Genomic DNA, 57,671 nt, shown 5'->3' on the forward strand with positions numbered 1-57,671 from the left:
TGGAATATGAGTTTTGAGCGTCCACGTAAAGTCTACAGTTTAACCAGTGACGGTCAAAGCATGCTAAACTTTACTGAGGAGTCGTTGAATTTGATTTGTAGAAAAATCAGCATCGCCACTCCCGAACCAGAAATCGGCATCATAACCTCTTAAACACCGATTTTTTATGCAACAAGGGTTTTTCCCTTGTTTCTCTATTATCGATAGTTTTTTACGTCCAAGTAGTGTTATTATATTGGTGTCTTTCTGAGAGCGTATATGGGTTTAACCTGCAAAGCAGGCCACTACAACGAACTTATCGAGAAACTTTTAGCCATGGACATCCCAAAAGGAAACATATCCCTACTCTATGGACCAATAGACATATTCATCAAGTTAGATAACCTAAAAAACCTAAAGGAATTCGTAAAAAAATGGTCCACGTCGATTCGCATGATTGGCGGAGACAAAAAATGCTTATCCAAATCCCAGACCTACATCGTTGCGGTTGAGGGCCCTGCCTATTCGCGGCCGCCTTCGGCGTTTATGTTTCTTAACGTTGAACCACAAGAAGCTGAGCGCGTTCAAAAAGAGTTGCTCAAGTTCCCTAACGTGATTTCTGCGGATGTAGTTTTTGGACCCTGCGACTTGATTGTGCCGCTATCAGCAAAAAATCAAGAGGAACTTACGCGGGCAGTGGAGTTGATTCACGAAAAAGTATCAGGAATCGAAGAAGCCCACACGACTGTAGTGGCTATGATGCACGTTTAACCTTGACACGGTTAGTTTTTTATTCGCCGTTGCTTGTTACCCTATAGGGTTTTAGTGTTGAGTGGCGAATTCAAACGGCGCATCGAGTTAATGGGGCTAAATGAAGATGCAAAAAAGAAAATAGCTGATTTAGTTGACGAAGCGGGCAAAGAATTCCCCTGCTTGGCTTGTCCGTCAAATGATGCGTGCGAGAATTTTAAGTGGTACCTCAAATGGTTCAACAAAGAGTAGCCACGCCCGGATTTTAGTGGTGGATTTTTGTTTTTGCTTAAATACAATTTTCCATGGCGGGTTATGGTTTTTGGTGTAAAGTCATGGAGTAGAGATGTTGCTGTTTTATAGATAAATATAAAAATGCCTCATCCAGTAGCGTTGTGGTTTAACTTATTTTTGCGAACAGTCTTTTATCACTGAACCGAAAGTTGGGTGTTGGGGAACATGTTTGGTTAGACGCTTTACAGACAGATGGAAACCTAAAGAACCAGCCGATCAGTCTTTGGTTTCAAAGATAAAGAATGTTGGTCAGCCATCAACTAACTTAAAGGAACAAATAACAATGGTTACACAGCGGCTTGATGCGCAAACTAAATCGCTTGACGCCGCGGTTGTGCGTTTCCAGAATCGGGACGCTGAGATTTTTAACCGCATCGTGAAAGCTATGGCGCAAAGAGACCAAGCGCGGGCAAACATCCTAGCGACTGAGCTTTCTGAGATACGTAAAGTTGAAAAGATGCTCTCTCATGCTTCGCTTGCTCTCCAAAGTGTTTCGATGCGCCTAAGCACCGTTTCCGAGTTAGGTGATGTTGTTGCTGTGTTGAGTCCTGCAAAAAGTTTGCTTAACAATGTCCGCTCGGAAATGTGTAGCATAATGCCTGAAGCAAGCCAAGAACTCGGCAACATCGGCAACTTGCTATCTGATATCGTTGGTTCAACCAATCAGAGCCAGGATTTGCAGGTGAACACCGTTATGGCGAGTGCTGATGCGTTGCAGATTCTTGAGGAGGCAGAAATCGCTGCCGAAAGCCGCCTAAAGGATAGGTTGCCCGAAGTAGAAGCTGAACCCTATATGCCTAAAAAGGCCAGCATCCAAGCCTAACCTTCGGATACCCCCTCCACTTTTAAAGAACCAAGTGGTGGTCTTCTTCTTTTCTTTGAGTTGATTTTTCGATTATTTGGAGGATAAACTCGTCTGTGCAATCATCCATTTTTGGGCATCGACTGCATGAGCGTGGGATAACCAGAAGGGTTGTGAAGTCGTTTAGGTAATACTCGATTAGTAGTTTCCGTATGTGGCAGTTTTTTGTTGCGCGGTTAGGGTGAACTACTGTTATACCGAATCTTAAGTCCTTACAAATTATGTCTCTTATTGATTCTGCCATTTTAGACATTACCTGCAGTGGAAGTAGTATGATATCTCATAGCGGGAAAACCGTATTTAAGCCTCTGTGGGTACAGACTGATGGAACAAGCATCGTCTCTGGAAGTTGGTTGCGTTTTTCGTTTTATGGAGGCTATATATTAATAGTCAAAACTATGAATGAAGACGCCCTTTCTATGTAACAACTAATATAGTGGAACCCCCAATTAAGAGTCTTTTTAAGAGCAAAACAGTGCGTAAACGAAAGGAGCGGCACCTTGCTTAGCAAAGCCTCAAACACACTTAATCGGTTATCCTCCAAAAAGCCCCTAAAGTACACGCTCTACCTCTCCGCGGTCATAATCTTTTTTGCCTTAATCTTAATCCCCCCAATTATTGGCATATTAACCAAAGTGGGCTCCCTAGAAAGAATCGCCGACAACCCTGAGTTGATGAACACCGCTTTAGGCGCCATCGGAGCTTCATTTATCATCGGTTTGGTTGTTGCAGCTCTTGACCTGTTGGCTGGGGTTCCGCTAGCGTGGCTTATCACACGCGGAAAATCAAGATGGTTAACTGTTCTGGATACTTTGGCTGATTTGCCTTTTGTTGTGCCTACTGCTGCTTTGGGTTATTCGCTTCTTTTGTTCTGGAGTTCAAGCGGCGGAATATCTGACTTGTTTGGACAACCGTTTATTTCCCCCGGTTGGCTCCTTGTTATGGTTCTGCATTTCACGTTTTCTTTTCCCGTAGTAGTTCGCGTCGTTGTCGGTGCAATGCTTGATTACAAGATGGAGTATGAACGTGCATCCAGAACCCTTGGCGCGCCCCCTCTAACAGCTTCTCGGACCGTAACGTTCCCCATTATTAAGCCTTCACTGATCGCAGCTTACACTTTAGCATTTGCAAGGTCGCTTTCGGAAACTGGTGCCACTTTCATAGTTGCAGCAGGCGTTTTTCTCAATGGACCAGTTTTTATGCAAACAGTAAGTAATCAATTCAAAAGCGGTGCTATTACTCAAGGAACCTATGAAGGCGCCACCGTTTTTGCAAGCCTCATACTGATCGTCGCATCCTTAATCATCTTTGTACTAATCCGTGTAGTTGGGCAAAGACTAAAGCTTCCCTTCGGTCACGGATTGCCTACGTTTGAGAAGAAAATCAGCTACAAGACTGGCGCATGGACCCGAAACAGTATCGCTTTAGCGGTTTTTCTATTTATCGTGTTGATTCCTTCGATGTTTGTGGCTTTGCCTGCTTTTCAAGCAATCGCAACGGGGAACACTTTGGTTGAAGCGTTTACGGGTGCAGGTATCTGGGCTAGTTTCTGGCAAAGTCTCACGTTGTCTTACGGTTTAGCTGCTGTAGTAACTGTATTGGGTATCGCTTTAGGTTTGCCCATGGCTATCTTAATTTCACGTAAAACATTCGGCAAATGGTTATCCACTATCCTTGACACCCTAATTAACATCCCAATCATAGTACCCTCAATCGCATTGGGCGTTTCACTAAAGTTTTTCTGGTCAAATTTATCGGGGGTTCCAGAGTTTTTACTGCTGGTTTTTGCTCATTTAGCGATAACTTATCCCTATTTCGTCCGTTCAATGTCGGCTGCTATGGAACGAATTAACGTGGACATGGAAGAAGCCGCTAAAACGTTGGGTGCAAAGCCCCTAACGGTTTTCCGTACCATTGTTTGGCCCATAACTAAGTATTCAATTCTGTCAGGCGCAATCATAGTTTTAACTCGAAGCGTAAGTGAAACAGGTGCTACCTTAGCTGTAGCTACAAAGTTGCAAACTGCGCCTGTTTTGATAGTTAACTGGGTAAATTCAGTAAGAGGAACAATTGCGCCGATTGAAGGCGTCACACCATTAACTGTGGGATTAGCTTGTGGACTGCTGATTCTGTTTAGCTTCCTAGTTCTGCTCGTCTTGAGACTTTTAACCAGAAAGGAAAAGCTTTAGCATGCTTACAAACAAAAACATACCGAACTCAACAGGAGAACAAAAAGTACTATGCCAGAAGTAAAAGTAGTTAACGTCGTTAAAAAATATGGAAAAATCTACGCTTTAGACCACGTCAGCTTAACCATCCATGACCAAGAATACTTCTCGCTATTAGGCCCCAGTGGGTGCGGCAAGACTACTCTTCTTCGACTTATAGCTGGACTGATTGACCCTGACGGTGGCGAAATCTATATCGGCAACCGAAGAGTCGACAAAGACCCTCCAGAAGACCGCGATATCGGATTTGTTTTTCAAACTTTTGCCCTTTTTCCTCACATGACTGCTTGGAGCAATGTTCTCTACGGTCCAAAAGTTAAGAACTATGATGCAAAGCAGGCAGAAACAATAGGGCATGAAGTGCTTGAACTTGTCAAGCTTAACGAGAGGTTGAATGCTTACCCAAGTGAACTCAGCGGCGGCATGATGCAACGCATAGCCGTAGCACGTGCATTGGCTGCAGGTGCAAAAACTCTGCTGTTGGATGAACCTCTGGGGCAACTCGATGCCAAAGTCCGCAACGACATCCGGTACGAAATTCGCCGAATGGCAAAAGACCTAAAATTAACCGCCATTCACGTAACTCATGACCAAGCGGAAGCCATGTCAATTTCCGACCGAATCGCGGTTATGAAGAAAGGAAAAATCATTCAGATTGGGACTCCAAAAGAACTCTATATGCATCCCAACAGTTTGTTTGTGGCTTTCTTCATCGGTGAATCTAACCTTGTTGAGGGTTACATAACAGCTTTAGAAGGAAAAACAGCCTCCATCGAATTGAGGCAGGGTTTAAAGATAAACGCGATTAACGAACGAGATATAAAACTAAATGAGCGCGTTGTTTTAGCTATCAGACCTGAAACTTGCGAAATGAAGAGCGGACACATAAAAGTAGAGAACGGGTTGCAGGGTAAAATCGAGAAAACCACCTTTGAGGGAACAGTGGTCCGATATGAGGTCAGGCTGATAAACGGTGATAGGTTTGTAATTAGTCGTCCTTCTTTAGCTGAAGAATGGGTTAGCATTGGTCAAGATGTAACAATCACTTACCCAATAGAAAAGGCACATCTCTTTCCTTATCCTGAGAATGGGTTAAGCGATGAAATCTCGGTGTAGACCGCTGCACATTTTGCTGTATGATTTAATTTAGACGTTGAATCTTTGAAGAAAACATGAAATTTTAACTGTTTGTTTTCTCAAAATTTAAATGCAAGTGTAGTGCTTTTAGTGAACAATCTCGGGGCAGTATAGGAGAGCAATTAGCAGATGCGGATGGGAGAGAGTATGCTAGGAACCATGTGGAAACATGGCGATTCTTCGTCAATTCACCCATTAGCAATGTCCGACGCTGCTGTTCATTTGTCTAGTTGTTTTTCAGAAACCCTTAATAACATTAGTTTAAACGCTTTCGGGTATAACAAGTGCCAAATTGGCTCTTCCCTTGAGGCAGACTTGATGAGTAAGACCTTTAACGGAGAGAAAACAGCATGATTGTTGAAGCGCTCGTCGCATTTGTTTTAATTTTTATCGCAACTTTCGCAATCTATATCATAGGAAAAAAGTCCGCGCCTAAAACCAACATAAGTGAAAACGAACAAGCTGCCTATGCCTGTGGTGAAAAAGTTTGCTTTCAGGGTTTGAAAATTAACGTCTCACTCTATAAGTACCTGATTTACTTCGTGATTTTCGACGCCTCAGTTCTGGTGTTAGCATATGCGGCTTTTGCCCTCTCAGCAGCAAATCCTTTGCTGTTAATTCTCTATTTAAGCATACTTCTGACTGCTGGCGTAGTCCTAGTAGAGGGAGGTAAAGACCAGTGACTGACACAAAAACATGGGCCCGTGTAAAGTCGCCTTGGGTTCTTCACTTTAACTCTGGCGCCTGCAACGGCTGCGATATAGAAATTGTTGCTCTGCTTACACCGAAATACGACGTGGAACGTTTCGGAATAAAACTTGAACCCTCCCCACGTCACGCTGATGTGTTACTCGTTACAGGTGCTGTCACACAGCAATGTGCAGAACGGCTTAAACGCGTTTATGATCAAATGCCGCAACCTAAATTCGTCGTCGCAATCGGCGCATGTGCCTGCAGCGGTGGAGTTTTTGAAGGAAATTACAGTGTCGTAGGCGGCGTCGACAAAGTCATTCCAGTTACCGCTTACATACCGGGTTGTCCCCCGCGTCCAGAGGCAATCATCGACGGAGTTGTAAAGTTGCTCAACGCCATCAACCCGCCTAAGCAGAAAAAACAAAAGCAGGCTGAAGCCCCAAAAGCCGAGTCTGCTCCAGTAGTTGAGGAGGTAAAACAAGTTGTCCAGTAGCAATGTAGATTTTATCAGTTTAGTTGAATCCAAATTCGGAGATAAGGTCCAAATCCAAAAAGGAGTAAATGGCGAAGCCTCTTTTGTTGCAAACAACGGCTTACATTATGATGTCTTAAAAGCCATGATTGATGTCGACGAAAAGACGGGTATAACATCCATTACTGGATTGGATTTTGGTGAAAACTTGGGTGTTTACTACCATGTTCACACCGCAAAATCATTCTTCACAATCAAAGCAGAAGTGCCAAGGGCGAACCCAAAAATCAAAAGTGTAGTCGACATCCACCCTGGCGCCACCTTCCACGAACTCGAAGTAACCGACCTCATGGGGGTAGTTTTCGTAGGAAACGAATTCAACGGGCACTTCGTACTCCCAGAAAACTGGCCAGACGGCGTTTACCCCCTACGAAAAGACACAAAACTTTCAGATGTTAAGATGGTTCCCACTCCAGAACGTGAAGCTAACAAACCCGCTGAAGGCAGACAAGTCAAAATAATCATAGGTCCCCAGCACCCAGCGCTTTTGGAACCCGAAAAATTCTCAGTTACCGTCGACGGAGAAACCGTTACTAGGGTTGAACCCCGCATCGGCTACGTTCACCGCGGCATCGAAAAAACAACCGAATCAAGAACCTACCTGCAAGACATATATCTAGTTGAACGGGTTTGCGGAATCTGTAACCCCGCTCACGCATACGGATTCGTTGGCGCGGTAGAAAAAATCTTAAAACCCTCTGTACCAGAACGTGCAAAATATCTAAGAATCATCGCCATGGAACTCAACCGTCTTCACAGTCACCTCTTAACTTTAGGTCACGCAGGTTTAGAAATCGGCTACGAAACCGTGTTCCAGTATTTCTGGCGAGACCGAGAACCAATCATGGACCTCATCGAATTAACCAGCGGCAACCGCGTGTACGGCTCGCTCATAACCATTGGCGGCGTCCGAAGAGACATAACAAGTGAGCAAATCCCAAAAATCAAATCCGTACTCGCAGACCTGCGTGGAAAGCTACCTTTCTACCGAAAAATCTACCTCGAAGAACCCACATTGCGGCTTCGCATGAAAGACGTCGGCACATTAAGCAGAGAAGACGCGCTAAAGCTCTCTGTTGTGGGTCCAGTTGCAAGAGGCTCAGGCGTGGACATGGATGTCCGCAAAGACCAGCCATACGAAGCCTACAAAGATATACCCTTCAAGGAAATCGTTTACACTGACGGCGATGTTTGGGCAAGAATGAACGTGCGTATGGATGAAGTTGAAGAAAGCATAAACATCATTGAATACGCAGTTGACCACTTACCTGCGGGTCCAATCAAAGTTGACGTAGCCCGTTCAATACCTGCTGGCGAAGCAGTTTGCAGTTTAGAAGCCCCAAGAGGGGAACTCTTCTATTATGTAAGGAGCAACGGTACCGACATGCCTGAGCGCGTAAAAATCCGTACACCAACATTTGCGAACATTCCGTCATTCCTAAAAACCGCTATAGGCGAGAGCATAGCTGATGTTCCGAGCAACTTTGTGAGCTTGGATCCTTGCTTCTCATGTACTGACAGGTGATACCCATGGATTTCGTCCTTGACCCAATGCTTATCTTCCGAATTCTGGTTTTTCCAGGCTTCACCTTCATCCTGTTCTTGACGTTGTTCTGCGATTGGGTGGAACGCAAACTTGAAGCACGCATACAAAACCGCGTTGGTCCAATGGTAGCTGGCCCTGGCGGTATACTTCAACCTCTCGCAGACTTCATCAAACTACTCACAAAGGAAGACATTGAGCCAAGAGACACCAAAAAAATTGTGTTCCGTTATTCTCCCCTTTTAGCTTTTGCCATCATGGTTTTTGCCATGTGCTTTTTACCAATCGACGGTGCAAGTGTCCTCTCAACAGGCGGCTTCGACGGCGACCTCATTATCATTCTAACCTTCGCAACAATCGCGAACTTTCTTTTGTTCATGGCTGGCTGGGCTTCAGCTAACCCCTATGGCACCATCGGGTCAGCCAGAGTCTTAACCCAGTTTTTGGGTTACGACATTCCGCTTTACATACTTGCATTGGCACCCGCGTTTATTGCTGGTAGCTTAAACGTTGCCACGATAGCTGGGAGCCAAGTTATCCCATTTGTTTTGTTGGCTCCGTGGGCGTTTGTGTTGTTTATAATCACAATTCAGGCTGAGTTGGAGCGTGACCCCTTCGACGTACCCCACTCAGAATCCGAGCTCGTCGGAGGCTTAGAAACCGAATATACAGGTGCTAAACTGGCGTTCCTTCACTTAACACGCGACGTTCAAGTTGTGTTCGGCTCAGCCTTAGTCGTCATATTGTTCTTAGGCGGATCCAATGGACCAGTGTTCTTTGGGTTAGACTGGTTCTTCTACACGCTGTGGTTCGTACTAAAACTTCTACTCGTAGTCATCATCAGCGAATACATCACCACTGTAGTTGCCCGCTTACGCATCGACCAAGTCTTAACTGGCAACTGGAAAATCCTCCTACCTGCTGCACTGCTTTCGCTGATGTTAACTGTAGCTTTGGTAACTTGGGTGTATCATCCATTAGGAATTGGAGTGTAAACAGATGGCAGAAAAGAAGAAGTCAAAATCGCGGATATCTCCAATATTCAAGCGAGCGGTATCTCACTTATTCACCAAACCCGCAACAACAAAGTACCCGTTTGTGAGACCAACGTTGCCTGCGGAAAGCAGAGGTAAACTGGTCTATGAAATCAAAGCCTGCAACGCTATCGACTTCGGATGCGGTGAAGACTTCAGAGTGGACATCAAAGCCATGCGTGGCTCAAACTGCCGTGTCTGCGTCAGAGACTGCCCTGCAAAAGCTATAGAAATAGTTGAGGTAGATGGTAAAAAGCGTCCTCAAATCGACTTGAACAAATGTGTTTTCTGCTATCAATGCGTTGAAAGCTGCCCCAGAGAAGCCATTAAACAAAGTGACCTCTTCGAGTTAGCAACCACCGACAAGGGTGCATTGGTTATGAAGCCAGAATACAAAAAGGGGGCCTCACAATGATCTTCGAAATCTTAGCTATCGGTTTGATTATTTCAGCTATACTTGCCCTCTTTCTCGACGAAGTAGTTTACTCTGTGGCTGCTTTGTCAGGCATTTTCTTCTTTACTGCAATAATCTATGCCTTAAGTGGCTCATTATTTGCCGCAATTTTCCAGTTTGCTGTTGGTGTGGGCACCTTAGCTATCCTGTTCCTTTCAAGTGAGATGCTGGGTGAAAAACAGATCAAAAAAGCTTCGCCCGCCAAAACTGCAGGCTTAATCGGCGCAGGTGTCGTTCTGTCTTTGCCTGCTATTTTTCTTTCAGTTTCAACAGAAAAAAACTTGGGCATAGACGTTGACTTCGGAGAAGCCCTTTGGAATCTGCGCGGTTTTGATGTGTTGTTGCAGGCACTTGTGATTTTAACGATTGCCCTGGGAATTGCTATAGTGCTCTATGAGAGGAGGAAGAAGTAGATGGACTTCGTAATCTTAGCTCTTATAATGCTGGCAATCGGCATCTATGGATTGTTAACTAATCGTCAACTACTCAAGGTCTTTATTTCAATCGAATTAATCGCTACAGCGGCCACCCTGAACTTCGTTATGCTTGCTTCTCCACATGGTTTAGGCGAAGCGCTCCTGATCTTAGCTTTTTCAGTAGATACCGCTGTTAGCGCCGTAATTTTGGCGTTGCTTGTCTTGGTTTCGAAGCGTTACGGGACAGGTGACCTTTCAAAGATAATTGCAGAAATGCAGGAGAACGCCGAGAAAGAAGAAAGCGAGGTTGAAGCTCAATGATGCTCGAAGAATTCTCAGCATGGTTTGTCTGGGTTATCCCTCTCATCGCAAGCCTATTTGTCCCAGTCATCGCCAAGTATAGTGAAAAAGCCCGTAACTACTTCGTTATAGCCATCGCAGGCATAGTTGGCGTATTGGCGTTCTCATTGGTTCCCAGCGTCTTGTCAGGCGAAGGAGAAGCCATCACCTACACCATCCCATGGATTTCAGGCTTCGTCGAAGCAGGAGTATACATAGATTCACTGAGCGTCCTATTCACTTGCCTCGTAGCGTTCTTTGCCATAATCATCACTGTGTACTCACAGGGCTACATGAAAGGCGAAGAAGGCCTAACCCGATACTACTACCTTTTGCTACTCTTCATCGGCTCAATGATCGGCCTAGTCATTTCCGATAACATGCTCCAGATGTTCATATTCTGGGAGATGGTCGGTTTATGCAGCTACGCTCTGATTAGCTTCTGGTACAAAAAACCCGAATCAATCCATTCAGGTGTCAAAGTTTTCATAATGACCCGCATCGGCGACATCATGCTCCTCGCCGCAATCGCGATATTGTTCTACATGTTTGAAACTTTCAGCTTTCACCAAATCATCTCAAACATCCAAGCAGGCGCCTTCAACACCGACCTAATGGTTATAATCGCTTTTCTCGTCTTAGGCGGCGCCGTAGCAAAATCCGCGCAGTTCCCACTCTTCACATGGCTCTACAGTGCAATGGAAGCTCCCACATCAGTCAGCGCCCTACTGCACGCTGCCACAATGGTCAAAGCAGGTATCTACTTGCTTTCAAGATTCATACTCATCTTTGCAGCAGCACCTGCGCTGATAGTTGCGTTACAGCCTTACTGGTTCCCAACCATCGCATGGATCGGCGTTATAACCGCTTTCATCGGTGCAACACTTGGTTTAGTAACAACAGACATCAAAGGAGTCCTCGCCTACTCCACCGTTAGCCAGATAGGCTTCATGATGGCTGGGTTAGGCACCGCTATGGCACACACAACCGAAGTCGCCCTATCTACAGGATGGTTCGCAAGCCTCTTCCACATGGTCAGCCACGCCTTCTTCGAAGGCCTCGGATTCCTACTCGCTGGCGGCATCATCCACGCGTTGGGTACAAGAGACATGCGATTGATGGGTGGACTCAAAAAAGCCATGCCCCTAACATTCGCTTTAATGATTATCATGATTGTTACCACAAGCGGATTGCCTCCGTTTGCAGCTTTCTTCAGCAAAGGCTTAATCTTAACAAGCGTCATGGATGCAGGCGACCTAATCCAAACTATCCTCATCTTCGCCGCAACAGCCATCACCTTCGCCTACTGTGTCCGCATGTTCAGCTTGGTCTTCATGGGTAAACCATCAGAGTATATCTCAAAGATTCACATTCATGAAGCACCCAAAGTCATGCTAGTTCCAGCAGCGGTTTTGGCGTTTTTCTGCATCATTTGGGGTGTAGCACAACCATACATCGCATCCTTCATGCATGTTGAACTTGAACACACAGTTCTGGGGGCATTCACAAGTGCTGAAACACCAATATTCTTGCTGCTTCTCTTGCCCACATTCCTTTTGGCTTACGCGTCGTACTACAAGAACTTCATGGGTATACGCAACATCGCAGCTGGCAAAAACCCAATAAGCTTCATCCTAAACCACGCATATTTCCTAGACGACATCTACTATGCCATCGCCAAAGGCATCAACGGCTTCTCTTTAGCGCTTACCCGCTTCGAAAACGCCCTATTCGGACGCATCCCTGACAAAATGGGTTCAGACATCAGTGACGCAGCAGAACCCGGACATGCTATGGTTCTCAAGAAGGGGCCGTCGGACTCGTTTAGAAACTATATCGCTGCGGCAGTGCTTGGTTTCATCTTGATTATGGTGTTAATTGTGTTAACTGTAGGTTTCGGAGGACTCTAAAAATGTCGCTACCTCTATTACTATCTGTATTCGCTATCCCAACAATCAGCATTCCCTTTGTATATTTAGCGGGAAAGAAATCCACCAAAGCCGCCGCAGGCATAGTTGCCGCAATCGCCCTAATCAACATGGCTCTCTTAGCGATGACTATCCCCTACATTCAGGGCGCAGACCACAGTTACACTGAAACCTACACCTGGATACCCCAACTAAACGGCACTGAATTCACCCTCTACGTGGACGGCATCAGCGTCTCAGTAGCAATGATCAGCTTAGTTCTCATCTTCGTAGCTGCAATATACTCAGTCAACTACATGTCGGGCAAAAAGAACCTCCCCGTCTACTACGCACTGCTCTGCATGCTAAGCGTCGGCTTAATCGGCGTCTTTCTAACCAGTAACATGATATTGTTCTACTTCTGCTGGGAACTCATGCTTGTCCCCGCATACTTCATAGTCGGCGAATGGGGCTACCGCAACAGCTACAAATCCGCCCTTAAACTCTTCATATTCACGCACGCAGGCGCAGTTTTTGTTTTGTTGGGTATCGGTGCGACTTACTGGCTCACAGGAACAACCGACATGCTTAGCGCCCAAGGCATTTTGGCTACGGCAGCTAACTCGGAAGTCGCAAAATGGATTCTAATCGCTTTAACTGGCGGATTCGCAGTAAAAATGGCCGTGTTTCCAGTTCATATGTGGCTCCCTGACGCGCACTCAGAAGCCCCCGCACCGATGTCCGCTCTCCTCAGCGGTGTCATCATCAGCGCAGGAGCATACGCAATCTTACGCTTATCTTTCGGTATGGTTTTCCCCTCAGTTGGGCTCACGTTTGGAACTTACTTCCTCTACGCGCTATCCATAATCGGCGTAGTCACAGCATTCTTCGGCTCACTTCTTTCGTTGGTTGCCAACGACATAAAACGCGTCATAGCGTACTCAAGCATCGCGCACATGGGCTACACCATGTTCGGTTTATCCCTATTCCCCGCAGCATTAGCCAGCGGCAACACCGTAGCATTAGCATCTCCAATCGCTCTCGCAATCGTGGGCACCGTACTGCACATCATTACGCACGCAGCCAGCAAGGGGCTTTTCTTCCTCACCGCAGGAGGCGTCATGCACCAAACAGAGAAAAGAGACATCCGCGAAATGGGCGGCTTAGCAGGTAAAATGCCCTTCTCTGCTGTCTCAGGCATGATTGCCGCCCTCAGCATAGCAGGTGCGCCTCCATTGGCATGTTTCATTAGTGAATTCTTCATCTTCATGGGTGCGTTTCAAATCATACAAATAGACAGCTTCTACATTATTCCCACTGCGTTGATGCTAATCGCAACCGTGTTCTCATTAGCATATTCTTTGAGATTTATCTCCAAAGTTTTCTTTGGGCAATCTAAAGACGAACAAGGAGCCGTACAAGTTGCCCACGATGCTCACGCAAACCAAAGCCAACCCGAAGCGCCAGTGACAGAAGGACACGGACACAAGATTACGGATATACCGAACTACATGAAGGCGGCTTTGGCAATCTTGGTGGTGCTGGTCGTTTTGATCGGCATTTACCCAACATTCTTTGTGCAACTAATTCAAACAGTAACATTCGGAGCGGTGGCATAAAATGGTCACAATAATAGACGTAATATTGCCGATATTCACACTCATAGTTGCAGGGTTACTGACACTTCCCATCTTTAAAGCAGTAAGAAAAAGCAGCCACAAAACAGGCTTAACCGCCGCGTGGTTCATCGCAGTTTTGACCATCGCAAGCATAACCGTTGCCAACCTTTTCTTGAGCTACTACAGCGTGGCTAACCCTGAGCCGCTAAACTTAACCTTAGACGGCACCTCAAACCCCGCAATCGCTACATCGTTCCTCATTGACGCCATCGCACTCTACATGGCAATAATAATCGTGGGCATAGCCGCAGTAATAATGGTTTACACTGTGTTCTTCGTAAACTCTGCAGATCGCCCCTCAGACCGCTACATGGCACTCATGCTGGTATTAACAGGTGCATTAGTTGGTGCAGTGCTCTCAGGCGATTTGCTAACTTTCTTCATATTCTGGGAAGCCGCCACAGCCGCCGCAGCGTTCCTAATGCTGTACCGCAAAAACGCCTTCAGTCTCAACGCCACCCTAAAATACTTAGTCATGGTCATCATCGCTTCTGCATTCGTGCTTTTGGGCCTTTCAATCGTTTATGGCTTAACTGGCAGCCTCAACTACATCGCAGTCCGCGAAGCCATCGGCACCATAACAGGCGCAGACATGAACCTGCTCATAATCGCCTTCATCTTCGTCGCAGCTGGTTATGCAATTGAAGCTGCAATCGTGCCCTTCCACTTCTGGTTGCCTGACGCTTACACTGCTGCACCCGCCCCCTCAGCTTCGTTCCTCTCGGCACTGGTTGATCAAGGTAGCTATTACATACTGATCAGAATCTTGTTGTTCATTATTCTGCCGCCATCCGTTGGAGGTGTATTCGACTGGACACTTATGATGGCGGTCCTCGCAGCACTGTCAATGATTGTCGGCAACATATTCGCGCTCTTACAAAACAACGTAAAACGGTTAATAGCATACATATGCGTGGCAGACGTCGGCTACAACCTAGTCGCCATTACCAGCGTTACAGAACTCGGTTTAGAGGCAAACCTCTACTTCTTCCTCATCGGCAGCTTAACAGTTGCTCTAGCATTCATGGCTGTTGGCATAATAAACAGTCAAGGGTTCAAAACACTCAGCGACTTTTCAGGTGTCGGCAAAAGAATGCCTTGGTCAAGCTTAGCCCTTGTACTGGCTGGTTTGAGCTTTGCAGGTGTTCCACCACTGGGCGGTTTCATCGCTAAATACCTCGTCTTCACTGCAGCTATCAGCGTGAATTTAACTTGGTTGGCAGTCATCGGTGTCTTAACCAGCGTACTGCAGACGGCTTACATATTCCGACTAGTCAACATAATGTATGGCAAAGCACCCAAAGACGGCGTCACTACACGCATCAAAGAGAACAAGTATCTGCTCATTCCAGTGTTCATACTCGTCGCAGCCATCTTCATCTTCGGCTTGTTCCCCAACCTCGCGTTGCAAATTATCCAACCAGCGCTAAGCCAACTGCCCTGGACAGTTCCATAAACATCTCTTTTCTTCTTTCAATATTTTTCAAAGCTTAAATGGTACAACCCCATTTTGACTTTTCAAGGGAACAAATTTGGCTAACCAAACAATCCACGACGGCGACTACGTACTAATCTACCTTGACGCTCGTCGCACTTACATGATAAAAGTTCAAGCTGGACAAACCTTTCATACACACAAAGGCTACCTAAAACTAGATGAATTAATCGGTAAAGAGTATGGGGAACCAATCAAAAGCAGTCTCGGCGTAACCTTCACCACCCTTAAGCCCATGTTAACCGATTACATGATGAAGTCAGGTCGAAACACACAAATCGTGTACCCCAAAGACGCTGCACTTATCGTAATGTTTAGCGGTATCGGTCCAGGCAGCCGCGTCTTCGAATCAGGCACAGGCACAGGCGCCTTAACTTCGGCGTTAGCGCATTATGTTGGTCCAACGGGTAAAGTTTATACTTACGAGTTACGCCCTGAATTCCAGAAGAACGCTGCCAAAAACCTGCAACGCTCAAAACTCATCGACAACGTAGAAATGAAAAGCGGCGACGTCACCATGGGCATTGCAGAGAGGGATTTGGACGCGGTGATTTTGGACCTTGCGGTGCCCTGGCTTGTTGTTCCACATGCTTACGAGGCGCTAAAGCCTTCAGGTGTCTTGGTTTCTTTTAGTCCAACCATAGACCAAGTTATCCGTACAACCGAAGCATTACGCGACAACGGATTCGTATTCATCGAAACGGTTGAATGCCTTATGCGCACGATGCAGGTTGAACGGGGAAAAACCAGGCCGAACACGATGATGACAGGACACACAGGCTACATAACACATGCAAGAAAAATTATAAAACCGACAGTTCAACAAGCAGCGCAGACAGATTCGTTTTTGCAAGAAGCGATGCCTGAAGTTAACATAGAACAAGAAAACAATGAAGGGTTGGCAGAGGAATCTGCCTAAGCTTTAGCTTTCACTTTTCCTTTGGTTCTTCTGCCGTTATCTGGCAAAGGCAAACTTAGCTGGTAAACAGCTTGTTTGAATTGTTCGCCTCTGGCACCACGCGTTAATGCATAGTAAGCGCCCAATATCCTGCCGAAGTAGGGGATAAAGACTTTGTCGAATGCGTTGTAGAGCATGGGGTTTTGCAGGCGGTTTTCTAGGAAGGTGGGTTTCCAGATTTTTATGTTGTATTCCCAGCATTTAATGAAAAAGTCCCATCGCGCTTTAGAAAGCGAGTCCATTTCAGCGCCTTTCTGCTTCATCAAAACACAGTTCTCAAGGGGCACAAAGAACAGCGGCACGTAGAAGGCGTTGTAGTCTTTGAGTTTATCCATCAACTCCAACGTTTGAAGCATGTCTTCTTCTTTCTCGTCAGGCAAACCGATAATCAGCGTCGCTAACGGATACCAGTCGTTATCGTTTAGGATGCCGAACGCGTTGGTGACCACGTCTTGCCACTGTTCAGGCTGATACGGCAACATTTTACCTGCCATGTACTTTTTCATAAGACGAGGACTGCCAGTTTCGATGCCTGTTTCAGCTGTGATAATCGGCTTTTTACCGAAAGAGTACCATGATTTCTCGATCAAAATTTCCGCAAGTTCCCGAATCATCTGCGGATCATGCCAAACAGGCGCCAGAGACATATGTGCCGCTTGGATGCTTTTTACACCTGGATAATCGGCCACGGTTTTGAACAGTTTAACTACTGCTTCCCGGTTAGGTACAAAGCGCGGATCTTTGGCGCCATAGAGGAACATGTCCTCAGTGATTAAGGTGATGTGGTCGCTACCTTGCGCCACGCTTAAGGCGACTTCTTGCATGATTTTTTCAAGAGGCACATCGATTTTGTGCTGCATGGTGGGTGTGCAGAATTGGCAGTTTCGTCCACAACCTTTACTGATTTCTACTGCTCCATGGATGGCCACGTTCTTGATAAGAGGCATCTCTTGGTTATAGTTCCAGTTGTCCAGCGATTCATCGGCTTTGGCTATGCGTGGAAGCGGTTCACCGTTAAGGGCTTTTTTGAACAACTCCACGATTGGTCCAGGTCTGCCCCCCATCAAAACGCAGTCGACGCCATAGGTTTTTGAGACATGTTGACGCTCAAGCTGCCATGAACCATATCCGCCGACGATGACTTTGAGGTTAGGTTTGTATTTTTGGATGGCAGGGTGCATGACAAGCTTGCGGAATTCGATGCGGTTCATGGGTTCGCCTCCGCCCACGATGGAACTGTAGGTTTTGCTTACGTAACCCATGCCTGTGGGGTCCATGCTTGAGATGCCCACGACTTTGGTTTCTGGACCTATGAATTTGTCTAAGTCTTCGGGGTATGCTACTGCTATGTCGTTTGGAGAGAATCCGCCTTCTAAGAGGATGGATTCAACTTTTCGAAGTCCATACGGTGCGTAGCTTGCTTGGCCATCGGGAAGTGGAGGTCGGTGTGGATAAAGAGTTTTTCGGACGTATGATAGGGGGATGGGGCCTTTGCCGAATCCGCCTGCGAACGCGATGAAGGGGTTATTCAGCCAGTCGCTCATTTCGGTGGCTGACGCTGTGAGCACAATTTTTCTGCCGCTAACTGTTTGCAACCTTTGGATTCCTCTTGAGCAGAGTAAATGATTATGTCCATAGTCCTTTTAAAAATTCCTATCGGTTGTATGGTTAACTGGGGCTGCCTAAAAGAAGCTGTTGTGCCGTCCGAGTAACTCTGAGTTTTCATCCCTTTTAAGTCAATTTAATGCCTTCTCTTCATCCGGCAACACATTAAGGTTGAGTGGAAAATAAAAGTCTTAACATCCTATGTAGCATAATCTGCTGAGAAGGCTTTTATCTGGGTTTAAGCTAACCTCAACGTAAGGAGTTTTAAACATGAATTTTAATGGAAGCCAAACAGAAAAGAACCTTCTAGCAGCCTTCGCAGGCGAATCCCAAGCACGCAACCGATACACCTTCTTTGCCAGCAAAGCAAAAAAGGAAGGCTACGAGCAAATCGCAGCCATATTCGAGGAAACCGCAGCTAACGAGAAAGAGCACGCAGAATTATTTTTTAAGCACCTAAAGGGCGGCATCGTTGAAATCACGGCCTCTTACCCAGCTGGCGTAATTGGATCGACATTAGACAACCTTAAGGCGGCTGCGGAAGGCGAAAAAATGGAGTGGGGAACGATTTACCCGAACTTCGGCGACATCGCAGAAAAGGAAGGATTCCCCGAGGTTGCTTGGACTTTTAGGATGGTTGCCAAAGTTGAAGCGTACCATGAACGCCGATACAACAAACTCTTAGCCAACGTCCAAGAGGGCAAAGTCTTCAAGAAGGATACGCCAATCAAATGGAAATGCCGTAACTGCGGCATGGTCATCGAAGGCAACGCTGCGCCAGAAAAATGCCCCACATGTGAACATCCCAAAGCTTACTTTGAAGTCTGGGTAGAAAACTACTAACTTTCATCTTTTCTTTTTGTTTGCTCTTTGTTTATTCAATGTATCAAGTGCTTTGGACCTCTGTAGGTCCCTTACTTAGAGCATACGAAACCGTATCCGTACCTGCGGGAATCACGCGACGTCTCAGAGTCTACCTCCCCTCCCTTATATAAAGAAAAAATCGCTGGAAGCTACTTTATTTCTAATTTCTTTGTTTCCTTTGGCTGCATCTTAGGTAAAGTGACCTCAAGAATCCCGTCGTTTAAAGCGCCGGTTGCGTCGTCGGGGCGGATTGGTTCAGGTAGCTGGATTTTGCGGTAAAAAGTCTGGGCTGAACGTTCACGTCGGATGTAGTTTTTGCGTTGTTCTTCTTCTGTTTTTGTGTGTTTGGCGTTTACGATTACGGAGTCGTCGGTTAATTCTACTTGGACATCTTCTTTTTTGAAGCCAGGCAAATCAACGGTTAAGCGGTAGCTTTTTCCTTGATCTTCTAAGTCTACAGAGGGCATACCAGTAAAAGCTAACATGGAATCACGTGCTTTTGTAGAAAGTTCCCGTCCAAGCTTGGTTGAGGTGCCCCAGAAGTCTTCGAAATCCCGCTCAAACCTATTCATCAAGCGGTTAAAGTCACGTTCCAAGTCCCTTGCAGTGTAGAGCGTTATTTCCTCGTGGGGTTTTTTGATTTCGCGGGCTGTTTTTTCTTTGCCGCCATAATAGTAGGTCATCTTCTTTTTTTCTTCACTCAAAACAAGTCACCTACACATTTGGCGAAGGTAAGCTTTAGCTAATTAAGCTATGTGACTGCACCGAGCTAGCATACAACAGGCTTATGGCAAGGTGTATCCGCCGTCGGACACGATTGTTTGCCCCGTTATGAAGTTTGCTTCGTCGCTTGCCAAGAACAACACGAGGTTTGCTATGTCGCTTGGTTTACCTATACGCCCCAACGGGATGCCCCTAACAATCATCGCCATCGCTTCGTCTGCCTTGGTGAAGCCGCCGACGTCGATGGGGCCAGGTGCTACTGCATTCACGTTTATTTGATGCTGTGCAGCTTCTACGGCCAACGCTTTAGTGAACCCTGAAATTGCGCCTTTGCTCGCTGAATAATGCACCAAATTGGGAAAAGCCACCACAGGCCCAGAAATTGAGGATATGTTGATGATTTTGCCGTATTTTCGCTCAACCATGCCGGGTAAGAATGCTTTTGTGAAGTGGAAAACGCCGTAGAGGTTGACATGGATTACTTTATGCCAGTCTTCTTCGGTCATTTCCAAAAACGGTTTCTGAGGGTAGATGCCTGCGTTGTTTACGAGTATGTCGAGTTTTGAGAATTTCTGGAGCGTTTGTGTTTTAACGTTTTCTACGTCTTGTCGGTTTCCAACGTCGCATTTAACTGCTAAGGACTGAACGTTGTGTGTTTCGATTTCTTTTTGGGTTTCAAAAACGGTGTCTGCTAAGTCCGTTACGGCTACGTCTGCGCCTGCTCTTGCAAGGGTTAACGCGATTTCTTTGCCGATACCTCTCCCCGCCCCAGTTACTAAAGCTACTTTACTTTTAAAATCAAACATAAAACAACCCTACATAGCTATTGGTATCTGATTCTTTTTTAGTTTTTTCCAATTACGCAGGTATCGGCGCTAATTCAATTCTCCGACGACTTTCATTCTTTCGAGCAGGACGTCTTCGCCGTGCGGTGCGATTTCCATCTGGTCGGTTAAGTCTTTTCCTGCCATGTGCCCGAGGTGTTCGCCGTCGCCCCACTGATAGGACTCCGTTACATCGTAGACTTTGCCTTTGTAACCCACGTAAGCTGGTTTCCCATTCTTCCCGTTGAACTGAGCCAGTTCGCTGATCGTAAATTTCTTTATTTCTTCCAAACATAAACCACCACATTCCATTAAGGGACAGATGGAATTAAGCGTTTAGAAGCTATAACCCTCTGTGATTGGCACTGCACAGTCACAAAATACCGAAAGGTTGTTTAGAAAAGTCCAATTCACTTATACTCTTGAGGCCATAATGATGGAAGGCAAGAACCAGCCGCAACAGCAGAATTACAAGATACAGGTAACAAAGAACGGCCCCTACATAATCTCAGGCAACGTTCCCCTTTATCGTATGATAATCAAATGTGACAGCGTTACAACGACCCCCAGCGAATGGGTTACAGCCGCTAAACTGCCAACAAAACAGACTTATGCACTTTGTCGATGTGGGCAATCAAAGAGCAAGCCTTTCTGCGACGGAACACACGTAGCAGTAAAATTTAACGGAACGGAAGAATTCGACAATCAACCGTTTGAGCATATGGCTAAAGCAATGGATGGCCCCAAATTGGCATTGAAAGATGCAGCAATCTTGTGTGCTTCGGCTAGGTTCTGCCATAGGGGCGGCGATATTTGGGACCAAATCCCCCAAACAAGCGACCCAAAAATTAGAGAAAACTGCATAAGAAACGCTTTCGACTGCCCCTCTGGCAGGCTTGTGGTCGTAAATAAAGAGACAGGCGAGGTGCTCGAGCCAAAACTTGAGCCCTCTATCGGGTTTATCGAGGACCCCTCAGTTGGAGTTGACGGTCCACTCTGGGTACGCGGCGGCATCCCCATCTATTCGGCGGATGGTAAACCCTACGAAACTCGCAACCGAGTCACACTTTGCCGCTGTGGAAAATCAACTATAAAGCCGTTCTGTGATAGTAGTCATTACCCTGAAGAATATCAAGAGGAGAGGTAGTGTTGAAAAAGAAAATGGAGATTTCTGAAGAGAAAAACGTCGAGGACATCCTTAAAGAGAAAGAAAAAGCCTACGTGCTGTTCTATGCGTCTTGGTGTCCGCATTCGCAGCGGTTTTTGCCCATCTTTGAGGAATACGCCAAAACCAACCCCGACGAATGCCTAAGCGTTATGATTGATTATAAAGCGGATTTATGCGACAAATACGGAATAGAATACTACCCTACTGTGTTGCTGTTCAAAAAGGGTAAAGTTAAAAAAAGACTCGATGCAACTCCTGGGCTTGGGCTTAGCAAAGCGGAACTTGCAGACCTCACTGCCAACCCATAGTTTTTGTTACTTCGATAACACTGATACTTGCGCAGTTTGTTGTTTGCTGTAAATTATGTTGCTTATGGCTTTTGCTTGTTGGCTGTGCTTGTAGCAGGGGCAGTTTGTTTGGTTTGCGTCTCTTTGGATCCTTAATTTGCATTCATGCACTACCTTAAAGGTCATCTGCCTCAATTCGCCGCCTGATCGGAAATGAACTGTGTACTGCTCAAGTTTTTCTTTAACAATTGAAGCTATGTCGGATTGAAAGTTACCTGTCCGTTGAAGGTATTCTTTTATGGTGCACTCTGGAGGTACCATAACCTTCATCTTCAGGGTATTATGCTTGCATTCCCAACACAAATTTGGCATGATGTTTCGTACCTTCAAGCATGCCCTTGTCTTTTAGGTAAATTAACTCTTTTTGAGAACACGTTTTTACTGGCTTGCCAAACAGGTATCGCAAAGAGAGCGCTGGTTTGTTAAGCCGTCTTTGCAAAAACCGTCGCTGCACTTGGCAAATTCAGAGGTTGGATGCTTTGTTACTGTTTTTGGAGTATTTCTTCGTATTCAGAGTTAACGGAACCATACTTGTTTAGTAAAATGTTGTGTACTTTTCGCCAATCTTCGATTGTGGCAGACCAGTTTGGTCCTTCAATGATGCTTTTAACGTAAGCCCCAAAGGCGCCTTCACGTTTTATTGTTCCTTCTTTGCGGTTGACGCTCAGTAAGCCAGATTTTCTGAGTTGTTGGAGGATTTTTTCGATTTGATTTTTGTTCACGGCGTAAGTTAAGGTGTGGTTTATGTCATCAGTTAACGAAGTGATTGTGAATTCTTCTTCAGTTCGGAGGCTTATAGCGGCAACCATGATTTGCGTCAACTTGGCTGTTTTTGTGATGTAAAACGCTTTTTTAGGTGCCAAAGCCTGTTCAAGGCGGTAAGCCTCGCGCTTATAGAACCAGCCTTTTACCCCTTCAGCGACCACTAAATAGGCGCATAGAATGAGGGTTAACGCCACATAGAACATCGGCGGCGGTGTCACGAAACCAAACACTGGGCCTAGAGGCGTAAACGGCACTGATAGCGCAAATGTCATTATGGCTATGCTGGTTATGACGAGGTACTTGCTTGGTTTGCTCTTCCAGAAGGGTCGACGTCTGGTTCTTATGACAAAGACAACTAGAATCTGCGAAACTAAGGATTCAATGAACCACGCGGTCTGGAATAGGGCTGGTTCAGCTGCAAAGAAAAACAGCATGACAAAGAACGTCAGAAAGTCGAATAGTGAACTCACTGGACCCAAAGTTAGCATGAAACGGCGTATGAATGTGATGTCCCAACGTTTGGGGCGCTCCACGTATTCTTCATCCACTTTATCAGTCGTTATGGATGACTGGGAGAAGTCGTAGAGAAGGTTGTTTAGCAATATCTGCACAGGAAGCATGGGTAGAAAAGTCAAAAACATCGCGGCGCCAGCAACACTAAACATGTTCCCAAAGTTGGAGCTAACACTGATCATGATGTACTTCATGGTGTTGCCGAATGTTTTGCGCCCCTCAAAAACACCCTGCGCCAAAACCGTAAGGTCGTTTTGAGAGAGGATGATGTCTGCGGATTCTCGAGCTACATCTACTGCGTTATCAACCGAGATTCCGACGTCGCTGGTTTTAAGGGATGGTGCATCGTTTATGCCGTCTCCCATGTAGCCTACGACGTGTCCGTTCTTTTTAAGTAGAGAAATGATGCGGTCTTTCTGGGCGGGGTTTACGCGGCAAAAGACGTTGGCTTCTTCAACGGTTGCCATGAGCGCTTCGTTGGTTTTGTTTGCGATGTCCGTTCCCAGCACTATTCCTTTGACTTCAAAGCCCAATTCTTCACAGACTTTTTTTGTGACCAGCTCGTTGTCGCCTGTGAGGATTTTAAGTTCTATGCCTGCCTTGGTTAAGAGTTGGATTGATTGTTTAGCTGTTTCTTTAGGTGGGTCAAGGAAAGCCACAAACCCCAAGAACACCATTTCACTTTCATCGTTAATCGAGTAAACCGCTTTTTCCTCTTTGAGCCGCTTGTAGGCCACTCCAAGCACACGGAGGCCTTGAGCGCTAAAGTCGCGGTATTTAAGGTCGATTTTTCCCTTGATTTCGTCGGTGAGGTCAGAAATTGTTTTGTCCAACTCGTAGTATGTGCAGACTTTAAGAATTTCTTCAGGGGCGCCTTTGGCTATGAAGAACCGTTGTCCCTTGTGTTCGACGACGACGGAGACGCGGCGGCGGATGAAGTCGAAGGGCACTTCATCGATTTTTAGGTACTGGGTGGTGTCGATTTCTTTGTGTTTTAAAATGGCTTCGTCAAGGGGGCTTTTTAGTCCTGTTTGGAAGTGGCTGTTTAGGAAGGAGTAACGGAAGACTTTCTCGTCTTCGTCGCCTTCTATGTTTACGTTTAAGATGAGTTTAATGCGGTTCTCGGTTAGGGTGCCTGTTTTGTCGGTACAGAGCACGTTCATGCTGCCAAAGTTCTCGATCGCCGAAAGCCGTTTTACGATGACGCCTTTTTTAGACATCGCCATGGCTCCCCGCGACAAATTGATGGTTATAATCATGGGCAACAGTTCAGGCGTCAAACCAACCGCTAAAGCTACAGCAAAAAGCAAGGCCTCCACGACGCCGCTGCTGCTGGGGTTTCGTAGGGCGATTGCCATGAAAACAAAAATCACAAGCAAAAACGTTACTTGTAGTATGAGGAAACCGAAGCTTCTGATTCCTCGCTCAAACTCTGTTTCCGGGGGCTTCTCGACAAGTTTTTTAGCGATTTTGCCGAATTCTGTTGCGCTCCCAGTTTTGGTCACCACCGCTGTTGCGGTTCCGCTTACAACGGAGGTTCCCATAAAGCAGTAGTTGCTCCATTCCGCTATGTTGCTTTTCTCTTTCACTGGTGTTGCTGTTTTTTCGACTGGAAATGATTCGCCTGTTAATGCGGATTGATTGATGAAGAGGTCTTTTGCGCTTATAACGCGGGCGTCGGCGGGGCTAATGTCGCCTGCTGAGAGATAAAAAACGTCACCTGGAACGATTTCAGGCAGTTTTATTTCTTGTTTCACCCCATCCCGTAGCACAGTGGCGGTTGAGGTAACTTTCTGCTTTAGCAGTTCAGCGGATTTCTCAGCTTTTCTCTCCTGATAGAAATCCAATACGACACTGACCAAGATGATGGTTAAGATGATTGCGGTGTTAGCCCATTCCCCCAAAAAACCAGAGATAATGCCTGCGATTAATAGGATAATCACTAGGGGGCTTTTGAAGTGAACAAAGAATTCTACAATCGCTGAATGCTTATGTTCCATGCCGAGTTCGTTTCGGCCAAAAGCTTCCAGCCGTTCTGAGGCCTGCTGCGAAGTCAACCCCTGTTGAGAGGTATCCAGATGCGATAGGAGTTCATTGACTGGTAACCTGACGAGTTCTTCTGTGCTCAAGATGGGCTTCATAGCTGTCTCTGGTGATTCTGTTGAAGAAGAGAGATCATCGTTGGTTAACTGCGCCATAAAGCCCCCTCTTTGAGGGCTTAAGCAGAACATGCTTAAAGGTGTTTTTGTGAAAAAAGGAGAGGATGCTACTGCAGGTGCAGTTTGGTTCTATGCGGGTTTGGAGAGGATTTCTTCGCGATGGAAAAGTTTTGTCCCAACATAGAATACCGCAACATCGATGACTGCGAAAATAGCTATGAGCAAAGCAAGCACAGCTGGCCCCAGAATCAGCAACCCGGAGATTTGTGCAAAAACCAACCCCAAAACAGGTAGCAAAAGTACAACGCTTATTTGCTGAGCTTCTTTGAAGCCTTTAACTCTGGCAGAGATAATCACAGTTAAGCCTATACTACATAGTGCTAATGTTGGGGCAACACCGAAGATTAAGATGAGCCAGATCACGTTAGGAAGCAGCAGCGTCCCGTTGAACATTGTAAAGCCTACGATGTCAGCGATTGTTGCGTAAACTGCGAAGGATACCCAGGTGACAATCATGGCTGGAATGAAGCTTACCAGTATTTTTCCAAGCAAGAGTTCGCTGTCAGAGATGGGCGTAGCTAAAAGCGCCTCGATGGTTTTTCGTTCCCGCTCACCTGCAAAGCTATCTGAACCCATAACGCTTGACGCCATGACGGGTATTATGAGGAAGAACGGCGCGAAGAAGTAGAGCACCATAATGTAGAATAGGATTTGGTTTGGTGTCATCTGGGCGATTTGCGCTTGAACGTCTGCGGGTAAATTGACAATTAACGATTGAAAATCTTGGGGATCCATGTTTTGGGCTGGAGTCTGCGAGATAACCCTGATAATCCCCGGAAACACCACTGCAAAAATCAGCGGCAAAATGATTATGGGTAGCAGAACTTGCCAGTTGCGTTTGATTTCCAACCAGTCTTTTTTGAATACCAACCACGCTTTATGGATGTTCATTGTGTTTCTCCTCCCTTGACTAACTTGAGGTACGCCTCTTCGAGCGAAGGACGCAAAACGTTAACGGAGAGGATTTGGCCTTCTGCCTCCACAATAGCCCGCACGAGTTCGGGAGTTGCTAAACGGGCGTCCTTCACGCTAACAAGCAGGGTGGTTTGTCGCTGTTTTACTTCCTGAGCCATAGAAGTGGCGTTTACTGCTGCCAAAACCTTAGATGTTACCTCTGTCAAGTTCACTTCGATGACTGGTATTCCGCTTATTCTTTGCCGCAACTCGTCAGGTGTACCAACTAGAAGACACTTACCTTTATTCATAATCAATACTCGCCTGCAGAGTTTCTCAGCATCTTCCAAGTGATGTGTACTTAGCAGTATTGTGCATTTTTCGTGCTCACTTAACTGAGCCATCATATCCCGTATCTCTTTAGCTGACTCAGGGTCTAAACCCGCAGTGGGTTCATCCAAAAAAAGCACAGGCGGCCTATGCACAGTGGCGCGAACGATGGCGAGTTTCTGCTTCATACCCTTACTGAAACCCGCAACCTTATCGTTTCGGCGTTCCCAAAGGCGGAAAAACTCCAGCAACTCTTGGATTCTCCTCTGTCTCTCGGTTGCGTCGGTGATTCCGTAGGCTTGGGCGAAGAAATCCATGTTTTCGTATGCAGTTAGGCGTTCGTAGAGGCTAGGGTTTTCTGTGAGTATGCCTACTGATTGGCGTACTTTTAGGGGGTCTTTGTGGATGTTGTATCCTGCGACGGTTGCTGTGCCTTTGGTGGGCGCGATTAGACATGCGAGCATGCGGATGGTGGTTGTTTTGCCTGCACCGTTTGGGCCGAGGAAACCGAAGACTTCTCCTTTTTCTATCTGTAGGTTAAGGTTGTCTACGGCTGTTAGGTTGCCGAATGTTCGGGTTAGGTTTTGGGTGTCGATCATGCGTCTCTTCCTCTTTTTGGGGGTTGTTTGTGTGGTTATAGGATGGATACGTATTTAAGTGCGGTGAAACCGATTTCACTGTATGAAACTAGTAAAATTCCTCGACCAAAAAGGCACCATACTTGTCTCTGACCCACTCAACCAAACAATCCTAAAAAACTTAGTCTTATCCGAATATTCCGTCTCAGAATTAGCTCAAAAACTTAATGTTCCAACCCTTAAACTTTGGCGCAGAATTCAAAAACTCCAAAACGCCAGCCTAATAGAACTCTGTCGAACAGAAAAAGTAGGCAACTTAGAGAGGAAATTTTACCGTGCATCTGCAACAGCCTACATGCCACAACAGCAATACCTCGAATTTAAACCCAAAAACCCCAACCTGCAAAAAGCCTTCGAAATCTACACCGCCATCCAGCGGGAAATAATGACCAAGGTTGCTGTTTATGGCGAAGTCCCAAAAGATGTAAACGCAGTGGATTTCTCGTTTTATGCAACCATGCAAGCCTTTGTCCAGATATTCATGGAACCAACAGCACTTAAAAAAATAGAAGAACTGTCAGAAAAAATTTTGAAATACCAACAAGAAACACCACACCTAAAAATCGAGCCCACAAGATAACCTATAGAAAGTAAAGCATTCAAGTGTTAGATTTTACCCGCGCACAATTTGGTTTTGGTCATGTCCGCAAATCTGGTTTGGCACAAAAATACTCTCCCTAACGGTTTAACTGTCTTAGAGTACCCAAGGCAATCATCTAATACCGCTCAGATATCACTCGCTGTCAAGTACGGGTCAAACCAGGAACCTAAAAAAGCAGCTGGAATCGCCCATTTCCTCGAACACATGCTTGCCGGAGGCTCCGAACAAAGAATCCAACGCTCCCGCAGCATAGAAAACTACGGTGGCATATTGGATTTCTACACTGATCGAGAGCATGTGCTTGCCACGATTGATGTTTTACCAGAGAAATTAAGTGAAGCCTCTCGAATTCTTTCTGAGTTATTCTTTGGGGACACCTTTGAAAAGGACAAGTTTGAGTTGGAACGCAAAATAATCCTCAATGAACTCGCTGAGGTGGAAGATGACCCCTCAGTGAAGGTGGACCAGATGCTTCTAGAGAGCCTCTTCAAGAACCACCCGATTAGGCGACCCGTAGGTGGTTACCCAAGAACCATAAAACAAGTTGAATTAAACCAAATAAAGCAGGCTCAACTCGTAAACTACGTACCCCCAAACATGATTTTGACGCTCTCAGGAAAATTGCCTCAAAAAGCTCTCGAAGAAACAATACAAGGATTCCAAAACCAGCCAAAAGGAAACGCATTACCCGAAGAAAAACAGGCAACTGAAACCCACAAACCAAAACCATGTGTCGTTGGAGAAAAAGCAGGAATAAGACAAACATACCTAAGCATAGGTGCACGCACAATTTCCGCTACTCACAAAGATGCACCCGCCCTAGACTTGATAGCGACACTACTCAGCGGGGGCACAAGTTCCCGTCTTTTTATAGAACTGCGAGAAAAAAACGCGGTTACCTACGATGTCAGTTCGACACATTGCAAAGGCGCAGATTTCGGATACTTTAGCGTAAACTGTGCAGTAAACAACTCCAAGGTAGACAAGGCCAGAAAACTGATTCTTAAAGAGTTAGCCGCTTTGGGGAATGAAGATATCTGCGCTGACGAGTTAGAGCGGACTAAACAGATTTGGCTAGGCAGTCTGCTTAGAGGTATGGATAGTATTCATGACACTTTAGAAATAATTACCTACATGGAAACCCAGTTCAGAAGCGAGTTTGCACTGAGAGATTATGTTGCTAAGATAAAGGCGCTAAAAAAAGAGGACATCCGCCAAGCCGCTTCAAGGCATTTAAACGAAGATTCTCTCTGTACCGCTCTGCTTACCCCAAAATAAACCCTGATCGTAAGATGATGGCGTATACGCACAGTCACACAGCTTAATACATCAATACGCACCCTTTTTTGTTGAAACAGTATGGAAACCCTAAAAATTACAGATACACAAGCGATGGAAATCTGTGAAAGCGTTGGGCGAACACTTGTAACTCAACTGGACACTGATGAGGTTTGGGATAAAGTTGAACAGACACTTGCCAAATACCTAAAAAGCCATAACATAAACGAAAACCCCTCCAGCTTAACTGATAAACTCGAATGGTCGGTTAAGGTTAAACTTCGAAAATAAACTACAAACCAGTAACACTTCTCTTTTGTAGCGCAAATCCGCAAATATAAGGGGTGGGGAGGTGGCTACAAAGCAGCAACATCGACCAGAGGGATCGAATACGCAAGTCGCACTTTTTTATAGCCACATACATTACGGTACATTAAAAAAAGTCAGGTACCGTACTAAAAAGTGAAAAAATCTTTATCTACAAAGCACCGTATTAACAAAAAGTGGGAAATATCAGTTGGAAGACGCCATAATCGAAATCGGCACAATAACCCATTACTTCTCAAAAATAAACGTTGCAGTAGTAAAATTAACCCTGCCCCTCTCAGTCGGCGACCGCATCCAAATAAAGGGGCCATCAACAGATTTTGAGCAAACAGTGGAATCCATCCAGATAGACCGCAACCCTATACCGCGAGCGGAAGGCGGAGAAAGCATCGGTTTAAAACTAAACCAGCATGCGCACGAAAAAGACGTAGTGTACAAGAAACTTTAGGGAATGATTTCTGCACCGTTGTACTTCACGTAATCAAAGTCTTGCAGGGACAGTTTACCGTTTTCAATCAACCTCTGCATTCTTGGCACTTCACTCTGGACCGACGCAATCAACCGTTCCACAGTATAGCACACTTTGCTGTAGGCGTCCTCTGTCCAGCGTTTAGTAATGTTTGTGTATAGGCAGCGGCCGCCGCAGACGCCAAGGATTTTGCATTGGCTGCAGGGTTTTTCCTGAACAAACATTTTGGGCAGCTGCAGGGGGTTCGCGGTTTTTATGTGCCCCAAATAGTAAGCTTTCATACCCCACATGGTTGGACAAGGTAAAATGTAGCCATCAGTTTGGATTGAGTAGTTTATCCAACCGCTACCGCAGCGCATCAAACACTCCTTTTCTTCGTTGAGAAATGAGTTTGCAATGCCCAAAAGAGGATAAAGCTTAAGCACCGTGCCTTCTTGTTCCATTTGGTCAACCCAGAAATGAACCAAACGATCCACGCCTGGGATGTAGCTGGTTTTGGTCCATTCCTCAAAGTTACGGCGTTGATAGTCGTTGCCCCAGAACCCTGCGTTGAGTTGCCAATGAACTGATGTGAAGGAAAATTCTGGGTTGTTTAGGAGGTATTTGACTTGTTTTTCTATGTCGGTTTGCTCCATGATGGTCATGCGTGCGATTAATTCGCCTTGGTAGCCGTTTTGTTTTATGAGTTTGAGGTTGTCGATGACTTTTCTGTACGTTCCAGCGCCTCGGTAATAGTCGGTTAGGGCTTCTTCGCCGTCAAGTGAAACGAGCAGGGTGTGGAAGCGGTTAACGTATTTTGGTTCGAGTTTATGCAGGAGTAATCCGTTGGTTTGCATCATGTACATTTTAGGCGACACTTTATCCATGATTTCTCGAAGCTTCTCAACCTGCATCAGCGGTTCCCCGCCATAGAAGGTTAACACACACTCGGGGTCTTGACGGCAAAACCTCTCCAGCAACGCAATGTCGTAGTTGAATTTGCGGGGCAAGTTGTAGTCGACTTCTATGTCGTCGCCGAATTCTTCATCAAAATCGTCTAAACTCTCGCCAAAACAGTATTTGCATTGCAAGTTGCAGTCGCTGGTGAGGATCACATGGAAGAACATGTTTAGCCACTAAAGGCGGACTTGCTTAATAGTATTTTTCCGCCAACTTCTTTGCTTCTTCGTATTCTTTCGAGTTATCTTCTTTTTCGCTCTCTTCTTTTTCGGTTTCTTGGGTGTTTTCTTCTTTTTTCTGTTTTTTCTTTGTTTCCTTAGAAACCATTTTTTGAGCTTTCTCAACGTAGCTTTTGAGGTCTCTTTCCTTCAGGGCTTTTTCAGGTAACGTTTCAGCTGCAAAAAGCAGAGGAACAATGGCTAAGAATAAGAAGAAGCTAGCCAACGAAAAGGCAGCTGTAACATCCACACTGCTAATAAAGGATCGAATTAGAATTTCAATCAATCCTGAAAGCAAAAAGGGTATGCTGCCAATGAAGTAGTACTTTTGCCGTATTTTCCCTTCAGACAAGTCACCCCATATTACAAATACGAAGCAAACAAAGAGAGCACCCCACGCAATCCCATCACATAAAATGTAGAGGTATTGCGCTATTGGTTTAGCAGGGCCACCTAAGAAACTTAAAAAGGCATAGCCTAAACCTAAGAGAACAAAACCTAAAATGCTTGCGATTTTTCGTCCTTTTCTGTCACAAAGTATGCCTACGAATATTGCAGAAATGCTGCTGATGATGGTTGTTGTAATTACTGATGTTGTGTAGAGGTCGCCGAAAAAGGTTTCAATGATGGGTGCTTCGATAAAATTAATTAATGTAAAGAGAAACCAAGGTAGAAAATACAGCAGAAACGTGCGTTCTTTGATAATTGAAATGTAGCTTGTTTTGAGCAGATCTGTTTTCTGTGCTATGGGTTTATAGAAAATAATTGCGAATATCGCTAAAAGTCTCCAGAATGCAAGTATTTGGAATTGTTGCTCCAAAATGATTGAAGACGCCGAAAACAGAACTATAGCTGTGAGTAGTTGAATAGTGAAAAAGAGTACCGCACCCACTTTTCCACGATTTTCCGTTTTAGTTAAGTTACCGAAAAAAGAAAAGCATGCGGGTATCCCGACTCCTGCGGATAAACCAAGAAGAAGTGACCGTAAAATTATGGCAAATAGATCAGTAGCTGACCATAGAGAAAATATTAAGCAACTGATAACTCCTAAGAATACCCAAGTTAATAGAAAAATTCGATTGTTTATTGTTCTATTTGGAAGCATGGAGCCAATAAAAGCGGCGGCAATTAAACTTCCAAAATAAGCACTAGCAATTAACAAGATTTCAACGATAGGGTGCCCATGTGCAACATCTCCGATGGCTAACATCGTGAGGCTAAACCATGACAGGCTGTTAGCAAGCAGGAATAGACCTGGAATACTTTGCACTATCTTTTTGTACATCTTTAAGTATAGATAATCAATCGCCACCCTATAACTTTACGAATCAGAAGTATGTATCGAAAGTAACCTTTTTAGCAACTGTATGTGTGTAGTACAACAAAGCTTATATTATGAATCTGTACTACAGATATACAGGTGAGAAAGGATGAAGGCAACCAAGGAAGTACGAAAGAAACCAGTCCGCTTTACTATCTAAATACCCTAAAGATCTTCAAGCAAGGAAACAAACAGTTGTTGTAGGTGTTTCTTTGCTTGATTTTCATTTAATTTTCCAAGCAACGTCAAAGATTCTTGCACTATTTTAGCAAGGTAACTCTTGAGTTCTGCTATATCGGTTGATTTTTCAAGTAGCGCTAAGACTTCTTCACACTCGCTTTCTCCAATTTCTTTGCTGTCCAGAACCTGCTTGATTTTTGTTTTAATGCCTCTGTTTCTAATTGCGTATAGAATGGGCAAAGGCAAACATTCATTCTTTACCCTGTTAGATAACTCGTCAGAGTCGTATATGTCAACGAACTCCGCACGAATAATAAGTAAAATCCCCAGGTTTCGTCCAAGTTTACTTAAAATTTCGATTTCTTCATCAGTTCCTCCACCGTAGATTGCGCCTGCTCTCATGCGCCCATCTATATCAGCGGCCTTTTTTGTCAAAACTTGAAGGTAGGTTTCAGGTGTTAGTGTCCATTTTTTGTTTTTAAGTTGTGATTCTATTAAATGGGCATCAACAACTTCTATCAGAAAATCTTGAACTGTTGCCATTATTTTTTCTTGTTGCGTTTTGGGCAAGTTTTCTACTGCTTTGTAGAGTTGACTGAAGCCTTCGACCATGAATGCATCGCCGAGGAGTAAAGTCGAGTTTTTTCCGAGTCTCCCATAAACCGTTTTTTTATTCTTTTTCATAGTGGATTCGTCAATGATGTCATCATGAATATCCATCGTTACATCGATAAGCAATAATGCGGCTTGTAAGTTTTCAACATCACTTGTTTTTCCACCTGCAGCTTCATAGGCTAATGCTAATGTTCCAGGCCTTGTGGCATCATTCCAACCTGAAATATATTTTTGAATAATTTGGTTAATGTTTTCTGAGCTGAATTTTTTTTCAAGAATGGTTTGTTTTGCCAACTGGATTGATTTATGACTTTTCTGATTCAAAACGGCAATAAGTTTTTTTGCGTTACTCTCTTTTGACATATTGTCAATATCTGAGGCGGAATCGATTTAACTTTTTCCTACATAAACAGGTAACAAAACAGCGGTTCTAAAAAGAAGCAAAACTCTTAATAGCTTAAGACTTAATCAGTGGGTTTCATGAGCCAAACCAAGCAAATCGAACAGAAATGGCAGCAACGCTGGGAAGCCGCCCGCATCTTCGAAGCAGACCCAGACCCAAACCGCGAAAAAAAGATGGTAACTTTCCCCTTCCCATACATGAACGGCCCTCTACACGTCGGCCACACCTTCACCGCCAGCCGCGTTGACGCCTATGCCCGCTTCAAACGCATGCAGGGCTACAATGTGCTTTGGCCTTGGAGTTGGCACTGGACTGGGCAACCATTGCTTGGAGCCTCGCAGCGCGTTGCAAGGGGCGATGAGGCATACATCAAAGTTCTCCGCGAAGTCGACGGGGTCCCAGAGGCGGAACTCAAAAAGTTTGTTGACCCCTTCTATATGGCTCAGTATTACACTAACGAAGGCCGTGCCGCAGTTAAGAACGTGGGTTTCTCGGTTGATTGGCGACGGGAATTCACCACGGTAATGCCGACTTTTCAAAAGTTTGTTGAGTGGCAGTACAAAAACCTCAAAGAGAAAGGCTACGTAACACGCGGCACGCACCCGGTGGTTTGGTGTCCCAAAGATCAGTCGCCTACAGGTGACCATGACCGCCAAAGCGGCGAAGGCGTCACCCCCGAAGAATACACCCTAATAAAATACAAGCTTGATGAGAAGACTTTCTTGCCCGCGGCAACTTTCCGCCCCGAAACCATCTACGGCATCACCAACATGTGGATCAACCCCGACGCCACCTACGTAGAAGCTTTGGTCAATGGAGAAAATTGGATAATTAGTCAAGAAGCCGCAGATAAACTCAAAGAACAAGAGCGTAAAATCGAGGTTATTCGGAGTTTCAAAGGTAAAGAACTCATCGGCAAAACCTTTGAGAACCCCATAACTAAGCTCAAGTTTCCGATTTTGCCAGGCTGGTTTGTTGACCCCAAAACGGCAACGGGCGTGGTTTACAGTGTACCCGCACATGCGCCTTACGATTATTTGGCGCTTCGAGATTTACAGCAGAAACCCGAAGTGCTCACCCAGTTTGGAATCGAACCTGCATCTGTGCAGACGATTAAACCCGTCTCAATCATCAGTGTTGAAGGTTTTGGCGATTTCCCCGCAGTTGAGATAGTGGAGAAGATGGGCATTAAAGACCAAAACGACCCCAAAGCCGACGAAGCCACAAACGAACTCTACAAAAAAGAGTTCCACAGCGGCAAACTAAAAGCCAACTGCGGTCCATACGCAGGAAAAACCATCCGCGAAGCTAAAGACACCTTGATTGCCGATTTCCGAAAAGCAGGCGTAGCGGACAGAATGTATGACCTCTCAGATCCCGTTGTTTGCAGGTGTATGACTCAATGCGTCGTTAAAATTCTCTCTGACCAGTGGTTCCTCAACTATTCGGAGCCAAAATGGAAGGAACTCGCCCACCAAGTGATAGGCCAACTCACGATTTACCCCGATTCCGCAAAGCCATGGTTCAATACAGTAATCGACTGGCTCAGAGAATGGGCTTGCGCGCGTACGACAGGTTTTGGAACGCCATTGCCATGGGGAAAAGGTTGGATAATCGAAACGCTAAGCGACAGCACAGTCTACATGGCATTCTACACCGTTAACAAGCACATAAAACAGCACAACATAAAACCTGAATCGCTAACACCTGAAGTCTTCGACTATGTTTTCTTCGGCAAAGGCAACTCAAATGAGCTTGCCAGCGCTGTCGGCATCAATGTAGAAGTGCTTGAATCCATGCGAAGCGAGTTCCTCTACTGGTACCCCTTCGACCTCCGCAACAGCGCCAAAGAACTCGTTCCCAACCACCTCAGCTTCTGCATATTCCACCACGCCGCCCTCTTTCCCCCTGAGCACTGGCCTAAAGCCATCGGCGTCAACGGCATGCTTATGGTAGAAGGGCAAGGTATGCACAAAAGCAAAGGCAACTTCATAACCATGAAAGGCGCTGTCGAAAAATACGGTGCAGATGCCACCCGTTGCGGTTTGCTTTTAGGCGCGGAAGGAATGGATGACCCAGACTGGCGAGCCGACAACGTCACCGACCTCAAGAGCAAGTTGGAGGCGCTGATGGGTTTTGCTAGCAACATAATTATCACTGCAAAGAAGGATGACAACACGGCGCTGGAGCGTTGGCTGCAGACTCGTTTGCAAAAACGCATAAAAGATGTCACCGCTGCCTTAGATGAACTAAAAACTCGCACTGCACTGCAAACTGCTCTGTTTGAAACTTGGAATGACATCCGTTGGTACATTCAGCGTAAGGGAAATACTGACGCTAAGGCGTTGGGTGAGGCGGTGAAGGATTGGCTTAAGCTGCTTACGCCGTTTGCGCCCTTTACCTGCGAGGAGCTTTGGAGCCAAACAGGCGAAGAGGGATTCATAAGCGTAGCTAAATGGCCAGTTTACGACCCTGCAAAGTTGGATGTTGCCGCGGAAGAGCAAGAGAACCTTGTAATCGATGTCATGGGGGACACGAATAACATCTTGAAAGCCATGAAAATCGCCCCAAAACGTGTGGTCTACTACACAGCGGCTGAATGGAAGTGGCAGGTTTACCTTAAAATCGTAGAGAAAACCGTTGCTGGCGAAGCGAAAATCAACGAGTTGATGAAGGAATTCGCCTCTGAAGCCGCACTTAAACCGCATATGAAGGACATCGCCCCCATGGTTCCCAAAGTCATCAAAGCACTAACCAAGGTATCAGGCGAACGCAAATCTAACATGACAAAAATCAGAATGGTGGATGAAAAAACAATCCTCAAAGATGCAGCAGCATTCTACAAAGAACGCTTCAACGCTGAAATCGCTGTTTACAGTGAATCTGACCCCGCACGCTTTGACCCCAAAGGTCGCGCCGCAATGGCAATGCCCTATCAACCAGCAATCTACATCGAGTAAGCGTTGTTTGCTTTTTCTGGCAAACGCCCTACTTTTGAATTTCGATTAAACGGGTGAAATATGGAGGACACTTTTTAGTTTTGCAGCCAGTTTTTTGTGATTTTTTTCTCCAAGGGCAGCAAGACAGAAAGCTATTTCGTTAATCAACAAAACTATAGGTATGAATAACAGGAAACGGTCAACTTGAAAGTTAAACCCGTTGAGGAACAAAAGCAGTGGATAATGGATTAAGAAAAGGGTGTACGAGAAAGCAGCCATCGAGCCACTGTATTTAGCTACCCGTTTTTTCAGCATATTCCTTGAAAGCCAGTTCACATTTCCGCTTAACAACAGGATGCACAAAAAGACGCTGGTTGCGATCAAGACACCGAACAGCATGTTAAACGATTCATGCGTTAACGTATAGATAACGTATCCCTCGTAAATGACCGCGGCTAAAGATGCACAAAGAAGTACAGCGACTATTTTTGAGGCTCTAGGCCAAGTTAGCTTCGAACGTACTTTCGTGTTGCTTACCACACACAGCGATGCAACACCCAAGAACCAAACAACGATGAATGCACTATAATCCCACGCTAAAGCAACAAGAACAATACTCAAAATTGCTGCAACCGCCAAAAAAAGACCTTTGTAGCGGCGGGGTTTTTCCCGTTTCCCCAAAAAGGCTAAACCACCTATTGACGAGCCAGCCGAAAAACATGTAAATCCACCATTCCACAGCAAGAGACCACAATACCGCGTTAAACCCAAACGGAGCAAACGTCGGTAGCGTAACTGGAGCGTGTAAAGCTGCGTTGACGGGTAGGTTGAATAAGCCTGTTGGAAAATTTACTATCAGGCCTAATGTTGCCGCGAAGTTTTGGGCGCTTGGCGCTGATTCAGTCTCGCTTAGGTAGGTAAAGTACACGTTGTTGGTTAGGGCGATTGCTCCTGCGATTACAGCGATGAAAAGCAATGCGGGTAAGAGGCCTGAGTATATGTGGCTGAAGCGGTCGACGAAGTAATTTCTAAAGCTGTATTGGTTGTTTTGTAGTTTTTGTAGTAGGGAGTAAGAGATTAAGAAGCCTGAGATGGAGAAAAACAGGAAAACGCCGATGCCTCCGAGCATGCCTCCGAAGAATATCGAGTCCAATGTCTTAGGCTGATATCGGGTGAAGAAGTGGCTTACTAGAACGAGCTCGCAGGCGATTAAGCGAACGATGTTGAGAAACACTGAGGCTTCTGCGGTTAATGCGTTGGGGGTGAGTTTCAACATTTTCGCCTGTTGGTTCAGAATGGGTGGGGCGCTGTTATCAAGTTTACTGATGGCTTTTTTGTGTACCCCTGTGCGGTATAGTTTTCTGGAAACCGTTTTAACCATCGATGCAGGTTTACTTTTGGCGTCGATGACGACAATTGCACGTAAGAACTGAACAAGGTTCAGGTTGACTGAATAAGCATTAGTGTACTGAGCCGCCACCACACAACCTTAATTAATTAAAATAGAAAATATGCCTGCAGATACTTATGCCCAAGAACCCCACTGGTCCCTTCTGGTTCATCCGCGATGGCAGAAAATTCATCCAGTGCACCAAAGAAGCTTTCGATCAAGCCATCAAAGAAGGCAAGAGCGTCAGGTACAACGGGTATCCCAACAGGCGTGTGGAAAAAATCGCTGAAGCATTGGAGGCGTCAAGGATGCTGCTGTTGTCAAAGCCTGATTTGTCACCTCGTCTACGTGCGGTGCTCACTAACCCCGCTAATGTCGTTCAAATTCAAGTTATCGACGTGGATGACCCTGAATTTTGGATAAAAGAATCAAAAAACCCAAAGTACCAGACTTAATTTTCTTTTATTCAAATTAATTCTTGCCCGTTGTATGTTATGGATAGGATGGATTCTTTGTTAGCTTGAACTACGTTTGTCGGAAGTGGCACATATGATAAATCGGGCGCAAGTTGCTGGCCATCATTAACCATCCACCACAAAAATTCAACAAGCGCCTTAGCTTTATCAAAAGTCATACTTGGAATCACATTTAATTCCTGATAAACAAGCACATAAGAAAAGCTAACAATGGGGTATGCATGTGGGTCTTGAGCGTTTAGGAGGCTTACCTGCGCCCAGTCTTGGTTACCTGCAGGTAGTCCACTTGACGCGCTTGATTGGGCTGCAATCTGGGTAGAATCAAGATTGGGAATAATCCAGTTGCCTAAAGGATTCTGTATAGCCGCAACAGTCATGTTGTTCTGCAGTACGTGTGCTAACTCGATGTATCCTATAGTATAAGCGTTGGCTTGGACCACACTTGCTAAACCAGAATTGCCGTTTGCGCCTAAACCAACTGGCCAAGTTACTGTTTTTCCGCTTCCGATGTCAGTAGCCCAACTTGAACTTGCCGTACAGAGAAATTTAGTGAAGATAAACGTAGTTCCTGAACCATCAGAACGGTGTACCACAGTAATATTGTGGTTAGGAAGCGCTATCTGTGGGTTTATGTTTTGAATAGTGGGGTCATTCCACTTGTTTATATTCCCCATAAAAATGTCTGCGAGAACAGCCCCAGTCAAATGGAGCCCGCTCGATACGCCTTCAAGATTGTAGGCAACAGCGACTGCGCCGATTGTTTCGGGTATATGAAGAGCGTTCGGTGCCTTTACGCGGTCGGAAACGCTTAGGGGTGCATCAGAACAAGCAAAATCCACTGCTTTAGCTTCTAGCGCTGATATGCCATTGCTACTGCCGACGGCGTCATAGGTTATCTGTACATTACTTTTTTTGCCATGATACTCGGTAATCATCGCGTTTAGCAAAGGTGCGGGAAAGGTTGCTCCTGAACCTGAAAGTGCTACCGCGGGAGCGGGTTGAGATAAATATAGGTAACTAAAAGTGCCTGTAACGATTGTTATTATTGCAACCAATGCGAGTGATATTTTTGCAGTATTTTGCATACTACTTCCTACTAAATACGGATTAATTTTGCTAACGTCTATCTTAACCCTTAATATATCCTTGACGACTGTATTTAGCATATTCTCTATAGATTATTTATTTAAAACATAGAACCTTTGACTGTACACGCCTTCAGGTGATACAAGATTCAGAAAACAAAAGCTGACAACAACAATCAACGTGTATGCCAATTCGGAGTCCAAATCAGCTGCCACAGGAAAAAAGGAACTTGCGTTTTACATGAAACTTAGATCCAAAACACTAACAGTTTTAATTGTAACGACCATTTGCCTAATATCACTACTGCACTTCATTTCTGAAAGCATAATCTTGAGTAACTTTAGTCAATTGGAGCAAAAACAAGTCAGCAGCGTAGTTGGGCAAGTGCAAATTGCTTTGATGAATGAAATCGATCATTACCAAGGCAAAGTAAACACTTGGGCAAGAATGGCAAACATAGTAACTTTTGTTAGAAATCAAGAAACCTCATTTGACACTTCAAGTCAAGCCATCACATCCTGGGTTGAATTAGGAGTCAACTACATGCTTGTTTATAATAAAGCGGGGAAGTTTCTGTATGGTTTTGGTTTCAATCTTACTACCTACAGGAACATAGGTGTGCCTCAAAGTTTATTGGACGAAATATACAAAAACGAAGTTCTATGGGGAGTAAGCAGTGTTGAAAATTCTGTTAAAGGCATAATCTCCATTCCTGAGGGGTCATTGATAGTTGCGTCTAGTTCAATCCCAAAGAGCACTACAGATGAAACAAACGAGTGCACCTTGGTGATGGCTCGATTTATCGATTCCAATGTCATTGCGCTGTTGTCCAGAACTGTACAGTTACCGGTTACACTTACTCAATACGATGAATGGCAAAAGGTTAGCAGCCAAAGAACTGCACCCGTCGAATCAGTAAATACGTTTTCATCACCGATAGACAACAACTACATAATCGGCTACTACGTAATAAAAGACCTAAAAGACCAACCGGCATTCATGCTCGGAGTAACCATTCCAAGAAGCATTTACACCCAAGGTATAATAACAGTAAACTACGTTGACCGCTTAGTGATAGTAAGCTGCGTCGTATTTAGCGTAACAGTTGCGTTGTTTCTTGAATTCATGTTTCTTGCCAAACTTAGCAAGCTCAACAATGAAGTAAGCAACATCACTCAAGACAACACCCCGACTAAGAGGCTGCGTACAAAAGGAAACGACGAAATAGATACATTAACAAAGTCAATCAACGGGATGCTTGACAAAATAGAAGAGAATACGCATAAACTTCAGAAAGCGGAACGATTTTCTGCCATAGGCGAATTAGCGACGCTCATGACCTCCGCAACCCATTACAGGGCATCGCCAACGCAGCTTTTTACCTTAAACGCAGGGTTAATCCCCAAACAACCGACGGTGAAATGATCCGCCTAATCCAAGAAGACGTACGATACTCCGACAAGATCGTTAATGACTTGCTGGATTACTCCAGAGACTTTAAGCTTGAACTTCAAGCAGCAAGCCCGAAGTATCTGTTGATGAAAACCTTGTCTATAGTGAATGTTCCTGCGAGAATACGTTTGGTCGATGAAACTAAAGATGAACCGCCAGTAAAGGTTGATGTTGATAGCATAATAAGGGTCTTCTCTAACGTCATCAGTAACGCTGTAGATGCGATGCCAAACAAAGGTGTATTAACTGTCAGCTGTCAGGTCGAGAGGGCTATGGCTTGTTTCAAATTCGTGGATACAGGGGAAGGCATGACTAAAGAAACCCTGCAAAAACTGTTCCAACCACTTTTCACGACCAAAGCTAAAGGTATGGGTTTTGGCTTATCAATATGCAAACGTATCGTTGATTTACATGGGGGAAAAATCGTAGTCGAAAGTAAAGAAGGGCAAGGAACAACTTTTAGCGTCTATCTCCCAATCCCAGACATCACGTAATCGCTAAACTGTAGCCGAATAACTTATATCCCAATTGCCTTAACTCAAACAGGTGAGTCTTTTGAAAACAATAATTCTTTATGCCTCTAAAAGTGGTAACACTAAAAAACTCGCTGACCAGATGGCTACGCAAATAGGTTGTGAAGCAGTCAAGATAACCAGTACTTCAACATCTGCCACACTAAATTTGGAGGAGTACGATTTGATTTTTTTGGGTACAGGTCTCTATGCGGGCACACCCAACGAAGACATTGTTAAATTCTTAAACGGCCTCAACCTAAAAAACCCAAAGCAGTTTGCCCTGTTTATAACATGGGGCGGTGCTCCGAGAAGTGACAAGATGGCGCTGGGAAAACTACGAGCAATCCTTGAGGGGAAAGGTCAAAAAGTGCTTGCGGAACATTTTGCGGCTTATGGAGGTTGGAAGGGTATCTTGATGAAGAGAGGCCACCCAAAACCTGACGAGATAGCTGCTGCGGGTGAATGGGCAAAGGGTATTATGGTTAAAATGGAAAAAAGTTGAAGTTAGAGCTCCGCTAACTTTTCATTTTGAAGTTGCTTTTCTGCGGTTGCTGTTTACTTATGTTTTGTGTGTTTTTTCTCAACACTGTTTGCTCTTCTTTCTTGGCTTAAGAATATGTCCCATTTGACTTGTTCTGTGGCGATTTCGAGGGGGCAAATCACTTTGGCAACTCCGTCCACGACGCCTTCGTTGCTGCCGTGCCTGCAGACTAGGTGGCCGCCGTCGTTTATGCGGATGTCGCAGGGCTTCTGGTCGAAGCAGACGCATTCAATCTCCATCGTTGTTTTGGGTATGAGGCAGAGTTCAGTCATAATTTACCCACACGTCAAATTCAGAGGTTTTCCTTTATAATTGTTTGCTGTGTCAGGGGTACAGTCACAGCTTATGCATGGAAAAAACTTTACAAAAACATAAAAATTCTACAGGGGAACCCTGCCGATTCGCCTAAAAAGCAGGTTCGCGATTCCAGCTACAACCAAATCAGCAATTATCCAGACATAAAAATCGATGATATTCAAAATTGCCAGTGCGGTAAAGATTAGCAGTAATATTACAGCTATGGCGCCTACGGCTCTTTTTTTGTTTCGAGTTTTCTGCGACATATACTCAGATTCAGGCATACCAACCACAAAGCCACATAATAAACTCAAGGGCGCTTAAAAACTGTTACATCCACATCAAAAACAGCCATTTCGCCGCTTCGCACTCGCAACCTAAATAACCCTCCAACCGCATCCAAACATACCTTGAACACCCCAAAAATCATATTCATCGAAAACGTCGGTTTTCAATGCCAAAACTGTGGCGTCTGCTGCCGCATGCAACCCCCAGACGTAGACGAATTCGAACGGAAACGCATAGAAGACAGCGGGTTCAAGGATTTCTATGAAACTGACGAGAATGGACTGAACTGGATTAAGCGCAAAAAAGACGGCGCCTGCATGTTCTTAACAGGCGACAACACCTGCCAAATCCACTCGGTGCGCCCTGCGGTTTGCAAGTTGGAGCCCTTCACCATCGTAGATTACGATTATGAGCGTAACACGGTGGAGTTGGCGCTGAATTTTCCGTTTTCAAGTTGCTGTGCGGGCGTGGAGGTCGTAAAAACTTTTCCTAAAGATGAAATAACTAAAGCCACGCAGATTTTGATCGGCAAGATTGTGGCTCTAACTGCCCAAGACCTTGAACTGCCTGAAAGTGATAAGCGTGTTTTAGCTGAGACGCGGTCTAGACTCTTGCGTAGATGGGTGGAGATGGCTAACTTACAGGTGTAGATAGAGCGTTTTTACGAAAGCCTTAAAAAAATAGCAACCTACTTAATAGTGGTGAGATTTTTGATAAATTTTGACACGATTTTAGGAAAAAAAGTAATCTGCGCAGGCGCATACATAGTTGGTGAAGTCAAAGGAGCAAGCTTAGACACTGTAACGTGGCAGATTCATCACTTGTACGTAAAGTTAACTGACACTGCAGCTGAAGAGTTAGGGTTCAAAAAAAGGTTCAGAAGCTCCACTGTATGCATACCCGTCAAGATGGTTCTAGCAGTAGCTGACGTAGTTAACTTAGCCCCATCCCTTAAAGAATTGAGTGAAAGCAACGAAATCACTGAGTGCACGCACTAATCGCTTAGTGGATTAGCCTCTTGCCCTCCTTTTCTTTTAGAAAAAAAGAGAGGGTTATTTTGAGTACGCTTCGACGAGGTCACGGGCAGTGATTATACCTACCAGTTTGTCGTCTTTCACTATGGGTAGTCGCCTGATGTGCTTTAGCGCCATAGTTGCAGCCGTTCTATGAATACTCGTACCTGCGGCTATGACTGTAAGCGGCGAGGAACATTCAGGTCCTACAGATGTGAACAGCGGTTTGCCTGTAGCTAAAAAATTAGTCAGCAAGTCTCGTTCAGTGAAGATGCCGAAGGGTTCACCTTTTTTTGTGATTATGACGCTGCCGATGCGCTGTCGACCCATGGTTTTTGCGACATCAAAAACTGATGTTTCCTCGTCTGCGGTAACTACCTCTTTGCTCATGAATTGGTCGACTTTAACCTCTGTTTCTGGGACATCCGGTAAGCTTTTGATCAGATCAGAAGCTGTAATGATGCCGACAAGTTCCCCCGCATCAAAAACTGCAAGCCTGCCTTTTTTGCTGATCATCTGCCTAGCTACATCTTTAATTTTCGTAGTCACAGATATGCCTGAGAGAGGAAATGACATGACGTCTTCGACTTTTTCGTCCCTCAAAAAGAGTCCCAAAGCCAGAACTTTAGTCAGCAAATCTCGTTCTGTAACTATTCCGACGGGGGTTCGGTATTTCATGACGATAAGGCTGCCGATGTGTTTGCTGCCCATCAAACGGGCGGCTTCATCAAGCGAAGCGTCAGGAGTGATAGTTTCAACGTTTGGGCTCATGAGTTCTTTAGCTGTTTGGTAGAGGGGTAGATCGCGTTTGTACTGTTCGTATGCTATGTCAACGACGCTTGGCAACTTTCTTTTTACTTCTTCTTGAGGTGTCGCCAAAAAAATCCCTCACGTAATATTATGGCTGAAAGCTCTAATTAATCTTCCACCGTACAAACACAATTGTTACACTAAAATGGTCATCCGTAGCAAGACAAAATCCAAAACCCCAACCACATAGGACAGAACCCAGAAAACGGCAGTCAACTGTGCTACCCGTCGACTCTTTGCGGGGTACGATACTGAGTTTGGTCTCCAGAGCGCCACCAGCCAAACCCCAAAAGCGATCGCTGGAACCGAAACCACACTATGCACCACAACCGCAACCACGTTAGCTGTAGAGCTAAAGTAATCGCTCCATGAACCACTAGTTGGCGGGGTCATAACCAAAACCGCGGAGAAACTGACCACCGTCGCAGAAACAACCACCAACATGACGATTTCATGCATTAGGTAGTTGCCTTTTTTCCTAAACCACATGCTAACCAAAACCAGCCCTGTCCACATGGTTTGCATGAGTAGGTTGATTTCGCGGAAACTCAGGGGCACTTGGCTTTCGTTGATGGGTGTTATGGCTATGGCTCCAATGGTGACTACAAAGGCGGTGAGGAGGCTGATTCCTGCGATTTTTTTCTGTTTTTGGGTTAAAGTGATCTTTTTTCTGCGGACGACAATCACAGCGGAAATTGAAACTGTCAACGCTCCACCGATGACCCATGCGTAGAAGGCGGCTGGGTTTAGTTCCATTATGGGCTGGGGGCTCCACATGTTGGTTGCGGTTGCTTCTATGGTTACGGTTAAGTCTTCGATGTACCAGCCATCCTTATTGGTCACGTTGCGGTAAGTCTCCGATGAACCCACAAACACACCAGTAGCCTTATCCCACTCTTTATGCCTAAACGAGTCGTTCCCCCATGTCACCGCTCGAGGCGCACCCAGCACATTTTTTTGTGATTCACCTTGGATTGTTACGTTAACGGGTTTGTGGTTGTGTATCGAGGAATCAAAGAATTTGTCGCCTGCGCAGAGGTTTGAAGGGATGATTATCCAGCCTCCTACGTTTCCCTCGGTAAAGTTGAATTTCCAGATGGCGCTACCAAGTGTTCCGTTGGCATACCAAGCAGTGAGATTAACCGAAAAAGCTGCGCCGTCGACCTCTAAAACGGCTATACGCATCCATCGTACGTCATGGGTCGGAGGCGGCGTGCCCCTGCCGGAGACAGTGATGTTGTACTCGATCCAGTCGCCCTCTTTTACGCCGACCGTTGGCTCATATGCAAGTGAAGGAAGGATTAACAGCAAAAAACCGAAGATTAGGCTTAGGGGTAAGAGGCGTTTTGTTTTCATTTCTAATCGGTTATGCCGTGAGTGGATGTGGGTTTAAAGCGTTTTTCGTCAAGAAACCTTGACTAAAGCTTCTTAGACACCGATTGAGCAGCCTAACGACGAGGCGTCAATAGACTCTTTTTACAGGTTCTAGAAATAAGCACTTAAGCAGGTTATCTGCAGCTTTTGAGGCCTTTTGGAGTCGGGATGCTCACACCCCAGCTCTTTTCAAGCGCCATACGGCACTTCAACGCAAACTCGCTATCTTCTGCAACAGACACGTTATTTTCAGCCATTTCCTTTCACTTACCCTACTTTAATTGGCTTTTATTTTAAAAGCAGTATTTCCGCTGGGATTTGTTATCTGAGGCAAAATAATCTACGCTGCTATTATGTCAAAAACAAGAACATTTGTTTGTTTCATGTATTTTGTTTTAGAAGTATGCATCTATTAGGCGTTTTAACGAGTTTCATTTGCAGGTGTTTAGATGGAGAATAGGCTAAACCCAAAACCCCCAAAGAATTGCGGCAATTGCCCCCAATTCAATCGGTCGTATGCTGTTTGTCAACGTTTCCATAAAGAGACCGTGGCGTGGCATTCATGCGAAATAGGCGCTTGATTGCTTGATATAGTGACTTGTAGAACAAGAAAACAACCTGATATACATTAATCTGTAATTAATATCTATAATTCAGTCGCGTTTTTGTATAAAAGTGTCTATCTACACGTACAGGCGTATATCAGTTGTATACTTTATCATTTGAAAAGGGTAAGAGCCGCTTTGCCCATATAGATACCAAGGACACACCTGAGAGACCATCATGATAAAAAAAGACCTGCTCTTCCCATTTGCTTTGATCCTAGTCGGCGTCTCCGACTGGCTAACCACCATATTAGGGGTCACGTTTTACGGGGCAAGTGAAACCAACCCTCTAATGGCGGGTCTTGTGGGTTCAAACATGATGGTCTTCAGTGTGGTCAAACTATTCGCCGTAATAACTGCAGGGTTTGCCTTCTACAAAGCTGTTGATGTAAGCATCAAGATGAATTGGATGCCCGCAAAACGGCTATTAGACGTCAGTTTCCTTGCAACCTTCTTGATGCTCACAGGCGTCGTCGTCAACAACGTAACAGTCATTCTTTAATTCTCCAAGAAATGCCTTTTATTAGCCTCTAGACATTGTTCTTTTATGCCACATAAAAAATTAGACTGCGAAGAATGGTGCTGCCAATACTGCCAAGCCTACAAGGATAAAGAATTCGACAAAGTAGTATACCACGAAATAACCCAACACCACATAGCATGCACAACAACAAAGAATAACAAAAAAATCTAAACATAACTAACATTAGCTGTAAGCCGCCTGCGATTGATTTGTGAATCAATCTTGTTTTGCAGTAATCCGCCTTTGGGCTTAGTAATTTTCTACTTTCAATCATAGCTATTCCTAATCAGCTATTCTTCAAGTCTAGTTATAAGCTTTTAGAAGAATTCTCTTCTTCATAAAGAATAATGTAATCAAAGGAATTACTACTAATAAAGGCAAGGTCCACAGGAAAGGATATTCTGGAACGCTTGGAGAAGGAGCAGAAGTCTGACCAATGGTTATTGTTTGAGTATCGGTCCAGTCACTCTCAGTTAAATTGTGGAACGTTCCTCCAAAATATAGGTCGGAAAGAGTTTTGGGTTTGTCGTAGTATCCCGCTACAGCTTTAACTTGAAAGTCCTCTTTACCTCCGTTCGGTACATTAAAGCTTGAGTCTAAAATAAGAGTAATAATTGTCGTAGACTCAGGATTTGACGCTAATACTGTTTTAGTCGTTCTTCCATCGCTCCAAACAATACTCCAGTCTTCAAAATGTCCCTTTGTTCTCACACTATAATACAATTGAATTATAGTTCCATTATCAAGTGTTATTGGCGCAAAGGGTTGATTTGTTACCACAACATCAATTGTTCGGTTCTCAACATAGTTTCCCCCACTGCTTTTAGTTACTTGTTGCCCAGTAAAAGCGTCAGTTGTTGTCCAAGTTGTTACAGGCACATCATAAGAACGGTCAACAAACTTTACTGTAAATTGAGGCGGTGATAGATTGGGAATTGACTGAGCATTGGTTGTCTCACTCATTATCGGAACAAATGCAGCTAAGATAACTACAAGAAATAAAGATAAAGCGTTTCTTGTTTTCGCCATACTACGGTATTAGCGCCTAACATGTTATATAATTTACTTATTGTACTTACTGTAGCGAGCGTATTGTCGGCGGCAACCCTTGTGGTAGCTCGCTCCCTACTTTTTACTTCTTCAACGATGGCGAAAGAGGGCAGAAATAGGCGCATTGGGTTGGTGTATTGGCAATAACCCGCCTTCTCTGTGCAGTAATTTTTCGTATTGTTGGTTTGGCTCATACTTTATTCACCAAAGACTAAACGGTGGCGTTCTAGATATAAGCTTTATCTGTGTGTTTTAGCCAAATACACGGGGTGGTTAGTTGACTCAAACTGTTCTTCTCAAAATCTCAACAAGAAAAGGCTCAAGAATAGAAAGTTTACCCCTAAAAAAGCTACAAACAATAGCCAAAGAAAAACACAAATTCTGGTCGCTAGAAGGAGACTTTCTGATACTGAAAGCTTACTCATAGATGCTATCCCTAAGCGGTTTTGGGACGTGCAACTGACAGAGCCCTTGCGTGCGGGGAGGTATCCTTTAGGATGGGGTCCTCCGCTACGCGAGGTGTCAGTTGCCCCAAACCCAAACGGAAAGCGGAGCGACCCGCGCAAGCGGGAGCGACGCTTATGTGGAATGTGTTTGATAACAAGGCGGACAAAATTTTTTCTTAAAAATTAAGCCAGCTTGCTTTACACATCCAGTGCATAGTAGTTTTCCACAGTTTTCACAAGGAACTAAGTCCCTTATCAGAACCTTCTGATTACATAAAGGGCAGTAGACTTTCTCACGCCAAACCTTTCCTGACGATGCTAAAACTGTCCTGCTATGAATAAGCCCGTCGGACATTTTCTGGTCAAAAACCCATATTGGAACACTAACAAAATAATTCTTTAAGAAGGAAATTTCATATTTACGTGGAACATAAAGTCTATCATAACCTGTTACCCCTCCGTAACCGCCTCGATTTTGGTAATACTGCTTGTATCTTCGGGTATTTTTTCGTATGATATAATCAAATGCTAACTCTTTTGCTTCATAAAAATTAGAAATATTTGGTCGAAGGATCTCAACCTTAAACTTTCCTTCTGTTTCAAGAACGTAATCAGTCACGGGTCTGTTAACAAATTCATTTGTAAGTTCAGAATCGTCGCTGACAATATCTCTAGTAATACCATTGATTAATAGAACCCCTCTATCTTCGAACACCAATGGCGGATTCCTTACGGCCCCTCTTAAAATATATTCAAAAAAATAATAGGGATAAAACGTTAATTCACTATTATGATGGTCTCCAAAATTTACGTTTACGGTAAAAGAGTTCTTGATTGCGAGTGCTGTATTATTTACTATTTCTTCCTTTGAAACACTTTTGCTCTCATATTTAAACCACAAACTCATAAAGTCCCTTTCAATCCGTTGAACTTCTTCCTCAGTCTCAGCAATGCTTAGAGTTTCTACGTTTGAATTCAACCCACTATACGTTAAATTAGCCGACCCCGATATTGCGTGTCTTTTGTCTGAGAGATAGATTTTCGCATGAACGAACACACTGTTATCACTCGTTTTCTCTTTGTCGAGTATTAAGATGCGCAAATTTGCATTCATACATGCATTTAATATTTTTATTGACTCGATGTTATAATCAACTCTGCTTGTTATTATTCTGACATCAATGCCCTTTTGAGAAAGATGAGCAAGCAACTCTGCATATTCCTTGCCTAACCAAGGAGTTATTACCCAAACAGACTCCTTTGCGTTATCTATTAAAGGTCTGATTTTTGAGCCAGCATTTGTACCAGAATAAGTTTTCATGCTACCCTTGTCCTTGATATTCTTAGATTAATATGTTCAAAATTTAAGAGTTAAGGATTAAAAATACATACTGAGCGAGCACTTCTCAAATCGATTTTAGCCAACTCGTGCCAAGGTCACGGGACATTTAAAAATACCCCTAAGGGAGTTATTCACTTAGTGATTTAGCAAATTTTACTAATATACTAAGTGCTTTTGTCATGTCGGGTGTCATCTCTGTGACTGATTGCTGAGTTTCAGTTTGCTGGATTGTTTGTTTTTGTTGTAAATCCTCTAAAACTGCCACCATTGGATATGCTTTCAGGTATGCATCTTTTAGCTCTTCATCAGTTGGTAAGCTGTAAGCATCCCGACTATTGATTAATTTATGACCTAAAACCTGGTCAATCCAGTTAGTAGGCATACCGCCCTTTTCTAACTGTGTCTGCAATCGCTTGCGTAGACTATGCGCTGACATTCTAAATTCACCTATTTCATTGAAAGCGTCGCTAATTATGTGGGTTGCACTTATACGATGCATATGCTGAACATTCCCTGATACCCATTTCCTAAATAGAGGGCTCGAAGGAGTTATTTTTTCTGGAATTATTTCCCTGTTCCATTTTGAACCCTGTTCACGTTTTCTAAAATATTCCCTTAGTGCATCAATAGCTTCTTTACCGATGAAGGTTTTAGTTAAAAGGTTAGTTTTTTGCGATATCAAATTAATCTGTATAGGGCAAATTCCTTTTTCGATTTGTTCAGGTATGTTTCCGCATTTTAAAGCTACGATGTCACTAATTCTTAACCCTGTATCTTTGGCAAATAGAATAAGTGGTTTACTTTGAAAAGACAGCTTATTATTTCGGCTTAAGGCTTTTCGTATTGCATCATCGGTAGCTCGTTTTACTCCCTCACTGTCTCCTGTGGGGTAGTCGCCTTTACGCATCACTAAGGGAACATAATGTAGCTCGAAAAATGAGCGGATAGACGCCCAAATTACCTGTAACGTTGCAGCCTTAAAGCCCTGTTTCCGTTGGAGTGCTATAAATTGGTTAAGTTCACTTTCATAGTGTCTACGTATTTTCATATCTGGATCAATGCATTCTTTGAGTCTTTCGCTTAGAATGATATCAGGAGTTTTCCCAAGGTATTCACAGTATTTAACAAAGTATTTGAAGTATCGTTCCGCTGTTTTTTCGTTACGGTTGCTAAGCTCCTTTTGCCAATAGAGCAAGGCTTCACTGTTTAGAATAACAGAAGGTGATACCATTAAAACATCAGGTATCTTCTGTTCATCTGACAAGGGTTTTGGGCTGGTGTATTGGCAATAACCCGCCTTCTGTTGTCTGTGGCATTCGGCTAATCGGGCTACCCGCGCCTTCCGGCAGATACTTCATCGGCGACTGTTTGCCCTTTCCACATGCAGGACGGCCGTTTCACCGTTTCCACTCCAGCGGACTCTGCATCACAAATGCGTCATAGCCATATCTGGGTGGACGTTTCGTTTCTGCTCCGTTGCCAAACCTCTCGGTCTGTACCCTGAGGGCACTGCACTTCTGCGTGTGGGCGGAGTTTCCTCACCCCTAAAGGGGCGATAGCCACACACCAACACACCAGCCCACATTGAAATGCACAGCCGTAACCGATAAAGGTAGCCGTCCATGTCCGCCTTTAAATAAGGGAGGGGAGGTAGCTGCTGAGACGTCGCGTGATTCCAGCAGGTACGGATACGGAAACGTATGCGCCACTAAATAAGCGGCTGTTCAGTCTGCTGCCGCTGACGAATCAACAATCGCCTTGATTTCTTTATTCAACGCGTCAGGCAACCCCAAAATCCCGACATCCATGAAACCGCGAATAATCAACGAAACCGCCTGCTCACGCGTTAAGCGTCGAGTCATCAGGTAAGTGATTTCTCTTTCGCTGATTTTACCCACAGCTGCTTCATGGGTGATTTCGACACCTTTCTTGGTGGCGATCAACTCTGGGATGGATTGCATGAATGATTCGTTATCCATAATCAACCCCTTGCATTCCAAGTGTCCCTTGCAGTCTGGTGTGTGCCCCTCAATCATTCCGCGAACAATCATCTTGGAGCCTTCGCGGGCGATTGCGCGGCTGACCATTTCGGCTTTGCTTCCTTCACCTGTCAGGACTGCTTTGGAGCCTGTGTCGAGTTGGCTGTTTTTGTGTCCATAGAGGATGCTGTTAAAGCTAACGCGGGATTGTTTACCTCTACAGTACGCAACAGGGTACATCTGTACATCGCGGACTGGGCGCATGCAGACGTAGTTTGAGACGAAGGTTGCGTTGTCGTCTATTTGAGAGGCGCTTCTTGGGCGAACCAGTGTGTTTTCGCTCCACTGGTGAATCATAGTGAAGTTTAGCATGGCGCCTTTTTTGACGTAGATTTCAGATATACCCAAATGCGCGGCGTTGGGAACGGTTGAGTGCTGTAGGCAACTGGTGATTATGTGTGCTTTGGAGTCTTCTTCGGCGATTATGATGTTGTGAACTCGTTGCTCTAAATTCCGTTGTGTTATCAGAAGACAAGACTGTAAGGGAAACGCGATTTCAGCGCCTTTTAAGATACGCATGAAGTAGCCGCCACTATAGTCCTCCGCCACCTTTTTAGTGTATTCGTCTTTGTCTTTGTTAACCAGCTTCCAGCGGTATTCCTCAAGCCACGGGTATTTTTTGAGTGCGGCTTTGATGTCCATCAGTTCCAGTTTGCCTTCATAGAGCTCGTTAACCTTGGATGCCACGGTTTGCTGGTTTAGGTGCATAAATGTGCCTGAACGGTTCTTCTCTTCGAGTTCAAGCCCTGCCTTTTGAGCTTCTTGGAGGATTTCATGTGGGATTTTAGTTAAGTCGCTTTCTTTACTCATTTTTTCCAGCCCTCGCTTGTGCGTATTCTACATGCTACGCATTCTTCGTAGCCCAAGTTTTTGATGTCATCGTATATACGCATCGGATCTCGGAAACAGTGAAATTGTCCCTTGAGTAGTATGCAGCCGTATGTGGCTTTGATTTTCTCCATGATGTCGCCTTTATGGGTGATGATTAAAGCTGAGGCACCTGTTTGTTCAACGTACTTTTGGATTTCTGTCGATATCATACGTAAACTTTCTACGTCAACGCCTGAGTCAGGCTCATCCAGCAAAAGCAACTTGGGCTTAAGGAAAATCAACTGCAAAATTTCAGAGCGTTTCCTTTCGCCGCCGCTGAAACCCAGATTCACATCCCGATTCAAGAAACTGGTCAATCGGAATGCTTCTATCTGCGCCATCTCTTCTGGGCTAAACTCTTCTGTTGAGGATTTACCCAAACAGAGCTTGAGCAAATCACCCAGTTTCACACCTGTAATTTCAGGGGGGTTTTGGAAGCTTACGATTATGCCCAGTTTTGCTCTCTCATCTACGCCTTTGTTGGTTATATCGATTCCCTGGAAGAGGATTTGCCCTGAGACTACTTCGTAGCCAGGTAACCCCATTAGGGTGCTTATCAGAGTGGTTTTTCCTGAACCGTTAGGTCCAAAAAGGATGTGGCTTGCGCCTTCTTTTAGGGTAAACGTTAAGTCGTTTAGGATGGTTTTTCCTTCGACTTTAACGGTTAAGCCCTTAACTTCAAGAATGTCCATGACAAAAGAAGTGTTAACCAAATAAAATAACCTTGTGATAACTAACAGGATTTGTTTAGAAACATACTTAAACCAACTTCACCCCTCCTCTAACAGAAACAAAGCAGCCGTTTTGCTAAAGAAATACGTTTACGGGGGAAGTTATGGTTAACTGGGCAGCGGACAAAACAAAACGCGTAAGCACACTCAGATTCATTACTCAGTGCATCTTTCTGCTAATCATTTTTTACGTCGCCATAATCGGCATCTGGAAAGGACTGCTGCTACTTCTGATATTTGGGGCAACATTCTTGCTTGGGCGACTTTTCTGTGGTTGGATGTGTCCATTCGGATTATACATGGACACAGTGACATTGCTTCGAAGAGCACTCAAGGTTCCACATTGGTCGCTGCCAAACAGACTCAACTTGGCGCTGCACAAAAGCCGCTACATCACCGCCGCATGCATCTTCGCGCTGGCGATTCCAATCTTTCTGCTGAGTACTGGTTCATCTTTTGAGTTTTCAAATTTTCTGTGGATGCGACCCCCCTTCTCAGTTTACGCTTTTCTATTGGAGCCCTTGCAAACCCCTGTTTTACCCTGGAACCCACCGTTTGGTGCGTTGTTTGAAATAAATGGGCGCTATTGGACTTTTCCCTATGTAGGCGAAATCTTGCTGTACTTAAGAGATACAGGCATCGCTTTGCCTCTGTCTTATGTTTTTGTGGGCGCAGTTTTGGCTGCGTCGTTTAAGGTTCGACGTTTCTGGTGCCGCTTCTGCCCCACAGGCATATCCTTTGGCGCATTAAACAGGTTCCGAGCGCTCCGCTGGCTGCCGCTTCTTAGGTTAAGCAAAAACGGCGAAAAATGCACCAAATGCGGTATCTGCCAAAGAGTCTGCCCCCTACAAGTCACCGAAGTGTACGAGAAAAAAGACGGCCCAATACAAACAACAATGTGCACCGTTTGTTTGCGGTGTGTTGAGATGTGCCCAGAGCAGGAGTGTTTGAGTGTATGTTTTTCTTCGCGGCGGATTTGGAGTTCAAGGAACTGGTTAGATCAGTCGAACAGGTGATTAATTTTCTTAGACAATAGCTTGGGTAATGTTGTTAGCGTTTGTTGGTATAGTTATCAGAAATGTGGTTCCCTTCTTGGAGGTTTTCTCCACATTGATTGAGCCTCCGTGTGCTTCGAGGATTCGTTTACAGATAGCCAAACCAAAACCCATCCCCTGAGCTTTAGTTGTAACCAAAGGCGCAAACAGTTTAGGCACGACTTCTTTGGGAATTCCACAGCCATTATCGGTTATCCTGAATTCTAAGCATCCGTTGTTTTGGGCACTGCCAAGAGTTATTATTCCACCGTTGGGTAGCACATCGATTGCGTTTTTTATTAAATTAATGAATACTCTCTGCAGTTTATCTTCGTCAACTTTGATGGGGTATCGATCGGTTACCCTATTTCGGATCTTAACTTTTGGAGGCACTTCAACAGCAGCTAAACTCTTAGCTACCAACCTTTGCGGCGTGGTTTCATTGATTTCTAAATGAATCTCCCTTGAATAATCCAGCAAGTCGTTAATTATTTTGTTTGAACTCTCGATACACCTGTCGATTGTCTGAAGCATCTCAGAAAATTGCTTAGGCTCGATGGCTACTCCTTTCTTTTTGAGAAAATACGCCGAATTTTTGATCCCTGAAAGCGGGTTACGCAGGTCGTGCCCAATCATCCCCGCCAATTCGCCGATTGCTGCAAGCCGCTCAGACTTAATCAAACGCAACTGCACATCCTCTAATTGTTTTGTCCGAGTATCAACCAGCATTTCCAGCCTCTTTGAGTACTCCTCAAGTTTAGCTTGCATATCCTTCTTTTCAGTGATGTCTAAGACGACCTCTACAGCGGAAACTACGTTTCCTGTTTCATCTTTAACGGGTGTAGCTATGAGTTCTATCCACTGGGGATGCCCGTTACTATCAGCATAGCAGCATTGATGAATGTCGATGCTTACACCTCTTTCGAAGACCTTTTTGACGCCACACTTTGAACACATATTTTTGCGGTTATGAAGAGCGGAATAGCATTTTTTGCCTAGAAACTCCTTTAGCTCTTCAGAGGCCAGTTTGTTTATCCAAGTTATCCTGAAATCCTTGTCGATAACAACCACACCTGTTCCGAGGCTTTGCGTGATTGCGTCTAACTTTTTCTTTTCTTGAATAAGTTCGCGGTCTTTTTCCTTGCTTTCAGTGATGTCTATACCATAAACGTTAACATAACCTTCTTTCGGAAAAGGGGCAAACGTAAAAAGATATGTTTTTTCTTTATGGCTAAATTCTACGGTTCGGCGTCTCCCTGTTTGAATAGTTTTTTGGACGTTTTGGGTGATTTGGCTTAGCTCATTGTTTTGCAAGAAAACTTGGATGCTCTATTTGCGTAGAGAATTTTGCCATTCTCTGCAACTCTAAGCACGGGGTTTGGGTCTTCTTCGGGAAATTTTGCTAAATTATTGATTTCTTCTTCAGCTTTTTTGCGCTCAGAAATATCGCGGAAAACCAGCACTACACCCGAAATCTCGCCAGAATCCCCCCGAATCGGCGCTCCGCTGTCATCTATGGGGATTTCGTCGCCGTTTTTGCGGATCAGAACAGTATGGTTAGCCAACCCGACAATAACGCCTTTCTCGAGCACTTTTACAACTGGATTCTTAACCGCTTTACGGGTCTTTTCATTTACTATACGGAAGACTTCTTGCAAGGGCTTTTGTTTTGCCTCTGAAAAAGTCCAGCCTGTTAACTTTTCAGCCACATGGTTCATGAAAGTGATATGTGCATCGGTATCCGTTGCTATAACTGCATCTCCGATGCTGGAAAGAGTAGCAGCCCAACGCCTCTCGCTTCTAGCAAGCTCCATTTCAGCTTTTTTACGCTGGGTAATGTCCTGTGATAAAACAAAAATGCCTTCCGCAACAGGCTGTACACTTAACTCAAACCAGCCCCTCTCTCCATTTGGAAACAAAAACTCGTTTTCCATAACTAACGAGATTTTTTCATCCATACATTTCTGCAGCTTTTGGAACATAGCTGTTTTTTCGACGCCTGGATAAACGTCAGTCATCTTCTTTCCTATCAATTGATTTACAGTTGCACGGCCCTGTTTTGCAGCCGCCTCATTAACGTAGATGTATCGCCAGTCGCGTCCGATAATCTGAAAACCTTCCAGTAAACCGTTGAGTGTTTCTCGAAAGCGGCTTTCCCAAGCTTGGGTTTGTTTCTCGGCTTCTTTGCGGTCAGTTACATCCCGGTTACTGGTTCGGCGACCCAGAAACTCGCCTTTTTCACCAAAAACGGGTTGACAAGCATGGGAAATCCAGCGTACTTCGCCGTTTGGTTTGACGATGCGGAAATCGTAGGTGTGCATTTCAGCCTTTGTTACGTTTCCAAAATGATTAGCTATCCACGGTTTATCGTCGGGGTGGATTATTTCTGTTAACAATTTAGGGTTACTTATGAATTCCTCGGCGCTGTAACCTGTTATGCGTTTGCATGAGGGAGAAACAAACAATAATTTGCCGTCGGGAGCAATCCAGTACTCCCAATCAAACAAGAAATCAGCAATAACATGAAATTCCAAGTCCCCTTCTCGGCTAGTCACCATAAACAGAGTCCCTTTACCAAGTTTTCGCTTGGTCGTTTTTATAAGTTTTTTGCTAGAGACAATTATAAAAAACGAAAAGGTGCTGGAAAAAAATCAAATAATTCATTTGACGGATTGATATAATGCTGGACTTCGCAGAATAAATAATCTGAGTCATCCTTTTAATATTATAGGTGCAAAAATTCGGTTTAAACAAAGAAAACAGCTAGCAGATGTAATTTGTCATTAATAATTGAATTCTGGAAAAACTATTTATCAAACCAAATACTCCCCAAGACTTAGTTAGTTGTGTATCAGATGGGTGCATTAAACAGAACCTGCACCATTCTCTGGGTAGTTTCATTTTCTTTGCTGCTTATCTTGCCTGCCGACTCTTCAATACCGAGTCAAAACGCCGCAACAACCTATGAATCGCACTATACCCTTCTAAACCAACCCCTTGTTGTTTCAACCCCGCCCTCCCTCTATGAATATTACAACAATCTATCACACATCATAAAAAACGACGCAGAATACGCAAAATTCATAACACCTCAAATAGTTCAACCAATCGCAGATACTATCCGAAACCTAACTCAAGGGTTACCATATCCAGAAGAGCAATTCGCCAACGAAGTACTCGATTTTGTCCATCAAATACCCTACAAGATCACTGGCGCCAAATACCCCGTTGAAACCCTTATAGAAAATGAGGGCGACTGCGGCGCCGTTTCACTGCTGGCTGCTTCCATCATGAAAGCCGGCGGATTAG

Annotated in this window: 62 protein-coding genes and 1 other RNA gene (1 of these 63 running past the window's edge); 35 read left to right on the forward strand and 28 right to left on the reverse strand. The window is 44.7% G+C overall.

Features of this window, described 5'->3' with window-relative positions; genetic code table 11:
* Positions 1-258: 258 nt before the first annotated feature.
* From NWE96_11985 to NWE96_11995, 3 genes are all read left to right on the forward strand, one after another.
* Positions 259-750, forward strand: coding sequence for an Lrp/AsnC family transcriptional regulator (locus NWE96_11985; GenBank protein MCW3984688.1), 492 nt, complete (start codon positions 259-261; stop codon positions 748-750).
* 57 nt (positions 751-807) lie between these two features.
* Entirely contained in the window at positions 808-981 is a 174-nt protein-coding gene (locus NWE96_11990; protein MCW3984689.1) for a hypothetical protein, read from the forward strand.
* A 211-nt stretch (positions 982-1,192) separates the two neighbouring features.
* Entirely contained in the window at positions 1,193-1,846 is a 654-nt protein-coding gene (locus tag NWE96_11995) for a Snf7 family protein (GenBank protein MCW3984690.1), read from the forward strand.
* A gap of 22 nt (positions 1,847-1,868) precedes the next feature.
* Here the strand turns inward: NWE96_11995 and NWE96_12000 are convergent, their stop codons facing one another.
* Positions 1,869-2,129 (reverse strand): hypothetical protein, encoded by a 261-nt coding sequence (locus tag NWE96_12000; GenBank protein ID MCW3984691.1) that lies wholly within the window; start codon positions 2,127-2,129, stop codon positions 1,869-1,871.
* Between the two features lie 256 nt (positions 2,130-2,385).
* Here NWE96_12000 and NWE96_12005 point away from each other — a divergent pair, with 256 nt between their 5' ends.
* The 13 genes from NWE96_12005 (at position 2,386) to NWE96_12065 (ending at position 16,261) form a co-directional block, all read left to right on the forward strand.
* Positions 2,386-4,074: an ABC transporter permease subunit gene (locus NWE96_12005; GenBank protein ID MCW3984692.1), complete on the forward strand. Its 1,689-nt coding sequence runs from the start codon at positions 2,386-2,388 to the stop codon at positions 4,072-4,074.
* A 51-nt stretch (positions 4,075-4,125) separates the two neighbouring features.
* Positions 4,126-5,229: an ABC transporter ATP-binding protein gene (locus NWE96_12010; protein ID MCW3984693.1), complete on the forward strand. Its 1,104-nt coding sequence runs from the start codon at positions 4,126-4,128 to the stop codon at positions 5,227-5,229.
* A gap of 371 nt (positions 5,230-5,600) precedes the next feature.
* Positions 5,601-5,933, forward strand: a complete 333-nt coding sequence (gene ndhC, locus NWE96_12015; protein ID MCW3984694.1) for an NADH-quinone oxidoreductase subunit A — start codon at positions 5,601-5,603, stop codon at positions 5,931-5,933.
* Complete coding sequence (locus NWE96_12020) at positions 5,930-6,436, forward strand: NADH-quinone oxidoreductase subunit B family protein (GenBank protein MCW3984695.1); 507 nt, start codon at positions 5,930-5,932, stop codon at positions 6,434-6,436. Before ndhC ends, NWE96_12020 begins: the two co-directional genes overlap by 4 nt.
* Positions 6,426-8,000 (forward strand): NADH-quinone oxidoreductase subunit C, encoded by a 1,575-nt coding sequence (locus NWE96_12025; protein ID MCW3984696.1) that lies wholly within the window; start codon positions 6,426-6,428, stop codon positions 7,998-8,000. The genes NWE96_12020 and NWE96_12025 overlap by 11 nt, the downstream gene beginning before the upstream one ends.
* Before the next feature lie 5 nt (positions 8,001-8,005).
* A complete protein-coding gene (locus NWE96_12030) occupies positions 8,006-9,013 on the forward strand; it encodes an NADH-quinone oxidoreductase subunit H (protein ID MCW3984697.1) in 1,008 nt (335 codons plus the stop codon).
* 4 nt (positions 9,014-9,017) lie between these two features.
* Complete coding sequence (locus NWE96_12035) at positions 9,018-9,467, forward strand: 4Fe-4S binding protein (protein ID MCW3984698.1); 450 nt, start codon at positions 9,018-9,020, stop codon at positions 9,465-9,467.
* Complete coding sequence (locus NWE96_12040) at positions 9,464-9,919, forward strand: NADH-quinone oxidoreductase subunit J (GenBank protein MCW3984699.1); 456 nt, start codon at positions 9,464-9,466, stop codon at positions 9,917-9,919. Before NWE96_12035 ends, NWE96_12040 begins: the two co-directional genes overlap by 4 nt.
* The gene (locus NWE96_12045) at positions 9,920-10,243 is read left to right on the forward strand and encodes an NADH-quinone oxidoreductase subunit K (GenBank protein MCW3984700.1); all 324 of its coding nucleotides are present in this window, start codon (positions 9,920-9,922) and stop codon (positions 10,241-10,243) included.
* On the forward strand, positions 10,240-12,171 hold the full coding sequence (locus NWE96_12050; protein MCW3984701.1) for an NADH-quinone oxidoreductase subunit L: 1,932 nt from the start codon (positions 10,240-10,242) through the stop codon (positions 12,169-12,171). The genes NWE96_12045 and NWE96_12050 overlap by 4 nt, the downstream gene beginning before the upstream one ends.
* A gap of 2 nt (positions 12,172-12,173) precedes the next feature.
* Positions 12,174-13,787, forward strand: coding sequence for an NADH-quinone oxidoreductase subunit M (locus NWE96_12055; protein MCW3984702.1), 1,614 nt, complete (start codon positions 12,174-12,176; stop codon positions 13,785-13,787).
* Between the two features lies 1 nt (position 13,788).
* Complete coding sequence (locus NWE96_12060) at positions 13,789-15,303, forward strand: proton-conducting transporter membrane subunit (protein MCW3984703.1); 1,515 nt, start codon at positions 13,789-13,791, stop codon at positions 15,301-15,303.
* A gap of 76 nt (positions 15,304-15,379) precedes the next feature.
* Positions 15,380-16,261: a tRNA (adenine-N1)-methyltransferase gene (locus NWE96_12065; GenBank protein MCW3984704.1), complete on the forward strand. Its 882-nt coding sequence runs from the start codon at positions 15,380-15,382 to the stop codon at positions 16,259-16,261.
* Here NWE96_12065 and NWE96_12070 read toward each other — a convergent pair.
* A complete protein-coding gene (locus NWE96_12070) occupies positions 16,258-17,895 on the reverse strand; it encodes a B12-binding domain-containing radical SAM protein (GenBank protein ID MCW3984705.1) in 1,638 nt (545 codons plus the stop codon). The two genes, NWE96_12065 and NWE96_12070, sit on opposite strands and share 4 nt — an antisense overlap.
* A 280-nt stretch (positions 17,896-18,175) precedes the next feature.
* Between NWE96_12070 and NWE96_12075 the strand changes: the two genes are divergently transcribed.
* The gene (locus NWE96_12075; protein MCW3984706.1) at positions 18,176-18,748 is read left to right on the forward strand and encodes a rubrerythrin family protein; all 573 of its coding nucleotides are present in this window, start codon (positions 18,176-18,178) and stop codon (positions 18,746-18,748) included.
* Between the two features lie 170 nt (positions 18,749-18,918).
* Here the strand turns inward: NWE96_12075 and NWE96_12080 are convergent, their stop codons facing one another.
* From NWE96_12080 to NWE96_12090, 3 genes are all read right to left on the reverse strand, one after another.
* Complete coding sequence (locus NWE96_12080; GenBank protein ID MCW3984707.1) at positions 18,919-19,473, reverse strand: Hsp20/alpha crystallin family protein; 555 nt, start codon at positions 19,471-19,473, stop codon at positions 18,919-18,921.
* Positions 19,474-19,554: 81 nt separating this feature from the next.
* A complete protein-coding gene (locus NWE96_12085; GenBank protein MCW3984708.1) occupies positions 19,555-20,298 on the reverse strand; it encodes an SDR family oxidoreductase in 744 nt (247 codons plus the stop codon).
* A gap of 69 nt (positions 20,299-20,367) precedes the next feature.
* On the reverse strand, positions 20,368-20,598 hold the full coding sequence (locus NWE96_12090; protein ID MCW3984709.1) for a cytochrome B5: 231 nt from the start codon (positions 20,596-20,598) through the stop codon (positions 20,368-20,370).
* Positions 20,599-20,671: 73 nt separating this feature from the next.
* Here NWE96_12090 and NWE96_12095 point away from each other — a divergent pair, with 73 nt between their 5' ends.
* Together NWE96_12095 and NWE96_12100 are read left to right on the forward strand one after the other, a co-directional pair.
* Positions 20,672-21,463, forward strand: a complete 792-nt coding sequence (locus tag NWE96_12095; protein ID MCW3984710.1) for a CDGSH iron-sulfur domain-containing protein — start codon at positions 20,672-20,674, stop codon at positions 21,461-21,463.
* Positions 21,464-21,465: 2 nt separating this feature from the next.
* Positions 21,466-21,792, forward strand: coding sequence for a thioredoxin domain-containing protein (locus tag NWE96_12100; protein ID MCW3984711.1), 327 nt, complete (start codon positions 21,466-21,468; stop codon positions 21,790-21,792).
* 6 nt (positions 21,793-21,798) lie between these two features.
* Here NWE96_12100 and NWE96_12105 read toward each other — a convergent pair whose 3' ends face one another.
* The 4 genes from NWE96_12105 to NWE96_12120 form a co-directional block, all read right to left on the reverse strand.
* Entirely contained in the window at positions 21,799-22,092 is a 294-nt protein-coding gene (locus NWE96_12105) for a hypothetical protein (GenBank protein MCW3984712.1), read from the reverse strand.
* Between the two features lie 221 nt (positions 22,093-22,313).
* Positions 22,314-25,307: a magnesium-translocating P-type ATPase gene (gene mgtA, locus NWE96_12110; protein ID MCW3984713.1), complete on the reverse strand. Its 2,994-nt coding sequence runs from the start codon at positions 25,305-25,307 to the stop codon at positions 22,314-22,316.
* 90 nt (positions 25,308-25,397) lie between these two features.
* Complete coding sequence (locus NWE96_12115) at positions 25,398-26,219, reverse strand: ABC transporter permease (protein ID MCW3984714.1); 822 nt, start codon at positions 26,217-26,219, stop codon at positions 25,398-25,400.
* Positions 26,216-27,151: an ABC transporter ATP-binding protein gene (locus NWE96_12120; GenBank protein MCW3984715.1), complete on the reverse strand. Its 936-nt coding sequence runs from the start codon at positions 27,149-27,151 to the stop codon at positions 26,216-26,218. The genes NWE96_12115 and NWE96_12120 overlap by 4 nt, the downstream gene beginning before the upstream one ends.
* Positions 27,152-27,233: 82 nt before the next feature.
* Between NWE96_12120 and NWE96_12125 the strand changes: the two genes are divergently transcribed.
* The 4 genes from NWE96_12125 (at position 27,234) to NWE96_12140 (ending at position 29,844) form a co-directional block, all read left to right on the forward strand.
* Positions 27,234-27,770 carry a winged helix-turn-helix domain-containing protein gene (locus tag NWE96_12125; protein MCW3984716.1) on the forward strand — a complete coding sequence of 179 codons (537 nt, stop codon included), beginning with the start codon at positions 27,234-27,236 and terminating at the stop codon, positions 27,768-27,770.
* A 60-nt stretch (positions 27,771-27,830) separates the two neighbouring features.
* Positions 27,831-29,069 (forward strand): insulinase family protein, encoded by a 1,239-nt coding sequence (locus tag NWE96_12130; GenBank protein ID MCW3984717.1) that lies wholly within the window; start codon positions 27,831-27,833, stop codon positions 29,067-29,069.
* An 81-nt stretch (positions 29,070-29,150) separates the two neighbouring features.
* A complete protein-coding gene (locus tag NWE96_12135; protein MCW3984718.1) occupies positions 29,151-29,360 on the forward strand; it encodes a hypothetical protein in 210 nt (69 codons plus the stop codon).
* Positions 29,361-29,586: 226 nt separating this feature from the next.
* A complete protein-coding gene (locus NWE96_12140) occupies positions 29,587-29,844 on the forward strand; it encodes a translation elongation factor-like protein (protein ID MCW3984719.1) in 258 nt (85 codons plus the stop codon).
* On the opposite strand, the gene NWE96_12145 is transcribed toward NWE96_12140, so the two are convergent.
* The 3 genes from NWE96_12145 to NWE96_12155 form a co-directional block, all read right to left on the reverse strand.
* Positions 29,841-30,971 (reverse strand): TIGR04084 family radical SAM/SPASM domain-containing protein, encoded by a 1,131-nt coding sequence (locus tag NWE96_12145; protein MCW3984720.1) that lies wholly within the window; start codon positions 30,969-30,971, stop codon positions 29,841-29,843. The genes NWE96_12140 and NWE96_12145 overlap by 4 nt on opposite strands.
* Before the next feature lie 25 nt (positions 30,972-30,996).
* Positions 30,997-32,334 (reverse strand): MFS transporter, encoded by a 1,338-nt coding sequence (locus NWE96_12150; GenBank protein ID MCW3984721.1) that lies wholly within the window; start codon positions 32,332-32,334, stop codon positions 30,997-30,999.
* Positions 32,335-32,508: 174 nt separating this feature from the next.
* The gene (locus NWE96_12155) at positions 32,509-33,501 is read right to left on the reverse strand and encodes a polyprenyl synthetase family protein (protein MCW3984722.1); all 993 of its coding nucleotides are present in this window, start codon (positions 33,499-33,501) and stop codon (positions 32,509-32,511) included.
* 117 nt (positions 33,502-33,618) lie between these two features.
* Here NWE96_12155 and leuS point away from each other — a divergent pair, with 117 nt between their 5' ends.
* A complete protein-coding gene (leuS, locus tag NWE96_12160; GenBank protein MCW3984723.1) occupies positions 33,619-36,501 on the forward strand; it encodes a leucine--tRNA ligase in 2,883 nt (960 codons plus the stop codon).
* A gap of 45 nt (positions 36,502-36,546) precedes the next feature.
* On the opposite strand, the gene NWE96_12165 is transcribed toward leuS, so the two are convergent.
* Both NWE96_12165 and NWE96_12170 read right to left on the reverse strand, forming a co-directional pair.
* Complete coding sequence (locus NWE96_12165; GenBank protein ID MCW3984724.1) at positions 36,547-37,101, reverse strand: hypothetical protein; 555 nt, start codon at positions 37,099-37,101, stop codon at positions 36,547-36,549.
* Entirely contained in the window at positions 37,064-37,960 is an 897-nt protein-coding gene (locus tag NWE96_12170) for an acyltransferase (protein ID MCW3984725.1), read from the reverse strand. Before NWE96_12170 ends, NWE96_12165 begins: the two co-directional genes overlap by 38 nt.
* A gap of 47 nt (positions 37,961-38,007) precedes the next feature.
* Between NWE96_12170 and NWE96_12175 the strand changes: the two genes are divergently transcribed.
* A complete protein-coding gene (locus NWE96_12175) occupies positions 38,008-38,325 on the forward strand; it encodes a hypothetical protein (protein ID MCW3984726.1) in 318 nt (105 codons plus the stop codon).
* Between the two features lie 11 nt (positions 38,326-38,336).
* Here the strand turns inward: NWE96_12175 and pstS are convergent, their stop codons facing one another.
* On the reverse strand, positions 38,337-39,431 hold the full coding sequence (pstS, locus tag NWE96_12180) for a phosphate ABC transporter substrate-binding protein PstS (protein ID MCW3984727.1): 1,095 nt from the start codon (positions 39,429-39,431) through the stop codon (positions 38,337-38,339).
* 331 nt (positions 39,432-39,762) lie between these two features.
* On the opposite strand from pstS, the gene NWE96_12185 reads away from it, so the two are divergent.
* The 3 genes from NWE96_12185 to NWE96_12195 all read left to right on the forward strand — a co-directional run bounded on the left by NWE96_12185 (position 39,763) and on the right by NWE96_12195 (position 41,901).
* Complete coding sequence (locus NWE96_12185; GenBank protein ID MCW3984728.1) at positions 39,763-40,857, forward strand: hypothetical protein; 1,095 nt, start codon at positions 39,763-39,765, stop codon at positions 40,855-40,857.
* Positions 40,794-41,378 (forward strand): HAMP domain-containing histidine kinase, encoded by a 585-nt coding sequence (locus NWE96_12190; protein MCW3984729.1) that lies wholly within the window; start codon positions 40,794-40,796, stop codon positions 41,376-41,378. Before NWE96_12185 ends, NWE96_12190 begins: the two co-directional genes overlap by 64 nt.
* Positions 41,379-41,439: 61 nt before the next feature.
* The gene (locus tag NWE96_12195; GenBank protein MCW3984730.1) at positions 41,440-41,901 is read left to right on the forward strand and encodes a flavodoxin domain-containing protein; all 462 of its coding nucleotides are present in this window, start codon (positions 41,440-41,442) and stop codon (positions 41,899-41,901) included.
* A 53-nt stretch (positions 41,902-41,954) separates the two neighbouring features.
* Here the strand turns inward: NWE96_12195 and NWE96_12200 are convergent, their stop codons facing one another.
* Positions 41,955-42,212 (reverse strand): hypothetical protein, encoded by a 258-nt coding sequence (locus NWE96_12200; GenBank protein ID MCW3984731.1) that lies wholly within the window; start codon positions 42,210-42,212, stop codon positions 41,955-41,957.
* Positions 42,213-42,320: 108 nt separating this feature from the next.
* Positions 42,321-42,521: a hypothetical protein gene (locus tag NWE96_12205; protein MCW3984732.1), complete on the reverse strand. Its 201-nt coding sequence runs from the start codon at positions 42,519-42,521 to the stop codon at positions 42,321-42,323.
* Between the two features lie 126 nt (positions 42,522-42,647).
* On the opposite strand from NWE96_12205, the gene NWE96_12210 reads away from it, so the two are divergent.
* Entirely contained in the window at positions 42,648-43,175 is a 528-nt protein-coding gene (locus NWE96_12210) for a YkgJ family cysteine cluster protein (GenBank protein MCW3984733.1), read from the forward strand.
* A gap of 60 nt (positions 43,176-43,235) precedes the next feature.
* On the forward strand, positions 43,236-43,523 hold the full coding sequence (locus tag NWE96_12215; GenBank protein MCW3984734.1) for a hypothetical protein: 288 nt from the start codon (positions 43,236-43,238) through the stop codon (positions 43,521-43,523).
* 54 nt (positions 43,524-43,577) lie between these two features.
* On the opposite strand, the gene NWE96_12220 is transcribed toward NWE96_12215, so the two are convergent.
* From NWE96_12220 to NWE96_12230, 3 genes are all read right to left on the reverse strand, one after another.
* Positions 43,578-44,417: a CBS domain-containing protein gene (locus NWE96_12220; protein MCW3984735.1), complete on the reverse strand. Its 840-nt coding sequence runs from the start codon at positions 44,415-44,417 to the stop codon at positions 43,578-43,580.
* Positions 44,418-44,483: 66 nt separating this feature from the next.
* The gene (locus NWE96_12225; GenBank protein ID MCW3984736.1) at positions 44,484-45,704 is read right to left on the reverse strand and encodes a hypothetical protein; all 1,221 of its coding nucleotides are present in this window, start codon (positions 45,702-45,704) and stop codon (positions 44,484-44,486) included.
* 152 nt (positions 45,705-45,856) lie between these two features.
* Positions 45,857-45,979, reverse strand: coding sequence for a hypothetical protein (locus NWE96_12230; GenBank protein ID MCW3984737.1), 123 nt, complete (start codon positions 45,977-45,979; stop codon positions 45,857-45,859).
* Between the two features lie 526 nt (positions 45,980-46,505).
* Between NWE96_12230 and NWE96_12235 the strand changes: the two genes are divergently transcribed.
* Positions 46,506-46,829 carry a DUF5658 family protein gene (locus NWE96_12235; GenBank protein MCW3984738.1) on the forward strand — a complete coding sequence of 108 codons (324 nt, stop codon included), beginning with the start codon at positions 46,506-46,508 and terminating at the stop codon, positions 46,827-46,829.
* Between the two features lie 45 nt (positions 46,830-46,874).
* A complete protein-coding gene (locus tag NWE96_12240; protein ID MCW3984739.1) occupies positions 46,875-47,021 on the forward strand; it encodes a hypothetical protein in 147 nt (48 codons plus the stop codon).
* Positions 47,022-47,153: 132 nt separating this feature from the next.
* Here the strand turns inward: NWE96_12240 and NWE96_12245 are convergent, their stop codons facing one another.
* Positions 47,154-47,879, reverse strand: a complete 726-nt coding sequence (locus NWE96_12245; protein ID MCW3984740.1) for a hypothetical protein — start codon at positions 47,877-47,879, stop codon at positions 47,154-47,156.
* Between the two features lie 298 nt (positions 47,880-48,177).
* Between NWE96_12245 and NWE96_12250 the strand changes: the two genes are divergently transcribed.
* Positions 48,178-48,327: a hypothetical protein gene (locus NWE96_12250; protein MCW3984741.1), complete on the forward strand. Its 150-nt coding sequence runs from the start codon at positions 48,178-48,180 to the stop codon at positions 48,325-48,327.
* A gap of 152 nt (positions 48,328-48,479) precedes the next feature.
* On the opposite strand, the gene NWE96_12255 is transcribed toward NWE96_12250, so the two are convergent.
* From NWE96_12255 to sufC, 5 genes are all read right to left on the reverse strand, one after another.
* Positions 48,480-49,667: a phospholipase D family protein gene (locus tag NWE96_12255; protein MCW3984742.1), complete on the reverse strand. Its 1,188-nt coding sequence runs from the start codon at positions 49,665-49,667 to the stop codon at positions 48,480-48,482.
* A gap of 148 nt (positions 49,668-49,815) precedes the next feature.
* Positions 49,816-50,952, reverse strand: coding sequence for a site-specific integrase (locus NWE96_12260; protein ID MCW3984743.1), 1,137 nt, complete (start codon positions 50,950-50,952; stop codon positions 49,816-49,818).
* A 13-nt stretch (positions 50,953-50,965) separates the two neighbouring features.
* Positions 50,966-51,263, reverse strand: an RNA gene (rnpB, locus tag NWE96_12265) — RNase P RNA component.
* Between the two features lie 149 nt (positions 51,264-51,412).
* Positions 51,413-52,537: a SufD family Fe-S cluster assembly protein gene (locus NWE96_12270; protein ID MCW3984744.1), complete on the reverse strand. Its 1,125-nt coding sequence runs from the start codon at positions 52,535-52,537 to the stop codon at positions 51,413-51,415.
* Complete coding sequence (gene sufC / locus NWE96_12275; GenBank protein MCW3984745.1) at positions 52,534-53,310, reverse strand: Fe-S cluster assembly ATPase SufC; 777 nt, start codon at positions 53,308-53,310, stop codon at positions 52,534-52,536. The genes NWE96_12270 and sufC overlap by 4 nt, the downstream gene beginning before the upstream one ends.
* A gap of 122 nt (positions 53,311-53,432) precedes the next feature.
* Between sufC and NWE96_12280 the strand changes: the two genes are divergently transcribed.
* On the forward strand, positions 53,433-54,344 hold the full coding sequence (locus tag NWE96_12280; GenBank protein ID MCW3984746.1) for a 4Fe-4S binding protein: 912 nt from the start codon (positions 53,433-53,435) through the stop codon (positions 54,342-54,344).
* A gap of 9 nt (positions 54,345-54,353) precedes the next feature.
* Here the strand turns inward: NWE96_12280 and NWE96_12285 are convergent, their stop codons facing one another.
* Both NWE96_12285 and NWE96_12290 read right to left on the reverse strand, forming a co-directional pair.
* The gene (locus NWE96_12285; protein MCW3984747.1) at positions 54,354-55,676 is read right to left on the reverse strand and encodes an ATP-binding protein; all 1,323 of its coding nucleotides are present in this window, start codon (positions 55,674-55,676) and stop codon (positions 54,354-54,356) included.
* Positions 55,658-56,920 (reverse strand): PAS domain S-box protein, encoded by a 1,263-nt coding sequence (locus NWE96_12290; GenBank protein MCW3984748.1) that lies wholly within the window; start codon positions 56,918-56,920, stop codon positions 55,658-55,660. Before NWE96_12290 ends, NWE96_12285 begins: the two co-directional genes overlap by 19 nt.
* Positions 56,921-57,217: 297 nt before the next feature.
* On the opposite strand from NWE96_12290, the gene NWE96_12295 reads away from it, so the two are divergent.
* Positions 57,218-57,671, forward strand: partial view of a hypothetical protein gene (locus tag NWE96_12295; GenBank protein MCW3984749.1) — the 5' end (the start) only. It continues 1,418 nt past the right edge of the window; 454 of the gene's 1,872 nt are visible here — the first part of the coding sequence; the start codon lies at positions 57,218-57,220; its stop codon lies beyond the right edge, outside the window.

This window comes from Candidatus Bathyarchaeota archaeon (genome assembly GCA_026014685.1).
Lineage (GTDB): Archaea > Thermoproteota > Bathyarchaeia > Bathyarchaeales > Bathycorpusculaceae > Bathycorpusculum.

Bases quoted from the DNA above. Each gene is read 5' to 3' on its own strand.
- NWE96_11985 (MCW3984688.1), top strand. From the start codon at position 259: ATGGGTTTAACCTGCAAAGCAGGCCACTACAACGAACTTATCGAGAAA.
- NWE96_12000 (MCW3984691.1), bottom strand. From the start codon at position 2,129: ATGGCAGAATCAATAAGAGACATAATTTGTAAGGACTTAAGATTCGGT.
- NWE96_12010 (MCW3984693.1), top strand. From the start codon at position 4,126: ATGCCAGAAGTAAAAGTAGTTAACGTCGTTAAAAAATATGGAAAAATC.
- ndhC (MCW3984694.1), top strand. From the start codon at position 5,601: ATGATTGTTGAAGCGCTCGTCGCATTTGTTTTAATTTTTATCGCAACT.
- NWE96_12030 (MCW3984697.1), top strand. From the start codon at position 8,006: ATGGATTTCGTCCTTGACCCAATGCTTATCTTCCGAATTCTGGTTTTT.
- NWE96_12035 (MCW3984698.1), top strand. From the start codon at position 9,018: ATGGCAGAAAAGAAGAAGTCAAAATCGCGGATATCTCCAATATTCAAG.
- NWE96_12040 (MCW3984699.1), top strand. From the start codon at position 9,464: ATGATCTTCGAAATCTTAGCTATCGGTTTGATTATTTCAGCTATACTT.
- NWE96_12045 (MCW3984700.1), top strand. From the start codon at position 9,920: ATGGACTTCGTAATCTTAGCTCTTATAATGCTGGCAATCGGCATCTAT.
- NWE96_12050 (MCW3984701.1), top strand. From the start codon at position 10,240: ATGATGCTCGAAGAATTCTCAGCATGGTTTGTCTGGGTTATCCCTCTC.
- NWE96_12055 (MCW3984702.1), top strand. From the start codon at position 12,174: ATGTCGCTACCTCTATTACTATCTGTATTCGCTATCCCAACAATCAGC.
- NWE96_12060 (MCW3984703.1), top strand. From the start codon at position 13,789: ATGGTCACAATAATAGACGTAATATTGCCGATATTCACACTCATAGTT.
- NWE96_12075 (MCW3984706.1), top strand. From the start codon at position 18,176: ATGAATTTTAATGGAAGCCAAACAGAAAAGAACCTTCTAGCAGCCTTC.
- NWE96_12085 (MCW3984708.1), bottom strand. From the start codon at position 20,298: ATGTTTGATTTTAAAAGTAAAGTAGCTTTAGTAACTGGGGCGGGGAGA.
- NWE96_12105 (MCW3984712.1), bottom strand. From the start codon at position 22,092: ATGGTACCTCCAGAGTGCACCATAAAAGAATACCTTCAACGGACAGGT.
- mgtA (MCW3984713.1), bottom strand. From the start codon at position 25,307: ATGGCGCAGTTAACCAACGATGATCTCTCTTCTTCAACAGAATCACCA.
- NWE96_12115 (MCW3984714.1), bottom strand. From the start codon at position 26,219: ATGAACATCCATAAAGCGTGGTTGGTATTCAAAAAAGACTGGTTGGAA.
- NWE96_12120 (MCW3984715.1), bottom strand. From the start codon at position 27,151: ATGATCGACACCCAAAACCTAACCCGAACATTCGGCAACCTAACAGCC.
- NWE96_12125 (MCW3984716.1), top strand. From the start codon at position 27,234: ATGAAACTAGTAAAATTCCTCGACCAAAAAGGCACCATACTTGTCTCT.
- NWE96_12130 (MCW3984717.1), top strand. From the start codon at position 27,831: ATGTCCGCAAATCTGGTTTGGCACAAAAATACTCTCCCTAACGGTTTA.
- NWE96_12135 (MCW3984718.1), top strand. From the start codon at position 29,151: ATGGAAACCCTAAAAATTACAGATACACAAGCGATGGAAATCTGTGAA.
- NWE96_12145 (MCW3984720.1), bottom strand. From the start codon at position 30,971: ATGTTCTTCCATGTGATCCTCACCAGCGACTGCAACTTGCAATGCAAA.
- NWE96_12155 (MCW3984722.1), bottom strand. From the start codon at position 33,501: ATGTCAAAAGAGAGTAACGCAAAAAAACTTATTGCCGTTTTGAATCAG.
- leuS (MCW3984723.1), top strand. From the start codon at position 33,619: ATGAGCCAAACCAAGCAAATCGAACAGAAATGGCAGCAACGCTGGGAA.
- NWE96_12175 (MCW3984726.1), top strand. From the start codon at position 38,008: ATGCCCAAGAACCCCACTGGTCCCTTCTGGTTCATCCGCGATGGCAGA.
- pstS (MCW3984727.1), bottom strand. From the start codon at position 39,431: ATGCAAAATACTGCAAAAATATCACTCGCATTGGTTGCAATAATAACA.
- NWE96_12200 (MCW3984731.1), bottom strand. From the start codon at position 42,212: ATGACTGAACTCTGCCTCATACCCAAAACAACGATGGAGATTGAATGC.
- NWE96_12205 (MCW3984732.1), bottom strand. From the start codon at position 42,521: ATGCCTGAATCTGAGTATATGTCGCAGAAAACTCGAAACAAAAAAAGA.
- NWE96_12225 (MCW3984736.1), bottom strand. From the start codon at position 45,704: ATGAAAACAAAACGCCTCTTACCCCTAAGCCTAATCTTCGGTTTTTTG.
- NWE96_12230 (MCW3984737.1), bottom strand. From the start codon at position 45,979: ATGGCTGAAAATAACGTGTCTGTTGCAGAAGATAGCGAGTTTGCGTTG.
- NWE96_12235 (MCW3984738.1), top strand. From the start codon at position 46,506: ATGATAAAAAAAGACCTGCTCTTCCCATTTGCTTTGATCCTAGTCGGC.
- NWE96_12240 (MCW3984739.1), top strand. From the start codon at position 46,875: ATGCCACATAAAAAATTAGACTGCGAAGAATGGTGCTGCCAATACTGC.
- NWE96_12245 (MCW3984740.1), bottom strand. From the start codon at position 47,879: ATGGCGAAAACAAGAAACGCTTTATCTTTATTTCTTGTAGTTATCTTA.
- NWE96_12255 (MCW3984742.1), bottom strand. From the start codon at position 49,667: ATGAAAACTTATTCTGGTACAAATGCTGGCTCAAAAATCAGACCTTTA.
- NWE96_12270 (MCW3984744.1), bottom strand. From the start codon at position 52,537: ATGAGTAAAGAAAGCGACTTAACTAAAATCCCACATGAAATCCTCCAA.
- NWE96_12280 (MCW3984746.1), top strand. From the start codon at position 53,433: ATGGTTAACTGGGCAGCGGACAAAACAAAACGCGTAAGCACACTCAGA.
- NWE96_12290 (MCW3984748.1), bottom strand. From the start codon at position 56,920: ATGGTGACTAGCCGAGAAGGGGACTTGGAATTTCATGTTATTGCTGAT.